52 protein-coding genes and 4 pseudogenes (1 of these 56 only partly in view) are annotated in these 55,821 nt (G+C 74.9%); 35 read left to right on the top strand and 21 right to left on the bottom strand.

Annotated elements, in window-relative coordinates:
* Positions 1-60, bottom strand: the beginning of a protein-coding gene (locus tag IE225_RS12895) for an 8-amino-7-oxononanoate synthase (protein ID WP_190057598.1). 1,068 nt of this gene lie to the left of the window's left edge; only the first 60 of its 1,128 coding nucleotides appear in the window; the start codon lies at positions 58-60; its stop codon lies off the left edge, out of view.
* A gap of 147 nt (positions 61-207) precedes the next feature.
* Here IE225_RS12895 and bioB point away from each other — a divergent pair, with 147 nt between their 5' ends.
* From bioB to IE225_RS12865, 6 genes and pseudogenes are all read left to right on the top strand, one after another.
* Positions 208-1,368 (top strand): biotin synthase BioB, encoded by a 1,161-nt coding sequence (gene bioB, locus IE225_RS12890; RefSeq protein ID WP_190057597.1) that lies wholly within the window; start codon positions 208-210, stop codon positions 1,366-1,368.
* Positions 1,361-2,656, top strand: coding sequence for an adenosylmethionine--8-amino-7-oxononanoate transaminase (locus IE225_RS12885; RefSeq protein WP_190057596.1), 1,296 nt, complete (start codon positions 1,361-1,363; stop codon positions 2,654-2,656). The genes bioB and IE225_RS12885 overlap by 8 nt, the downstream gene beginning before the upstream one ends.
* A 1-nt stretch (position 2,657) precedes the next feature.
* The gene (bioD, locus tag IE225_RS12880) at positions 2,658-3,416 is read left to right on the top strand and encodes a dethiobiotin synthase (RefSeq protein WP_190057595.1); all 759 of its coding nucleotides are present in this window, start codon (positions 2,658-2,660) and stop codon (positions 3,414-3,416) included.
* Positions 3,417-3,554: 138 nt separating this feature from the next.
* The gene (locus IE225_RS12875; protein ID WP_190057594.1) at positions 3,555-4,241 is read left to right on the top strand and encodes a class I SAM-dependent methyltransferase; all 687 of its coding nucleotides are present in this window, start codon (positions 3,555-3,557) and stop codon (positions 4,239-4,241) included.
* 366 nt (positions 4,242-4,607) lie between these two features.
* Positions 4,608-5,405 (top strand): ABC transporter ATP-binding protein, encoded by a 798-nt coding sequence (locus IE225_RS12870; RefSeq protein WP_190057593.1) that lies wholly within the window; start codon positions 4,608-4,610, stop codon positions 5,403-5,405.
* Positions 5,406-5,408: 3 nt separating this feature from the next.
* Positions 5,409-6,242 (top strand): annotated as a pseudogene (locus IE225_RS12865) (ABC transporter permease); the annotation flags it as partial.
* Here IE225_RS12865 and IE225_RS12860 read toward each other — a convergent pair.
* Complete coding sequence (locus IE225_RS12860) at positions 6,220-8,208, bottom strand: recombinase family protein (protein ID WP_190057592.1); 1,989 nt, start codon at positions 8,206-8,208, stop codon at positions 6,220-6,222. The pseudogene IE225_RS12865 and the gene IE225_RS12860 sit on opposite strands and share 23 nt — an antisense overlap.
* A 247-nt stretch (positions 8,209-8,455) precedes the next feature.
* Here IE225_RS12860 and IE225_RS12855 point away from each other — a divergent pair.
* The 9 genes and pseudogenes from IE225_RS12855 to IE225_RS12815 all read left to right on the top strand — a co-directional run.
* Positions 8,456-8,650: pseudogene (locus IE225_RS12855) on the top strand (hypothetical protein); the annotation flags it as partial.
* Positions 8,651-8,756: 106 nt separating this feature from the next.
* Complete coding sequence (locus IE225_RS12850) at positions 8,757-9,692, top strand: LLM class F420-dependent oxidoreductase (RefSeq protein WP_190057591.1); 936 nt, start codon at positions 8,757-8,759, stop codon at positions 9,690-9,692.
* A 39-nt stretch (positions 9,693-9,731) separates the two neighbouring features.
* Positions 9,732-10,196, top strand: a complete 465-nt coding sequence (locus tag IE225_RS12845) for a GNAT family N-acetyltransferase (protein ID WP_190057590.1) — start codon at positions 9,732-9,734, stop codon at positions 10,194-10,196.
* 287 nt (positions 10,197-10,483) lie between these two features.
* Positions 10,484-11,839, top strand: coding sequence for a hemolysin family protein (locus tag IE225_RS12840; RefSeq protein WP_190057589.1), 1,356 nt, complete (start codon positions 10,484-10,486; stop codon positions 11,837-11,839).
* Positions 11,836-12,849: a hemolysin family protein gene (locus tag IE225_RS12835; protein ID WP_190057588.1), complete on the top strand. Its 1,014-nt coding sequence runs from the start codon at positions 11,836-11,838 to the stop codon at positions 12,847-12,849. Before IE225_RS12840 ends, IE225_RS12835 begins: the two co-directional genes overlap by 4 nt.
* A 190-nt stretch (positions 12,850-13,039) precedes the next feature.
* The gene (locus IE225_RS12830) at positions 13,040-13,828 is read left to right on the top strand and encodes an SGNH/GDSL hydrolase family protein (RefSeq protein ID WP_190057587.1); all 789 of its coding nucleotides are present in this window, start codon (positions 13,040-13,042) and stop codon (positions 13,826-13,828) included.
* Between the two features lie 188 nt (positions 13,829-14,016).
* Positions 14,017-15,459: an adenylosuccinate lyase gene (purB, locus tag IE225_RS12825; RefSeq protein ID WP_190057586.1), complete on the top strand. Its 1,443-nt coding sequence runs from the start codon at positions 14,017-14,019 to the stop codon at positions 15,457-15,459.
* 62 nt (positions 15,460-15,521) lie between these two features.
* Entirely contained in the window at positions 15,522-16,016 is a 495-nt protein-coding gene (gene mug, locus IE225_RS12820) for a G/U mismatch-specific DNA glycosylase (RefSeq protein WP_190057585.1), read from the top strand.
* A 295-nt stretch (positions 16,017-16,311) separates the two neighbouring features.
* Positions 16,312-17,469, top strand: coding sequence for an ROK family transcriptional regulator (locus tag IE225_RS12815; protein ID WP_190057584.1), 1,158 nt, complete (start codon positions 16,312-16,314; stop codon positions 17,467-17,469).
* 82 nt (positions 17,470-17,551) lie between these two features.
* On the opposite strand, the gene IE225_RS12810 is transcribed toward IE225_RS12815, so the two are convergent.
* Positions 17,552-18,313 carry a GntR family transcriptional regulator gene (locus tag IE225_RS12810; RefSeq protein WP_190057583.1) on the bottom strand — a complete coding sequence of 254 codons (762 nt, stop codon included), beginning with the start codon at positions 18,311-18,313 and terminating at the stop codon, positions 17,552-17,554.
* 241 nt (positions 18,314-18,554) lie between these two features.
* Positions 18,555-19,433 carry an RNA polymerase sigma-70 factor gene (locus IE225_RS12805; protein ID WP_190057582.1) on the bottom strand — a complete coding sequence of 293 codons (879 nt, stop codon included), beginning with the start codon at positions 19,431-19,433 and terminating at the stop codon, positions 18,555-18,557.
* Positions 19,434-19,950: 517 nt separating this feature from the next.
* Between IE225_RS12805 and IE225_RS12800 the strand changes: the two are divergent.
* Positions 19,951-20,538: pseudogene (locus tag IE225_RS12800) on the top strand (alkaline phosphatase D family protein); the annotation flags it as partial.
* 105 nt (positions 20,539-20,643) lie between these two features.
* Positions 20,644-21,915 carry a GNAT family N-acetyltransferase gene (locus IE225_RS12795; protein WP_190057581.1) on the top strand — a complete coding sequence of 424 codons (1,272 nt, stop codon included), beginning with the start codon at positions 20,644-20,646 and terminating at the stop codon, positions 21,913-21,915.
* Between the two features lie 224 nt (positions 21,916-22,139).
* Here the strand turns inward: IE225_RS12795 and IE225_RS12790 are convergent, their stop codons facing one another.
* Positions 22,140-23,348: a trans-sulfuration enzyme family protein gene (locus IE225_RS12790; protein WP_190057580.1), complete on the bottom strand. Its 1,209-nt coding sequence runs from the start codon at positions 23,346-23,348 to the stop codon at positions 22,140-22,142.
* A 60-nt stretch (positions 23,349-23,408) separates the two neighbouring features.
* On the opposite strand from IE225_RS12790, the gene IE225_RS12785 reads away from it, so the two are divergent.
* Entirely contained in the window at positions 23,409-23,927 is a 519-nt protein-coding gene (locus IE225_RS12785; protein WP_190057579.1) for an Lrp/AsnC family transcriptional regulator, read from the top strand.
* Between the two features lie 43 nt (positions 23,928-23,970).
* Complete coding sequence (locus tag IE225_RS12780; RefSeq protein WP_190057578.1) at positions 23,971-25,662, top strand: DUF885 domain-containing protein; 1,692 nt, start codon at positions 23,971-23,973, stop codon at positions 25,660-25,662.
* Between the two features lie 194 nt (positions 25,663-25,856).
* Here IE225_RS12780 and IE225_RS12775 read toward each other — a convergent pair whose 3' ends face one another.
* The 3 genes from IE225_RS12775 to IE225_RS12765 form a co-directional block, all read right to left on the bottom strand.
* Entirely contained in the window at positions 25,857-28,856 is a 3,000-nt protein-coding gene (locus IE225_RS12775) for an AAA family ATPase (RefSeq protein WP_190057577.1), read from the bottom strand.
* Between the two features lie 37 nt (positions 28,857-28,893).
* The gene (locus tag IE225_RS12770) at positions 28,894-30,057 is read right to left on the bottom strand and encodes an exonuclease SbcCD subunit D (RefSeq protein ID WP_190057576.1); all 1,164 of its coding nucleotides are present in this window, start codon (positions 30,055-30,057) and stop codon (positions 28,894-28,896) included.
* A 178-nt stretch (positions 30,058-30,235) separates the two neighbouring features.
* Positions 30,236-30,862 (bottom strand): YigZ family protein, encoded by a 627-nt coding sequence (locus tag IE225_RS12765; RefSeq protein WP_190057575.1) that lies wholly within the window; start codon positions 30,860-30,862, stop codon positions 30,236-30,238.
* A gap of 271 nt (positions 30,863-31,133) precedes the next feature.
* Between IE225_RS12765 and IE225_RS12760 the strand changes: the two genes are divergently transcribed.
* Positions 31,134-31,541, top strand: a complete 408-nt coding sequence (locus tag IE225_RS12760; RefSeq protein ID WP_190057574.1) for a CoA-binding protein — start codon at positions 31,134-31,136, stop codon at positions 31,539-31,541.
* A gap of 38 nt (positions 31,542-31,579) precedes the next feature.
* Complete coding sequence (locus IE225_RS12755) at positions 31,580-32,794, top strand: 4-hydroxybenzoate 3-monooxygenase (RefSeq protein WP_190057573.1); 1,215 nt, start codon at positions 31,580-31,582, stop codon at positions 32,792-32,794.
* Positions 32,795-32,859: 65 nt separating this feature from the next.
* Here IE225_RS12755 and IE225_RS12750 read toward each other — a convergent pair whose 3' ends face one another.
* Positions 32,860-33,219: an ArsR/SmtB family transcription factor gene (locus tag IE225_RS12750; RefSeq protein WP_190057572.1), complete on the bottom strand. Its 360-nt coding sequence runs from the start codon at positions 33,217-33,219 to the stop codon at positions 32,860-32,862.
* A gap of 61 nt (positions 33,220-33,280) precedes the next feature.
* On the opposite strand from IE225_RS12750, the gene IE225_RS12745 reads away from it, so the two are divergent.
* Positions 33,281-34,366: a cation diffusion facilitator family transporter gene (locus IE225_RS12745; protein WP_190057571.1), complete on the top strand. Its 1,086-nt coding sequence runs from the start codon at positions 33,281-33,283 to the stop codon at positions 34,364-34,366.
* A gap of 81 nt (positions 34,367-34,447) precedes the next feature.
* Here IE225_RS12745 and IE225_RS12740 read toward each other — a convergent pair whose 3' ends face one another.
* From IE225_RS12740 to IE225_RS12730, 3 genes are all read right to left on the bottom strand, one after another.
* Complete coding sequence (locus tag IE225_RS12740; protein WP_190057570.1) at positions 34,448-35,002, bottom strand: YbaK/EbsC family protein; 555 nt, start codon at positions 35,000-35,002, stop codon at positions 34,448-34,450.
* A 72-nt stretch (positions 35,003-35,074) separates the two neighbouring features.
* Positions 35,075-35,647: a helix-turn-helix domain-containing protein gene (locus IE225_RS12735; protein WP_190057569.1), complete on the bottom strand. Its 573-nt coding sequence runs from the start codon at positions 35,645-35,647 to the stop codon at positions 35,075-35,077.
* A gap of 301 nt (positions 35,648-35,948) precedes the next feature.
* Entirely contained in the window at positions 35,949-36,713 is a 765-nt protein-coding gene (locus tag IE225_RS12730; RefSeq protein ID WP_190057568.1) for an acyltransferase, read from the bottom strand.
* Between the two features lie 164 nt (positions 36,714-36,877).
* Between IE225_RS12730 and IE225_RS12725 the strand changes: the two genes are divergently transcribed.
* Positions 36,878-37,423 carry a gamma carbonic anhydrase family protein gene (locus tag IE225_RS12725; RefSeq protein ID WP_190057567.1) on the top strand — a complete coding sequence of 182 codons (546 nt, stop codon included), beginning with the start codon at positions 36,878-36,880 and terminating at the stop codon, positions 37,421-37,423.
* 115 nt (positions 37,424-37,538) lie between these two features.
* Here the strand turns inward: IE225_RS12725 and IE225_RS12720 are convergent, their stop codons facing one another.
* Both IE225_RS12720 and IE225_RS12715 read right to left on the bottom strand, forming a co-directional pair.
* On the bottom strand, positions 37,539-38,192 hold the full coding sequence (locus tag IE225_RS12720) for a DedA family protein (protein ID WP_190057566.1): 654 nt from the start codon (positions 38,190-38,192) through the stop codon (positions 37,539-37,541).
* A 436-nt stretch (positions 38,193-38,628) separates the two neighbouring features.
* Positions 38,629-39,093, bottom strand: a complete 465-nt coding sequence (locus tag IE225_RS12715; RefSeq protein ID WP_190057700.1) for a DUF4442 domain-containing protein — start codon at positions 39,091-39,093, stop codon at positions 38,629-38,631.
* A 134-nt stretch (positions 39,094-39,227) separates the two neighbouring features.
* Between IE225_RS12715 and IE225_RS12710 the strand changes: the two genes are divergently transcribed.
* Positions 39,228-40,283 (top strand): DUF8017 domain-containing protein, encoded by a 1,056-nt coding sequence (locus IE225_RS12710; protein ID WP_190057565.1) that lies wholly within the window; start codon positions 39,228-39,230, stop codon positions 40,281-40,283.
* A gap of 186 nt (positions 40,284-40,469) precedes the next feature.
* Positions 40,470-41,813, top strand: coding sequence for an MFS transporter (locus IE225_RS12705; RefSeq protein WP_190057564.1), 1,344 nt, complete (start codon positions 40,470-40,472; stop codon positions 41,811-41,813).
* Here the strand turns inward: IE225_RS12705 and IE225_RS12700 are convergent.
* Positions 41,775-42,620 (bottom strand): spermidine synthase, encoded by an 846-nt coding sequence (locus IE225_RS12700; protein ID WP_190057563.1) that lies wholly within the window; start codon positions 42,618-42,620, stop codon positions 41,775-41,777. The two genes, IE225_RS12705 and IE225_RS12700, sit on opposite strands and share 39 nt — an antisense overlap.
* Before the next feature lie 143 nt (positions 42,621-42,763).
* Positions 42,764-42,937 (bottom strand): hypothetical protein, encoded by a 174-nt coding sequence (locus tag IE225_RS33080; protein WP_229879511.1) that lies wholly within the window; start codon positions 42,935-42,937, stop codon positions 42,764-42,766.
* Between IE225_RS33080 and IE225_RS12695 the strand changes: the two genes are divergently transcribed.
* Positions 42,902-43,684, top strand: coding sequence for a TVP38/TMEM64 family protein (locus IE225_RS12695; RefSeq protein WP_229879506.1), 783 nt, complete (start codon positions 42,902-42,904; stop codon positions 43,682-43,684). The two genes, IE225_RS33080 and IE225_RS12695, sit on opposite strands and share 36 nt — an antisense overlap.
* 70 nt (positions 43,685-43,754) lie before the next feature.
* On the opposite strand, the gene IE225_RS12690 is transcribed toward IE225_RS12695, so the two are convergent.
* Complete coding sequence (locus IE225_RS12690) at positions 43,755-44,924, bottom strand: thiolase family protein (RefSeq protein ID WP_190057561.1); 1,170 nt, start codon at positions 44,922-44,924, stop codon at positions 43,755-43,757.
* Between the two features lie 161 nt (positions 44,925-45,085).
* Between IE225_RS12690 and IE225_RS12685 the strand changes: the two genes are divergently transcribed.
* The 3 genes from IE225_RS12685 (at position 45,086) to IE225_RS12675 (ending at position 46,965) form a co-directional block, all read left to right on the top strand.
* Positions 45,086-45,556 carry a winged helix-turn-helix transcriptional regulator gene (locus IE225_RS12685; RefSeq protein ID WP_190057560.1) on the top strand — a complete coding sequence of 157 codons (471 nt, stop codon included), beginning with the start codon at positions 45,086-45,088 and terminating at the stop codon, positions 45,554-45,556.
* A 259-nt stretch (positions 45,557-45,815) separates the two neighbouring features.
* Positions 45,816-46,691: an undecaprenyl-diphosphate phosphatase gene (locus IE225_RS12680; protein WP_190057559.1), complete on the top strand. Its 876-nt coding sequence runs from the start codon at positions 45,816-45,818 to the stop codon at positions 46,689-46,691.
* 94 nt (positions 46,692-46,785) lie between these two features.
* On the top strand, positions 46,786-46,965 hold the full coding sequence (locus IE225_RS12675) for a hypothetical protein (protein WP_190057558.1): 180 nt from the start codon (positions 46,786-46,788) through the stop codon (positions 46,963-46,965).
* A gap of 84 nt (positions 46,966-47,049) precedes the next feature.
* On the opposite strand, the gene IE225_RS12670 is transcribed toward IE225_RS12675, so the two are convergent.
* Positions 47,050-47,643: a DUF4291 domain-containing protein gene (locus tag IE225_RS12670; RefSeq protein ID WP_229879500.1), complete on the bottom strand. Its 594-nt coding sequence runs from the start codon at positions 47,641-47,643 to the stop codon at positions 47,050-47,052.
* A gap of 299 nt (positions 47,644-47,942) precedes the next feature.
* On the opposite strand from IE225_RS12670, the gene lnt reads away from it, so the two are divergent.
* Positions 47,943-49,538 carry an apolipoprotein N-acyltransferase gene (gene lnt / locus IE225_RS12665; protein WP_190057556.1) on the top strand — a complete coding sequence of 532 codons (1,596 nt, stop codon included), beginning with the start codon at positions 47,943-47,945 and terminating at the stop codon, positions 49,536-49,538.
* On the opposite strand, the gene IE225_RS12660 is transcribed toward lnt, so the two are convergent.
* On the bottom strand, positions 49,453-50,367 hold the full coding sequence (locus IE225_RS12660) for a Gfo/Idh/MocA family protein (protein WP_190057699.1): 915 nt from the start codon (positions 50,365-50,367) through the stop codon (positions 49,453-49,455). The two genes, lnt and IE225_RS12660, sit on opposite strands and share 86 nt — an antisense overlap.
* A 64-nt stretch (positions 50,368-50,431) precedes the next feature.
* Positions 50,432-51,619, bottom strand: coding sequence for an FAD-dependent monooxygenase (locus IE225_RS12655; protein ID WP_190057555.1), 1,188 nt, complete (start codon positions 51,617-51,619; stop codon positions 50,432-50,434).
* 96 nt (positions 51,620-51,715) lie between these two features.
* Between IE225_RS12655 and IE225_RS12650 the strand changes: the two genes are divergently transcribed.
* The 4 genes from IE225_RS12650 to IE225_RS12635 all read left to right on the top strand — a co-directional run bounded on the left by IE225_RS12650 (position 51,716) and on the right by IE225_RS12635 (position 54,856).
* Positions 51,716-52,315 (top strand): TetR/AcrR family transcriptional regulator, encoded by a 600-nt coding sequence (locus IE225_RS12650; protein WP_190057554.1) that lies wholly within the window; start codon positions 51,716-51,718, stop codon positions 52,313-52,315.
* 44 nt (positions 52,316-52,359) lie between these two features.
* Entirely contained in the window at positions 52,360-52,872 is a 513-nt protein-coding gene (locus IE225_RS12645) for a DinB family protein (RefSeq protein WP_190057553.1), read from the top strand.
* 830 nt (positions 52,873-53,702) lie between these two features.
* Entirely contained in the window at positions 53,703-53,900 is a 198-nt protein-coding gene (locus tag IE225_RS12640) for a hypothetical protein (RefSeq protein ID WP_190057552.1), read from the top strand.
* A 185-nt stretch (positions 53,901-54,085) separates the two neighbouring features.
* Positions 54,086-54,856 (top strand): chitinase, encoded by a 771-nt coding sequence (locus IE225_RS12635; RefSeq protein WP_229879483.1) that lies wholly within the window; start codon positions 54,086-54,088, stop codon positions 54,854-54,856.
* Between the two features lie 111 nt (positions 54,857-54,967).
* Here IE225_RS12635 and IE225_RS33995 read toward each other — a convergent pair.
* A pseudogene (locus IE225_RS33995) lies at positions 54,968-55,249 on the bottom strand (hypothetical protein); the annotation flags it as partial.
* On the opposite strand from IE225_RS33995, the gene IE225_RS33990 reads away from it, so the two are divergent.
* The gene (locus tag IE225_RS33990; RefSeq protein WP_190057550.1) at positions 55,178-55,696 is read left to right on the top strand and encodes a pentapeptide repeat-containing protein; all 519 of its coding nucleotides are present in this window, start codon (positions 55,178-55,180) and stop codon (positions 55,694-55,696) included. The pseudogene IE225_RS33995 and the gene IE225_RS33990 overlap by 72 nt on opposite strands.
* Positions 55,697-55,821 lie beyond the last annotated feature (125 nt).

Genomic DNA, 55,821 nt, shown 5'->3' with positions numbered 1-55,821 from the left:
GCGGACGAGTCCGGCGCGGCGGCGCGCCGTTGCCTGCTCGTCGATCCAGCCGAACGCCATGGCCCCTCCGGTGCTTTTGTAGGCAGTGCACAGACATTAGCGGCACGACGGTCCGGCCGAGGTGTGGTGATACCCACACGGTGATCTGTCAGTGTTGTGCAAACTCTCCTTGGCCCCGGGCGGCCCCGTAGGACAGGATCGGACCTCATGGACCTGCTGAACACGCTGGTGGACAAGGGGCTTCGGCGCGAGCTGCCGACCCGCGACGAGGCGCTGGCCGTGCTGGCCACCTCCGACGACGACCTGCTCGATGTGGTGGCCGCGGCCGGCAAGGTGCGCCGGCACTGGTTCGGCCGCCGGGTGAAACTCAACTACCTGGTCAACCTCAAGTCCGGCCTGTGCCCCGAGGACTGCTCCTACTGCTCCCAGCGGCTCGGCTCCGAGGCCGGCATCCTGAAGTACACCTGGCTCAAGCCCGAGGAGGCCACGCAGGTGGCGGCCGCGGGCCTGGCCGGCGGCGCCAAGCGGGTCTGCCTGGTGGCCAGCGGGCGCGGCCCGACCGACCGGGACGTGGACCGCGTGTCGCAGACCATCAGGGCCATCAAGGAGCAGCACGGGGACGTCGAGGTGTGCGCCTGCCTGGGGCTGCTCTCCGACGGGCAGGCGGAGCGGCTGCGCGCGGCCGGCGCCGACGCCTACAACCACAACCTCAACACCTCCGAGGCGACGTACGGCGACATCACCACCACCCACACCTACGCCGACCGCGTCGACACCGTGCACAAGGCGCACGCGGCCGGGCTGTCCGCCTGCTCCGGCCTGATCGCCGGCATGGGCGAGAGCGACGAGGACCTCGTCGACGTCGTCTTCGCGCTGCGCGAGCTGGACGCGGACTCCGTTCCGGTGAACTTCCTCATCCCGTTCGAGGGCACCCCGCTGGCCAAGGAGTGGCACCTGACCCCGCAGCGCTGCCTGCGCATCCTGGCCATGGTCCGCTTCGTCTGCCCGGACGTGGAGGTCCGCATCGCCGGCGGCCGCGAGCTGCACCTGCGCACACTGCAGCCGCTGGCCCTGCACATCGCCAACTCCATCTTCCTGGGCGACTACCTCACCAGCGAGGGCCAGGCCGGCAAGGCGGACCTGGAGATGATCGCGGACGCCGGGTTCGAGGTGGAGGGCGCCGACCAGGTGACGCTGCCCGAGCACCGGAGGGGCGGCGGCTGCCACGGCAGCGCCCCGTCCGCCTGCCACGAGGGCGGCGGGGTGTGCGGTACGGCCGCCCCGGTGCCGTCGGCCGACGAGCCGCGCACCGACCTGGTGGCCGTCCGCCGCCGCGGCGCCGGAACGGACCTGCCGCCCAATGCCTGACCTCGGCCTGCCCACGCTCGGCCTGCCCGAGCTGCTGGAACTGGACCGCCGGCACGTCTGGCACCCCTACGGCCCGATGCCCGGCCGGCAAGAGCCGCTGGTCGTGGAGTCGGCGAGCGGAGTGCGGCTCAGGCTCGCGGACGGCTCGGGCGAACTGGTCGACGGCATGGCGTCGTGGTGGTCGGCGATCCACGGCTACAACCACCCGGTGCTCAACGAGGCCGCCCGCGAGCAGCTCGCGCGGATGAGCCACGTGATGTTCGGCGGGCTCACCCACGAGCCCGCCGTCCGCCTCGCGAAGCTCCTCGTCGACCTGTCGCCCGAGGGTCTGGAGCACGTCTTCCTCGCCGACTCCGGGTCGGTGTCGGTCGAGGTCGCCCTGAAGATGTGCCTGCAGTACTGGCGCTCGCTCGGCCGACCGGAGAAGCGGCGCCTGCTGACCTGGCGGGGCGGCTACCACGGCGACACCTGGCACCCGATGTCCGTGTGCGACCCCGAGGGCGGGATGCACGAGCTGTGGGCCGGGGCGCTGCCGCGCCAGGTGTTCGCGGACGCGCCGCCGGCCGCGTACGAGGAGGCGTACGCCGGCCACCTGCGGGAGCTGGTGGAGCGGCACGCGCACGAACTGGCCGCGGTGATCGTGGAACCGGTGGTGCAGGGCGCGGGCGGGATGCGCTTCCACTCCCCCGCCTACCTGCGGGTGCTGCGCGAGGCGTGCGACGCGCACGACGTGCTGCTGGTGTTCGACGAGATCGCCACCGGGTTCGGCCGCACCGGCGCGCTGTTCGCGGCGGACCACGCGGCCGTCGCCCCGGACGTGATGTGCGTCGGCAAGGCGCTGACCGGCGGATACCTGACGATGGCGGCGACGCTGTGCACCTCCCGCGTGGCCGAGGGGATCTCCCGGGGCGAGGTGCCGGTGCTGGCGCACGGGCCGACGTTCATGGGCAATCCGCTGGCGGCGGCCGTGGCGTGCGCCTCGATCGGACTGCTGCTCGGCCAGGACTGGCGTGCCGAGGTCAAGCGGATCGAGACCGGGCTGCGCGAGGGACTGGCGCCCGCCGCCGGACTGCCGGGGGTACGGGACGTGCGGGTCCTGGGCGCGATCGGGGTGGTCCAGCTCGACCACCCGGTGGACATGGCGGCGGCGACGCGGGCCGCGGTGCGCGAGGGCGTGTGGCTGCGCCCGTTCCGCGACCTGGTGTACACGATGCCGCCGTACGTGACGGAAGACGAGGACGTGGCGCGGATCGCGCGCGCGGTGTGCGCGGCGGCGCGGGAGGGATGAGATGCCGGTACTGGTGATCACGGGTACGGGCACGGAGATCGGCAAGACGGTCACGACCGCCGCCGTCGCCGCGGCCGCGGTCGCGGCCGGCCGGTCGGTGGCCGTGCTGAAGGCCGCGCAGACCGGGCTGCGGCCCGGGGAACGCGGGGACGCCCAGGAGGCGGCGCGGCTGTCGGGCGCCCCAACAGCCGTCGAGGTCGCCCGGTTCCCCGAGCCGCTGGCGCCGGCCACGGCCGCGCGCCGGGCCGGACTGGCCCCGGTGCATCCGCACGAAGTGGCCGAGACCGCCGCCAAGTTGGCCACCGAGCACGACCTGGTACTGGTCGAGGGCGCGGGCGGCCTGCTGGTGCGCTTCGACGCGGCGGGCGGCACCCTCGCCGACGTGGCCGCGCAGTTGGCGGCCCCGGTGCTGGTGGTCGCCCCGGCCGGGCTGGGCACGCTGAACGCCACCGAGCTGACGGCCCGTGAACTGCGTTCCCGGGACATCGAGTTGCTGGGGGTCGTGATCGGCAGCTGGCCGCCCTCGCCCGGCCTGGCCGAGCGGTGCAACGTCGCCGACCTGCCCGAGGTGGCCGGCGCCCCGCTGCTGGGCGCGCTGCCCGCCGGCGCCGGCGCGCTGGCGCCCGCCGAGTTCCGCGCCGCGGCGCCGGGCTGGCTGGCGCCGCGCCTGGACGGCACCTGGGACGCGGCGGCGTTCACGGTGCGCCAGGCGCCGGCGGCGTACGCGCCGGAAACGGGAGCGCCGGACGCGGCCCGCTGAGCGTCCCGGGCGGGCGTGCGCGGGGCGCGGGTCACGGTCGTACCGACTGGGACCACTGGGCGGGTCCCGGACGGGCGTGCGCCAGGCGCGGACGGGGGACAATCGCCGTAAGGCCCGTCCTCGTCCCGGGAGGTCGCCATGCCGCTCCCCTCCGTCCGCCCGCGCACGGTGCGGCGGGACCCCGTCCACCATCCGCTCTTCGCCCGCTCCTACGCACGCGTCAGCCGGGCGGCCGAGACGAGGCTCGGGATGAGATCCGTGCGGGACCGGCTGCTGGCCGGGCTGTCGGGGCGGGTGATCGAGATCGGCGCGGGCAACGGGCTGAACTTCGCGCGCTACCCGCACACCGTCGCGGAGGTCGTGGCGATCGAACCGGAGCGCACCCTGCGGCAGTTGGCCGTCGAGGCGGCGCTGCGCGCGGAGGTGCCGGTGGACGTGGTGCCGGGTGCGGCGGAGGCCCTGCCGGTCAAGAGCGAGGGCTTCGACGCGGCGGTGGTGTCGCTGGTGCTGTGCAGCGTGCGGGACCTGCCGCGGGCGCTGGGTGAAGTGCGCCGGGTGCTGCGGCCCGGCGGCGAGGTGCGGTTCTTCGAACACGGGCGCGGCGGCGGCAGGGCGATGACGACCACCCAGCGCGCCCTGGACCGCATGGGGTGGCCGCTGCTGAACGGCAACTGCCACCTCTCCCGCGACCCGGTCGCCGCGCTGCGCGACGCGGGTTTCGTGCTCGGCCCCTACCGGCGGCTGATGCTCCCGGAGACGGGCCCGACCCTGCCCACCTCCTCCTGCGTCCTCGGCACGGCCTGGCGCCCGCCGGCCGGCGCCTGAACCAGCCGGTCCTCTCTCCTTCTTCCTCTCTCCTCTCCTCCCGTCCGCCTGGAGGTCTTCTCCTCCCGTCCGCCCGGAGAGCGGGCCGGGCCGCGCCGCGCGCGGCGGTGTCCCGCCGGAACGGTTCCCGTGTGGCGGCTCCCACCGGCTCCGCACCGGCGGGGACGCGCCCGCGGGCGAAAAATGCCCCTTACACCGGTCTGCGGGGCCCGACCCGAGGCGGAGCGCGGCTCGGTCCCAGGGGGGATACCGGGTGTGCGCCCGGTCACACTACCCTCGGCCGGGACAGGGGTCCGGCGGGTCCGCGCGCCGCGGAGACCGGGCCCGCGCACCGCGCGCGTACCGGAACGGAGCGAGGAGGCGGTCTTGTCCACATCCACTGCGGACCATGTCCCGGGCCGGGCGCCGGCCGGTGCGGCCGCGGCCCGGGCCCGCGGGCTGACCAAGGCCTACGGCTCGGGCGAGACGGCAGTGCTCGCCCTGGACGCGGTGGACGTGGACATCGCACGCGGCCGGTTCACCGCCGTCATGGGGCCCTCGGGCTCCGGGAAGTCCACGCTGCTGCACTGCCTGGCCGGGCTGGACACCGTCTCCGCCGGCCAAGTGTGGATCGGCGACACCGAGATCACCGGGCTGAAGGAGCGGGAGCTGACGCGGCTGCGGCGGGACCGGGTCGGGTTCGTCTTCCAGTCGTTCAACCTGGTTCCGACGCTGACGGCGCTGGAGAACATCACGCTGCCGATGGACATCGCGGGCCGCAGGCCGGACGAGAAGTGGATCGACGAGGTGATCGACACGCTGGGCCTGCGCGACCGCCTGGGCCACCGCCCCGCGCAGCTCTCCGGCGGCCAGCAGCAGCGCGTGGCCTGCGCCCGCGCCCTGGCCTCGCGCCCGGAGCTGATCTTCGCCGACGAGCCGACCGGCAACCTCGACTCGCGCTCCGGGCAGGAGGTGCTGGGCTTCCTGCGCCAGTCCGTGGACAGGCTCGGCCAGACGGTGGTGATGGTCACCCACGACCCGGTGGCCGCCGCCCGGTCCGACCTGGTGCTGTTCCTGGCGGACGGCAGGATCGTGGACGAGATGGAGCGGCCCACGGCGGAGGCGGTGCTGGAGCGGATGAAGCGGTTCGACGCGGTGCGCGGCGCGGTGCCCGGGGAGGGGTGACCCGTGCTGAAGGCGTCGCTGAGGAGCTTCCTCGCGCACAAGGGCCGGCTGCTGCTGTCGGCCCTCGCGGTGGTTCTGTCCGTGGCGTTCGTCGCGGGCAGCCTGATCTTCTCCGACACCGTCGGCCGCACCTTCGACCGCCTCTTCGCCTCCACCGCGGCCGATGTCACCGTGGAGCCCCGGCAGGATCTGCGCTCCTCCGTCCCCACCGGCGCCACCCCGACCCTGCCCGCCGCCCTCGCGGCCCGCCTGGAGCGGGTCGACGGGGTGGCGGCCGCCCACGTGGACGCGGCCACCGACCAGGTCACCGTCGTCGACCGGCACCACGACGCGGTGGGCCCGACGACGGGCGCCCCCACCGTCGTCCGCAACTGGTACCCCTCCCCCCACCGGGCGGTGCGGCTCACCTCCGGCCGTGCCCCGCGCGCCGGCGAGGCCCTGATCGACGCGGAGACCGCCGACCGCCGGCACGTGCACATCGGCGATCCGCTGACGATGATGGCCCAGCCCGGCGTCTTCACGGTGCGCGTCGTCGGCATCGTCACCTTCACCACCACCAACCCGGGGACCGCCCTCGTCTACCTCGACACCCCGACCGCGCAGACCCGGCTGCTCGGCTCCCCGGCCCGTGCCACGAGCATCTCCGTGGACGCCGCCGAGGGGGTGGGCCACCCGGTGCTCAAGCGGCGGGTCACCGCGGCCCTCGGCTCCGCGACCGCCGGCTCCGGTGCGGCCTACGACGTCCGGACCGCCGACGAGCAGGCGAAGTCGGACGCCGAGCAGCTCGGCACCTTCCTCGACGTGATCAAGTACGTCATGCTCGGCTTCGCAAGCCTCCGCCCAGGTTCTGCTCTGCGTCTAGCAGCAGCTCCGGAATCACCCAGGTACGGATGGACATGGACGGAGCCACCCACGGCCGGAAGGGCTCCACTCCTCCACGGTCGGCCAGACGGTCCATGGCCTGCTCCCACAAGCCCGTCTTGTGCCACCGGGTCCACATCGTGTGCACCGAGGGCCCATGCCCGTACTCTGCAGGCAGCTTGGCCCACTGCACGCCCGTACGGGCCTTGTAGAGAAGGCCATCGACGACCTTCCGGACGTCGTACTTGCGCAGCTTCGGAAACAGGTCGGCCACGGCCTGCCATGCCTCGTCCGTCATCTCCGGCACCAGGCGCCCGTTCTCGCGGAACCACCCGGCCAGGGCACAGGGTGTACCGGCTCGCCCCTGCCGGGCATTCCCCTTCACAGTGACCGTGGTGTCCAACAGCTCCAGAAGGCGCCGCTTCTGCTCAGGCTTCAGGTTCTCCAGCCGTTTGTGGGCCGTCTCGGCCAGCTGAAGCAAATCCCTGGCCCTTTGGCCGGCTTCTGCCGTCTCGGCCGCCCACGCCTCCGTTTCGGCCTTCAGGCTCTCCAGACTGGCCAGCTCCTCGTTCAGGGGGCGGACGGCTGCCGCCGCCTGCGCTTCCGCGTCTTCGTCCGTGGCTCCTTCGGCGATGGCTTCGCGAATGGCCAGGGACATCGTGACGGTCTTGGTCCTGCGGAGCGTCTTGATCTGCTTCTCCAGGTCGGCGATCCGCTCGGCGTGGTTGATGTTCTGCCCCTGGTTGACGCCGGTCCAGTCTTCGGCCACTTTCCGCAGCCGCTCAATGTCGCCCAGCGCCTCGCAGAACTTGGACCACACCGCCTCTTCGGTCACATCGGCTTCAAGGAAGAGGCAGTCGCAGCCGTGACCTCCGGCGGAGGCCGATCCGTTGCATCGGTAGCCGGGCGTCTTCCCGTTCTTCAGGTGCCCGGTGTACTTCTCCCCGCAAGGGGAGATCAGCCGACTGCTGAGGATGTAGACCCTGCCCCGCCTGACAGGAGGAGCCTTTTTCACGAGCTGCGCCGCCTCCAACAGCTCTGCGCGCTCTTCCTCACTGAAGATGGGCGGCAGCTCGATGACGACGGATTCGCCGTACATCGGTTTCCCGTCGCGGTCCAGCTTCGCCTTCTTCTCCTTGCGGAAGATGATCCTGGAGTTGAGGACCGGGTCCCCCAGCATAATCTTCTGCAGGTTCCGGTGACTCCAGGGCTTCCCGGAGCGGGTGAAGAGCCCTTCGGCGTTCAGAACGGCCGCAGTATCGGGCCAGCTCTTCTTGGCCACGAAGACCGTGCGCGCTCTGCGCAGGGTGGGCAGATCCGCTTCCTTGACCACGAGGCGGGATTCACCCTTGACGCCCTGATTCTCAACCTCGTACCCGAAGGGGACGAAACCACCCGTGTACCCGCCCTCTTCGGCCTTCTCCTGAAGGCCGCCCTGCGTGCGGTCACGAATGATGATCCGCTCGTCTTCGGCGCGGTCGGCCGCCTTGCGCATGCGTGAGCGGCCCTCGTCGGTGGTGTTGTCGTAGTCGCCCTTGACGATGGCGGTGAAGATGCCGAGGTCTTCCAGTTCCCACACCCAGGGCCAGAAGGCCCGGTCGGCGCGGCCGATGGCGCGCTCTTCGTGGACGGCCACTAGATCGAAGGGGCGCGGCTTCTGCCGGGCCAGCTCCATGAGACGGCCGAGGTCCGGACGCTGCGTATGGTCCAGGCTGCCACTGAAGCCCTCGTCCGCGAAGACATCGACCAGCGCCCAGCCCTTCTTGGCGATGTGCCTGACCACGCGTTTGCCGGTGTAGGAGATGCCGTAGCCCTTCTTCTGGTCCTCGGTGGAGACTCGGAGGTAGGCGACAGCCCGGAGCTGTCCGGGCTCCGCCGTCTTGAGTACAGCGTCGATGGCGGTGAGCAGCCTCTGCTTCTCGTCCGTGAGAACCTGGTTCATGTCAGTCCCTTCGCGACTGGCCAGACCCCGGGGCGTTGCCGCGCCGCCGGGGTCACCCATGTGGCGGCATTATGTCGTCCCCTCAGCCGCCGGGGGGACCAAACAGGATCTCCAGCACTTCTCGGTAGATCATGGGGATTGGACTCTCTGGCCATGAGCGTGATGTCCACCTTCGGCTCGGGGTCGTCCCCGAAGTGGTCCCTCAGCCACTGGCCGGCCTCCTCGACCGGCAGGGTTGTCCCGTTGACTGGCTCTGGGCCTGGTGTGGGGCGTGTGCCTGCAGCAGGTGCTCGCGCTGGAGGGCATGACGGCGTTCGCCGTTCCCTGGGGCACGATCGTCGCGGTCGTGGTCGGTTCGGCGGTGGTCGGTGTGGTGGCGGCGCTGCTGCCCGCGCTGCGCGCCTCCCGGATGAACGTGCTGGCGGCCATCGCCCACGAGTGAGGCGGCGCCGGCCTGCCTACGCCGTGGGCAGAAACGGCTCGCCCGGCGGCACCGAAGGTGGTGGAGTACGGAGCGTCACCGCCGCGCGACGCATGAGGGAGATCCGATGACCCGTCCGTTCCGTTTCGGCGTCAATCTGCTGGAGCCCGCCTCCGCCGCCGAGTGGCGCGCCAAGTGCCGCCGCGCCGAGGAGCTCGGCTACGACGTGCTGCTCGTCCCCGACCACCTCGGTCTGCCCGCGCCGTTCCCGGCGCTGGTGGCCGCCGCGGAGGCGACAGAGCGGCCGCGGGTGGGCACGTTCGTCCTCAACGCCGGCTTCTGGAACCCGGCGCTGCTGGCCCGCGAGGTGGCCACCACCGACGCGCTGACCGGCGGGCGCCTGGAACTCGGCCTGGGCACCGGCTACGTGCGGGCCGAGCACGACACGGCCGGGCTGCCGTTCGGCTCGCCACGCGAGCGCGTGGACCACCTGCGGCGCACCGTGGAGGAACTGGAGAAGCTGCTCGGCTCGCCGGACCACCGGCCGCGCCCGCGGCAGGCGCGGGTGCCCCTGCTGATCGGCGGCAACGGCGACCGCGTGCTGCGGCTGACCGCCGAGCACGCCGACGTGGCGGCGTTCACCGGGGCCAGGCCGGCGCCCGGCAGCGCGACCGGCCTGGCGCCGATCACGGCGGAGGAGCTGGACGAGCGGATGGCCCGCTACCGGGAGTTCGCGGCCGGCCGGCGCGCGCCCGCCGAGCTGAACCTGCTGATCCAGCGGGTGGTCGTCACCGAGGACCGCGAGGCCGCCGCCGAGCCGCTGCTGCGGCACCTGCCGGACCTCACCCGGGAGCAGGTGCTGGGCCTGCCGATCTTCCTGTTCGGCACGCTGGAGGAGATCGTCGCCCAGGTGCGGGCGCAGCGCGAGCGGTACGGCTTCACGTACCTGACCGTGCTGGAGTCGTCGATGGAGGCGTTCGCGCCGGTGATGGCGGCGCTGCGCGCCGAGGAGCGGCCGGCGTCCGCACAGCGGAATTCCGCCGTGCCGGGGAGCCGGGCGTGATGGGATCACCGTATGAGTGATGCCCCTGCTGATCCGCGCATGAGTGATGCCCCTTCTGGTCCGCGTACGGGTGATGCCCTCCTTGATCTGCGCATCCGTGCCGCGACCGGCGCCGACTCCGGCACCGTGCTGGCGTTCTGGAGGACGGCCGCCGAGGGCACCAGCATCAGCGACGACCGGGAGGGCGTGGAGCGGCTGGTCGCCCGCGATCCCGAGGCGTTGCTGCTGGCCGAGCTGGGCGGCGAGCTGGTCGGCACGGTGATCGCCGGCTTCGACGGCTGGCGCTGCCACCTGTACCGGCTCGCGGTCCACCCCGGCCACCGCCGCCGCGGCATCGCCTCGGCGCTGCTGGCCGCCGCGCAGGAGCGGTTCGTGCGGCTCGGGGGCCGCCGGGCGGACGCCATGGTGCTGACCGGCAACGAGACGGCGCACCGCGCCTGGCGGGCGGCCGGGTACGGGCCGCAGGAGCAGTGGCGGCGCTGGGTCAAGCCGCTCACCGGGTGAAGTCGCTCGGCGGGTGAGGCCGCTCAGCGGGCGGCCGTTCATCGGGTGAAACCGCTCGGCGGACGAGACTCACCGGGTGAGGCCGCTCGGTGGGCGGCCGTTCACCGGTGGACGCCGGACCGCGTCACCGGCTCACCCTCGCCCGCTTCTTTGCTCATCCTTTACCGTGGGAGGAGCACTCGGTCCCCCATGAAAGGTTGTGAGCGTCCGCCCATGGGCGATCCTCCCCGTACGCGCCACCGCACGCCCCTTCCCCGCCCGTCCGGTCCCGGCAGGGGGGTGGCCCGGTGACCGAAGTGCTCCTGCTGCTGGTGGCGGTGCTGCTGTCGCTGGCCTGCGGCGCGTTCGTCGCCGCCGAGTTCTCGCTGACCACGGTCGAGCGCGGCGAGCTGGAGCGGGCCGCGGAGCGCGGTGAGGGCGGCGCGGCCGGCGCCCTGAAGGCCGTACGGAACCTCACCTTCCAGCTCTCCGGGGCGCAGCTCGGCATCACCGTCACCAACCTGGTGGTCGGCATGCTCGCCGAGCCATCGATCGCGCGGCTGCTCGCGGGCCCGCTGCAGGCCCTCGGCGCCTCGCGGGCGACGGCGTCCTCCGTCGCGCTGGTGCTGGGCACGGCGCTGTCCACGGTGTTCCTGATGGTGGTCGGCGAACTGGTGCCCAAGAACTGGGCGATCTCCGCGCCGCTGACCATGGCCCGGCGGGTGGGCAACCCGCTGCGCTGGTTCAGCGCCGTCTTCCGCCCGTTCATCGCCCACCTGAACAACGCCGCCAACCGCCTGGTGCGCCGCCTCGGCGTCGAGCCCGCCGAGGAGCTGGCCTCCGCGCGCGGCCCGCAGGAGCTGGCGGTGCTGGCCCGGCACTCGGCCCGCGAGGGCGCCCTGGAGCCGGACACCGCCGAGCTGTTCGTGCGCACCCTGAACCTGGCCGACCTCACCGCGGAGAACGTGATGACCCCGCGCGTCCGGGTCGTCGCCCTGGAGTCCCAGGCGACCTGCGAGGACGTGGCGAACGCGACCCGCGCCACCGGCCTGTCCCGCTTCCCCGTCTACCGCGGCACCCTCGATTCGGTGATCGGCACCGCCCATGTCAAGGACGTGCTCGCGCTGCCCGCGCACCGCCGGGCCCGGGTGCCCGTCGCGGAGATCATGCGCGAGCCGCTGTTCGTGCCGGAGTCGCTGACCGTGGACCGGCTGCTGGACCGGCTGTCCGGCAGGCGCACCATGGCGGTCGTCATCGACGAGTACGGCGGCACGGCCGGCGTGGTGACCCTGGAGGACATCGTCGAGGAGGTCGTCGGCGAGGTGCGCGACGAGCACGATCCGCTGGAGACGCCCGACCTCGTCCCTGCCGGCGCCGACGCCGAGGGCCACGCGCTGTACTCGGCGGACGGTTCGGCCCGCGTCGACCAGCTGACGCGGGTGGGGCTGCGGGTGCCCGAGGGGCCGTACGAGACCCTGGCCGGCCTGGTCGCCACCGAGCTGGGCCGGATCCCCGCCGTCGGCGACTCGATCGAGGTCGCCGGCTGGCGCATGGACGTCGTGGACGCCGCCGGCCGCCGGGCCGCGCGCGTCCTGCTGCACGCGCCGCTGGACGACGAGCGCGGCGGCCCGGCGGGCCGCACGAAGGAGGCGCAGGGCCGATGACCGCGGTACAACTGCTGATCGGTCTGGCGACCCTCGTCGTCAACGCCTTCTTCGTGGGCGCCGAGTTCGCGCTGATCTCGGTGCGCCGCAGCCAGATCGAGCCGTACGCGGAGGAGGGCGACCGGCGCGCGAGGGCCGTGCTGTGGGGCCTGGAGCACGTCTCCGCGCTCCTGGCGGCCGCGCAGCTGGGCATCACGCTGTGCACGCTGGTCCTCGGTGTGGTGGCGGAGCCCGCCATCGAGCACCTGCTGGAGCCGGTGTTCCACGCGCTCGGCGTGCCCGCGGGCGCGGGCCGCGCGGTGTCGTTCGTGATCGCCCTGGTGCTGGCGACCTACCTGCACATGCTGCTCGGCGAGATGGTGCCGAAGAACGTCGCGCTGGCCGAACCCGTGCGCAGCGCGCTGCTGCTCGGCCCGCCGCTGGTGGGGCTGGCCCGGGCGCTGCGCCCGGTGATCTTCACGGTCAACGCCTTCGCGAACGGGCTGCTGAAGCTGCTGCGGGTGGAGGCGAGGAACGAGGTCGCGGCCACCTTCACGGACACGGAACTGGCCGAGATCGTCAAGGACGCCGGCGAGGCCGGGCTGATCGACGACCGCGCGCAGGAGCGGCTGCACGACGCGCTGGAGCTGGGCAGCCGGCCGGTGCGGGACGTCGTGGTGCCGCTGGAGCGGGTCGTCTACGCCCGCTTGGGCATCACGCCGGAGGAGCTGGAGCGGCTGTCGGCCGACTCCGGTTTCTCCCGCTTCCCGGTGGTCGACGAGGGGCGCCGCATCATCGGGTACCTGCACGTCAAGGACGCGCTGGACGCCCCGCGGCGGGACCTGCCGTTCCGGCTGCGCGACATGCGGCCGATCGCCCGGGTGCGGGAGAACACGCCGCTGGACGACGTGCTCACCGCGATGCGGGGCAGCCGCACCCACCTGGCGGCGGTGCTCGGCGCGGACGGGCGGCTGGCGGGTCTGGTGACGATGGCGGACGTGCTGCGGGAGCTGTTCGGGCAGCAGGTGTGAGCGCGCCGGGAAGCGCGGGCGTGTACGCCGAGGGGCGCGGGGGCGTGCGCGTCCGCCGGGAGGCGCGGGCGCAGGCGCGTGCGCGGGGTGACGCCGACCGGGGCGTGCGCGGGAGGCCGCGGGCGCGGGGGCGAGCGGTGACCGACCGCTTGGTATGCGGCCGGGGCGGCGGGATACCATCGCTCACGCCATGCAGACATCTCCCCCGTACACCAGCCTGGTCGCGGTCGGCGACTCCTTCACCGAGGGCATGTCGGACCTGCTGCCCGACGGCACCTACCGCGGCTGGGCCGACCTCCTCGCGGCCCGTATGGCCGCCCGCACCCCCGGTTTCCGCTACGCCAACCTGGCGGTGCGCGGCAAACTGATCGGGCAGATCCTCGACGAGCAGGTCGACGCGGCCGCCGCGATGCGGGCGGACGTGGTGACCCTGGTGGGCGGCCTGAACGACGCGCTGCGGCCCAAGTGCGACATGGGCCGGGTGCGGGCGCTGCTGACGGAGGCCGTGGAGCGGCTGGCGCCGAACTGCAAGCAACTGGTGCTGATGCACAGCCCCGGCCGCCGGGGCCCCGTCCTGGAGCGGTTCCGCCCCCGCATGGAGGCCCTGTTCGCCTGTATCGACGAACTGGCCGAGCGGCATGGCGCGCTCGTCGTCGACCTGTACGGCGCGCCCGCGCTGGCCGACCCGCGGCTGTGGGACGTGGACCGGCTGCACCTGACCGCCGAGGGCCACCGCCGGGTCGCGGAGGCGGTGTGGCAGACGCTCGGCTACGAGCCGCAGGACCCGGAGTGGGCCACGCCCCTGCCGGCGGACCCGCCGCCGGGCTGGTGGATACGCCGGGCCGCGGACGTCCGGTTCGCCCGGCAGCACCTGCTGCCCTGGATCGGCCGCCGCCTGACCGGCCGTTCCTCCGGCGACGGCCGCCCGCCGAAGCGGCCCGAGCTGCTGCCGTACGACGAGCCGCAGCGGCCGGCGTAGGGGCCGCCGTAGGGGGCGGTGGCCGGCCCGGGGCCCGGTGAGCGCGGCCGGCGCGGGACCCGGCGCCCGTGGCCGGCTCGGGTTCCGGCACCCGTGATCGGCACGGGGTCCGTGACCCCGGTCTCGTAGGTTCCGCCGAATCACCCCGCGGCGCCGACCTGCAGGAACCGCCAGTAGAATCCGTGCACGTGACTTCCGCACCCGCCAAGCCCCGTATCCCCAACGTCCTCGCCGGACGCTACGCCTCCGCCGAGCTGGCCACCCTGTGGTCCCCCGAGCACAAGGTGCGCCTGGAGCGGCAGCTGTGGCTCGCCGTGCTGCGCGCCCAGAAGGACCTCGGGGTGGAGGTGCCCGAGGAGGCGCTCGCCGACTACGAGCGGGTGCTGGACCAGGTGGACCTGGCCTCGATCGCGGAGCGGGAGCGGGTCACCCGGCACGACGTCAAGGCGCGGATCGAGGAGTTCAACGCCCTGGCCGGGCACGAGCACGTGCACAAGGGCATGACCTCCCGGGACCTGACGGAGAACGTCGAGCAGCTGCAGATCCGCCGCTCGCTGGAGCTGGTGCGCGACCGCACGGTGGCCGTGCTGGCCCGGCTGGGCCGGCTCGCGGCGGAGTACGGGGAGCTGGTCATGGCCGGCCGCTCCCACAACGTCGCCGCGCAGGCCACCACCCTCGGCAAGCGGTTCGCCACCGCCGCCGACGAGCTGCTGGTCGCCCACGGCCGCCTGGAGGAGCTGCTCGCGCGCTACCCGTTGCGCGGCATCAAGGGTCCGGTCGGCACCGCGCAGGACATGCTGGACCTGCTGGGCGGCGACGCGGCGAAGCTGGCCGAGCTGGAGGGGCGGATCGCCGCGCACCTGGGCTTCTCGCGGGCCTTCACCTCCGTGGGCCAGGTCTACCCGCGGTCCCTGGACTACGAGGTCGTCACCACGCTGGTGCAGCTCGCCGCGGCGCCGTCCTCGCTGGCGAAGACGATCCGGCTGATGGCCGGCCACGAGCTGGTCACCGAGGGGTTCCAGCCGGGCCAGGTCGGCTCCTCGGCGATGCCGCACAAGATGAACACCCGCTCCTGCGAGCGCGTCAACGGCCTGATGGTCGTGTTGCGCGGCTACGCCTCCATGACCGGCGAGCTGGCGGGCGACCAGTGGAACGAGGGCGACGTGTCCTGCTCGGTGGTGCGCCGGGTCGCGCTGCCGGACGCGTTCTTCGCGCTGGACGGGCTGCTGGAGACGTTCCTGACGGTGCTGGACGAGTTCGGCGCGTTCCCCGCGGTGGTCGCCCGCGAACTGGACCGCTACCTGCCGTTCCTGGCCACCACCAAGGTGCTGATGGCCGCGGTGCGCGCGGGCGTGGGCCGCGAGGTGGCGCACGAGGCGATCAAGGAGCACGCCGTCGCCACCGCGCTGGCGATGCGCGAGCAGGGCGCCGAGCGCAACGACCTGCTCGACAAGCTCGCCGCCGACGAGCGGCTGCCGCTGGACCGGGCGCGGCTGGAGGCCCTGATGGCGGACAAGCTGTCCTTCACCGGTGCCGCCGCCGACCAGGTCGGCGCCGTGGTCGGCCGCATCGAGGAGATCGTCAAGCAGCACCCGGAGGCCGCCGGGTACACCCCGGGGGCGATCCTCTGACCCCCGCGCGCCGCTTCACCCGGGCCGAACTCGAGGCCGCCCGCGACCGGCTCGTCCCCGACGTGGTCGCGGACGGACTGAAGGTGCTGTTCTGCGGCATCAACCCCGGCCTGATGACGGCGGCCACGGGCCACCACTTCGCCCGTCCCGGCAACCGCTTCTGGCCGGCGCTGCACCGCTCCGGCTTCACGCCGCGGCTGCTGAAGCCGTCGGAGCAGCGGGAGCTGCTGTCGTACGGGCTCGGCATCACCAACGTCGTGGCGCGGCCGACGGCGCGGGCGGACGAGCTGACCGCCGAGGAGTACCGCGAGGGCGGGCGGCTGCTGGCGCTGAAGGTGGCGCGGTGGCGGCCGCGGTGGCTGGCCGTGGTCGGCGTCACCGCCTACCGGGCCGCGTTCGACGACCGCACCGCCCGGGTCGGCCCCCAGCAGCGGGTGATCGGCGGCACGCGCGTGTGGGTGCTGCCCAATCCGAGCGGGCTGAACGCGCACTGGACGCTGGAGACGATGGCGGAGGAGTTCGCCCGGCTGCGGCAGGCGGCGGAGGACTCCGCCTAGAGGGCTCTTGAAGATCTGCGGCGGCCCGGGCGCCCCGGCCGGGATGCCGGGCGGTTCCGGGGCGGTCCGCGGCGCCGGGCCGGGCGCGGGCCGCCCCGGCGGGGCACGGCCGCGTCCGCGGACGGCGGACGCCCGGGCGGGCCCTCTCCCGCGGAGCCCGCCGAGTCCGCCGAGTCCGTACGAGGCCGGCGGCCGCACCCGGCACCGTCCGCCCCGGCGGGCCGGTGCCCGTGGTCGCCGGGGCGGGCGGTGCCGTACGATCCGGCCACACGCGCACGAGCGGGGAGGACGGACGGTGGGGCGGCTGACCGGCGGGGATCCCTCGCTGCTGCGCAGGATCAACTCCGCGGTGGTGCTGCACGCGCTGCGGGCCGCGGACTGCGCCACGCTCACGGAGGTCTCCCGGGTCACCGGCCTGTCCCGGCCCACCGTGGAGGTCGTCGTCGAGGGCCTGATGGAGGCCGGGCTGGTGGTCGAGGCGGCGGCCGAGGAGGGTGTCGCCCGGCGCCAGGGGCGGCCCGCGCGGCGGTTCCGGTTCCGGGCCGAGGCCGGGCACCTGCTGGGCCTGGAGATCGGCGCGCACCGCGTCGCCGCGCTCCTGTCCGACCTGCACGGGCGGGTGATCGGCGCCCAGACCAAGGACGTCGACGAGGCCCTGACCGCCGACGAGCGCCTGGAGCGGGCGCGCTCCGCAGTGGCCGAGCTGCTGCGCCGGGCGGGTGTGCCGCGCGGTTCGCTGCGGGCCGTCGGGGTGGCCACGCCCGGGATCGTCGAGGCGGACGGCACGGTGCGGCTGGGCACCGCCCTGCCGGGCTGGACGGGGCTGCCGCTCGGCGAGCGGCTGAGCCGCTCCTTCAAGTGCCCGGTGCTGGTGGAGAACGACGCCAACGCCGCGGCCGTCGCCGAGCACTGGAAGGGCGCCGCCACCGAGTCCGACGACGTGGTGTTCGTGCTGGCCGGGCTGAGCCCCGGCGCCGGGTCGCTGATCGGCGGGCGGCTGCACCGCGGCTACGGCGGGGCGGCCGGCGAGATCGGGGCGCTGCACCTGCTGGGCCGGGAGGCCGCGCCGGAGGCGCTGCTGTCGACCACGGACGAGCCGCTGCACCCGCTGGACGAGCAGGCCGTCGCCGAGGTGTTCGCGCTCGCCCGCGAGGGCGACCGGCGGGCCCGCGCCGCCGTGGACCGCTTCATCCGGCGGCTGGTGCACGACGTGGCCGCGCTCGTCCTCGCCCTCGATCCCGAGCTGGTCGTCGTCGGCGGCTGGGCCGCGGGCCTGGACGGCGTCCTGGAGCCGCTGCGCCGGGAACTCGCCCGCTACTGCCTGCGCCCGCCGCAGGTCGTCCTGTCGCGGCTCGGGGAGGCCGCCGTGGCCACCGGCGCGCTGCGGCTGGCCCTCGACCACGTCGAGGAGGAGCTGTTCGCGGTGGAGGGCACGGTCACCGCCCGGCGCTGACGGGTGCCGCACGGCCCGCCGGCCCGCCCGCGTCCGCCGGCGGCGGGCGCCCCGGCACTCGTTGGCGGCGGGCGCAGCGGGGTCAGGACGCCTGCCGCTCCGGACCGTGGTGGATCTCCACGCGGCCGGTGTCGCCGAAGGTGAGGCGGCAGGTGTCGGCGCGGTAAGTGGCCAGGGAGAGGGCCGCGGTGCGGCCTTCGGCGTGGAAGCGGGTGGTGACGAGAAGGACGGGGGCGCCGGGGAGGCGGTCGAGTTCCCGGGCGTCCTCCGCGCGGGCCGAGGCGAGCTCCACGGCGCGGTCCTCGCCCTCCAGGTCCAGGCGCTGCAGCTCGCGCAGCACGGCACGCGCGCGGGCGGCGCCGGCGGGCGCGTCGATCGCGCTGAGGTCGGGAACGGACGCCTGCGGCACGTACAGCAGCTCGGTGGCGACCGGCCGGCCGCTGTACGTGCGGGACCGGCGCACGGTGTGCACGGGCTCGTCGGGTCCGGTGCCGAGGGCGTCGGCGACGGACGCGGGCGGCACCTCCCGGACGCAGTCGACGGCCTGCCAGGCGTCGCCCGGGGCGCCCGGCCAGGCGTGCCGGGCGGTGTCGACGGAGACGCCGACGCGCGGCGGGGCGACGGTCGTGCCGACGCCGCGGCGGCGCTGCAGCCTGCCCTCCAGTTCCAGCTGCTCCAGCGCCTGGCGCAGGGTGGCGCGGGCGACGCCGAAGCGGGCGGCGAGGTCGCGCTCGTTGGGCAGGATCTCGCCCACGGAGAACTCGCTGTCCAGCGCCTCGCTGAGCACGGTCTTCAGGTGCCAGTACTTCGGTTCCGGCACCGACTCCAGCTGCGTGGTCCCCACCCTGATCCTCCGCGGTCGCCGTGGTCGGCGGCTTTTCAGCGCCCTTGTTTATGAAAGGTTGTTGCAGTTTTCCCTGCGACCTTAGGACGCCCCCCATCCTTGGTCAATACCAATCATCCTCGGTCAATACCCATCCTCGGCCCGGCCGCGGGCGCGCGCGTCGGCCGTCGCGCGGTGTTCACGAACCGTTCGCGGCGCGCCATGCGCCCGACACGCGGGCGTCGCCCCGGCGGGGCGGGGGTCAGGCCAGCGACCGCAGCTTGTCGGGGTTGCGGACGAGGTATATGCGCTGGATGCGCCCGTCGGCGACGTCGAGCTGGAAGGCGGTGTCGGGCACGCCGCCGGACAGGACGAGCACGGCCGGGCCGCCGTTGAACTCCAGCAGGCGCACGGACATGTCGGGTACGCCGCGCGCGGCGGTGCCCACCAGGAAGCGGCCCACCTTGTCGGCCGTGTGCAGGATCCGCACCGGCGCCTTCACCTTGCCGCCGCTGTCGCCGACCAGTTGGACGTCCGGCGCGAGCAGCGCCATCAGCCCCTCCAGGTCGCCCTCGCCCGCGGCGGCCAGGAAGCGTTCGGTCAGGTCGCGGCGCTGGGCGGGGTCGACGTCGTAGCGCGGCCGGCGCTCCTCGACGTGCTTGCGGGCGCGCGCGGCGAGCTGCCGCACGGCCGGCTCGCCGCGGTCGAGCATGGCGGCGATCTCGGCGTACGGGTAGCCGAAAGCTTCCCGCAGCACGAACACCGCCCGCTCCAGCGGCGACAGCGACTCCAGGACGACCAGCAGGGCCAGGGAGACGGAGTCGGCGAGCACGGCCCGCTCCGCGGCGTCGGGGACGGTGGTGGTGTAGTCGGTGACGTACGGCTCGGGCAGCCAGGGGCCGACGTACGCCTCGTCGCGCGCCTTGATCTGCCGCAGCCGGTCGACGGCCAGCCGGGTCACGATCCGCACCAGGTAGGCCCGCGGGTCGCGGATCTCACTGTGATCGGCGCCGGACCAGCGCAGCCAGGCCTCCTGGACCACGTCCTCCGCGTCGGCGACACGGCCGAGCATGCGGTAGGCGACACCGGTCAGGAGGCGGCGGTGCTGTTCGAAGACGTCGGTTCCGGTGAAGGTCGTCACGGTCCCATCCCAGCCGACACGCCGCGCCCTGTCCAGGCGGAACGGGTCCTTCCGGCCTGTACGGGGCAATGCGCCCCTCTCCGCACGGGCGGTGCCCTCTCCCCGCCCGGGGTAATGCTCCTCCCTGTCCGGGGCAATGCTCCTCCCTTTTCGCTGCTTTCGGTGCTTTCGGTGCGCGGGCACGGTCCGCGGGGCGGTGGCCGAGCCGACGGGAGCCCAGGGGCGGTTGTTCACGTGTCGTTCGCGTGCGGGCCGCCGCACCCCCGTAGGTGTGGCTTCGCACCACTGGCCGGATCCCGTCCCCGGAGGCGTATCCATGTCGAACCGTTCGTCCCGCCCCCCCGCCCGCCCCTGTCGTTCCCTGGCCGCCGCAGCGTGCTGCGCGGCTCGCCGGCCGCCTCGGCGGCCCTGGCCGTGCCCGGCGCCCTCGGTGCCGCACCGGCCCTCGCGCTGTCCGGACGGCCCCGCGCCGACTGGGGCGTGCAGACGGGTGACGTGACCTCCGACTCGGGCCTACGACCAGACCACCGACCCGCAGGGCATCCTGGGCCGCGGGCAACTGGACTGGCTCGAGCGGGAGCTGGCCCGCTCGCGCGCGGTGTGGAAGGTGATCGCCGCCGACCTGCCGCTCGGCCTGGCGGTGCCCGACGGGGTGGAGGGCCGGGCGAACTTCGAGGCCGTCGCGCAGGGCGACCCGGGCGCGCCGCTCGGCCGCGAGCCGCAGATCGCCGAGCTGCTGCGGTTCGTCAAGCACCGGCGCATCACCGGCACGCTGTGGCTGACCGCCGACGTGCACCACACCTCGGCGCGGCACTACGAGCCGTCGCGGGCGGCGTTCAAGGACTTCGAGCCGTTCTGGGAGTTCGTCTCCGGGCCGCTGAACGCCGGTGCCTTCCCGGCCGGTGCGCTGGACGGCACGTTCGGCCCGAACCGGGTGTTCGTGAAGGCGCCGGCCGCCTCCAACGTCTCGCCGGCCCAGGGCTACCAGTTCTTCGGCGAGGTCGGCATCGACGGCGACAGCGGGGAGTTGACGGTGCGGCTGCGCGAGTGGGACGGCACGGTGCTGTTCACGCAGGTGCTCCGGCCGGGCCTGGCCGGGCAGTGATCCGGACGAGAATGACGCACTTCAACAAAACGCACTTTTGGGAACTTTACCCATCAGTCACAAGGCGTTCGTGATCACGCAACACCGTTCCTTCACAGTGGGTGCATGAGTCGAGAAGTGTCTGACGTGACGCACACGGAGAACGACCGCCCCGCACACCCCTGGCGAAGGGCCGCCGCAGCGCTGCGGGCATGGCGGACACGCCGCCACGGGCACGCGCCGCCGACGGCGGATACCGGGTCCCCGGCACCGCGGCGGGTGCCGGGGGCGAGCACGCTGTGGCGGCTGCGGACCACGGTGAAGGACGCACCGGGGTCGCTGGCCGCCCTGTGCACGGCGCTGGCCGACCGCCGCATCGACATCCTCGGCCTGCAGACGCACCCGCTGGCCGAGGGCGCGGTCGACGAGTTCCTGCTGCGCGCTCCCGAGGAGCTGACGGGAGGGGACGTCGTCGCGGCGGTGGAGCGGGCCGGGGGCACCGGCACCTGGATCGAGCGGGCCGACGCCCACGACCTGGTGGACGCGCCGACCCGGGCCCTGGCGCTGGCCGCGCGCACCGCCCTGGACCCGGCCGAACTGCCGCTCGCACTACGACAGTTGCTGGGCCGCTGCACCATCCGCTCGCTGCCCGCCCCGCCGCGCGGCCGGGCCGGCGACGGCACGCGGACGGTGCCGGCCGAGGGCGTGCTGGAGGACACCGTCATGCGGCTGCGGGCACCCGAGGGCGGGGTGATCACCGTGGAGCGGCCGTACCTGCCGTTCACCCCGACCGAGTTCGCCCGCGCACGCGCCCTGGTGGAGCTGGACGCGCGGCTCGGTCCGCGCATCCCGCGCGGGCGGGACGTCCTCACCCTGCCGGAGGGCAACGCGCTCACCATCCGCCGGGCCGACAGCCGGGACCTCGCGGCGGCCCGCGCCATGCACGAGCGGTGCTCGGCGGACACGCTGCGCCGGCGCTACCACGGGCCCGTCGGCGACGCCGACCGCTACCTCGACCACCTGCTCAGCCCCCGCTTCGGCCGCACCCTCGCCGCGCAGACCGCCTCCGGGCGCGTCGTCGGCCTGGGCCACCTGCTGTGGGACGGCGACGAGACCGAGGTGGCGCTCCTCGTCGAGGACGCCTGGCAGCGGCGCGGCGTCGGCGGCGAACTGCTCGCCCGGCTGGTCGCCATGGCCGCCGAGGCCGGCTGCGAGAGCGTGTACGCCGTGACGCAGTCCTCCAACACCGGCATGGTCGCCGCCATGCGCGCCCTGGGCCTCCCCCTCGACTACCAGATCGAGGAGGGCACCCTGGTCATCACGGCCCGCCTGGACATCGCCGCCACGTCCCCGGCCCTGCCATGGGAGCAGCGGGGCGGGACCGTCCGGCGCGACTAGTCGTTCGGGATCGGGGATCCGGAACTGGGCGTTCGGGACCGGGTTTTCGGGACAGGACGTTCGGAACTGGGTCTTCAGGAGCGGGAGTTCGGGACCGAGCGCTCGTAACTGGTCTTTCAGGACCGGGCGTTCGGGGTGGCCGCCGTGGGCCCGCCCGGCCCCGGGCGGCGGTTTTGCGCCGGGCCGGGGCCGGGACGAAGACCCCGCGCCGGCCCCTGTTCTCGTCAGTGGCGGGCGGAAGCCTCCTCCGTCGCGCCCCGCGGGCGGCGGGCCCACGCGCCCAGCGCCCGGTCCAGGTCGCCCCACAGGTCGTCGACGTCCTCCAGGCCGACCGAGAGGCGCAGCAGCCGGTCGCCGACGCCGGCGCCCCGGCGGTCGTCGGCGTCGACGATGCGGTGACTGATGGAGGCGGGGTGCTGGATGAGGGTGTCGACACTGCCGAGGCTGACGGCGGGCGTGATGAGGCGGACGCCGGCGATGACCTCGTGCGGGTCGCCGTGCACCTCGAAGGAGACCATGGCGCCGCCGATGCGCGGGTAGTGCACGCGCGCCACACGCGGGTCGGCGGCCAGGCGCCGGGCGAGTTCCGCGGCGGTGGCGGAGGCGGCCCGCACCCGCACCGGGAGGGTGGCCAGGCCGCGCAGCAGCAGGTAGCCGGCGAGCGGGTGCAGCACGCCGCCGGTGGCGAAGCGGACCTGCCGCAGCCGCCGCGCGAACTCCTCGTCGCAGGCCACCACGCCCGCCAGCACGTCGCCGTGCCCGCCGAGGTACTTGGTGGCGCTGTGCAGCACCAGCCGCGCGCCCTGCTCGGCCGGCCGCTGCAGCACCGGCGTGGCGAAGGTGTTGTCGACCAGCAGCGGCACCGATCCGCAGGCGTGCGCGACGGCCCGCAGGTCGACCTCGGCGAGGGTGGGGTTGGCCGGGGACTCCACCATCACCAGCCCGGTGTCCGGGCGCAGCGCGTCCCCGATGCCCGCCGGGTCGGTCCACGTCACCTCGGTTCCCAGCAGCCCGGCGGTGAGCAGGTGGTCGCTGCAGCCGTACAGGGGGCGTACGGCGACCACGTGCCGCAGGCCCAGCGAGGCCCGGGCGAGCAGGACGGCGGTCAGCGCGGCCATGCCGCTGGCGAAGGCGACCGCGGCCTCGGTGCCCTCCAGCCGGGCCAGCGCGGTCTCGAACCGGGCGACGGTCGGGTTGCCCAGCCGCCCGTAGACCGGCGGGCCCTCCAGGGCGGCACCGGTGGCGGCGAACGCGTCGAGGCGGGCGGCCTCGCCGCGGCTGTCGTGGGAGGGGTAGGTGGTGGACAGGTCGATCGGCGGGGTGTGCAGCCCCTGCCCGGTCAGGTCCTCGCGGCCGGCGTGCACGGCCTCGGTGGCAAGTGCCCGGAAACCGGTGCGCACGTCGTCGTGCGCGTCCCTCTTCGCTGCGTCCATGGGCGGCAGCGTGAACGACGTCCGGGTCCCGGGGACCGTGCGCCGTGCTACGTTCGGCCGGTGGCCGATTCCGTCGTACTGGATCCGGTGGATCTGCACCTGCTGCGGCTGCTGCAGAACGACGCCCGGACGACCTACCGCGACCTCGCCGCGCAGGTGGGGGTCGCGCCGTCGACCTGCCTGGACCGGGTGACCCGGCTGCGCCGGGCCGGGGTGATCCTCGGGCACCGGCTGCAACTGGACGCCGCCAAGCTCGGGCGGGGCCTGCAGGCGCTGCTGTCGGTGCAGGTGCGGCCGCACCGGCGGGAGCTGGTCGGGCCGTTCGTGGAACGCATCCGGGCGCTGCCGGAGGCGCGGACCGTCTTCCACGTCACCGGGCCCGACGACTACCTCGTGCACGTGGCCGTGGCCGACATGGCGGACCTGCAGCGGCTGGTGCTCGACGAGTTCACCGCGCGCCGCGAGGTGGCCCGCGTGGAGACGCGGCTGATCTTCCAGCAGTGGGAGTGCGGGCCCCTGCTGCCGCCGGGCGCCGGCACCGGCGCCGGCCCGGGCGGGGGCGGACACGCCCAGAGCTGAATCGGGGTGACGCGGGCGAGGCCGCCGTACGAGGATGGTCCGCATGTCCAAGACCACAAGCCCGCTGCCCCGCGAGGTCGCCGACGCCTACGTCGACGAACTCGTCGCCCTCGACCCGGTCACCGGCACCTTCCTCGGCGTGAAGGAGAGTTCGAGCAGACTGCCCGACACCTCCCCCGCGGGCCAGGAGGCGCTCGCGGAGCTGGCGCGCACCACCCTGGCACGCCTGGCGGAGGCCGAGCGGCGGCCCGGCGCGGACAGCGACGCCGAGCGCCGGTGCGCGCGCCTGCTGCGCGAGCGGCTGACCGCGGAACTCGCCGTGCACGAGGCCGACGAGGCCCTGCGCGCCGTCAGCAACCTGCACTCCCCCGCCCACTCGGTGCGCCAGGTGTTCACCGTGACGCCCACCGCCACCGAGGAGGACTGGGCCGCGGTCGCCGAGCGGCTGCGGGCGGTGCCGGCCGCGATGGAGGGCTACCGGGAGTCCCTGGCGCTCGGCCTGGAGCGCAAGCTGTACGGCGGACCGCGCGCCACCGCCACCTTCGTCGAGCAGCTCGGCGAGTGGGCGGACGCGGACGGCACCGGGCGCGGCTGGTTCGAGGAGTTCGCCGCCACCGGCCCCGAGGCGCTGCGCGGCGAGCTGGACGCGGCGGCCCGCTCGGCGACCGAGGCCGTGGTGGCGCTGCGCGACTGGATGCGCGACGTGTACGCGCCCGCGGTCGAGGGCGCGCCGGACGTGGTGGGCCGCGAGCGCTACGCCCGCTGGGTGCGCTACTTCAACGGCACCGACCTCGACCTGGACGAGGCCTACGCCTACGGCTGGTCCGAGTACCACCGCCTGCTGGGCGAGATGCGGCAGGAGGCCGAGAAGATCCTGCCGGGCGCGGCCACGCCGTGGGTGGCGCTGGCCCACCTCGACGAGCACGGCACGCACATCGAGGGCGTCGACGAGGTGCGGCGCTGGCTGCAGTCGCTGATGGACGAGGCGATCGACAAGCTCGACGGCACCCACTTCGACCTGGCCGAGCGGGTGCGCCGGGTGGAGTCCCGCATCGCCCCGCCCGGCAGCGCCGCGGCGCCGTACTACACGCCCCCGTCGGACGACTTCTCCCGCCCGGGCATCACCTGGCTGCCGACGATGGGCCAGACCCGCTTCCCCGTCTACGACCTGGTGTCGACCTGGTACCACGAGGGCGTGCCCGGCCACCACCTGCAGCTCGCCCAGTGGAAGCACGTGGCGCACGACCTCTCGCGCTACCAGGCCAGTGTCGGCATGGTCAGCGCCAACGCCGAGGGCTGGGCGCTGTACGCGGAACGCCTCATGGACGAACTCGGCTTCCTCACCGACCCGGAGCGCCGGCTCGGCTACCTGGACGCCCAGATGATGCGCGCGGTGCGCGTCATCATCGACATCGGCATGCACCTGGAGCTGGCCATCCCCGACGACTCGCCCTTCCACCCCGGGGAGCGCTGGACGCCCGCGCTGGCGCAGGAGTTCTTCTCCGCGCACAGCAGCCGGCCGGCGGACTTCGTGGTGAGCGAGCTGACCCGCTACCTGTCCATGCCGGGGCAGGCCATCGGCTACAAGCTGGGCGAACGGGCCTGGCTGCTGGGCCGGGAGAACGCCCGCCGGCGCCACGGCGCCTCCTTCGACCCCAAGTCCTGGCACATGGCGGCCCTCTCCCAGGGCTCGCTGGGCCTGGACGACCTGGTGGACGAGCTGTCCCGGCTCTGACCCACCCCGGTTCCGATCCGCGGCGGCTCCGATCCGCGGCGGCCCGCGGCACGGACCACCGCCGGGACCGGTCTCTCGGCCGGTCCCTTCCCGGTGGTCCGGCCGGGGCCGGTTCCTCGGCCGACGCTTTCCCGGTGATCCGGCCGGTCCCTTCCCGGTGATCCGCTCCCGCCGCGCCGCCGGTCAGCGGTGGGTCAGCCGGTGCCGCGCTGCCGCAGCACCGATCCGGACCGGCCCTTGACGACCTCGAGTTGGGCGTGGATGCGGCGGCGCAGGTCGGGGACGTGGCTGACGATGCCGACGCTGCGGTCGCGTTCGCGCAGCGAGTCCAGCACGTCGAGGACCTCGTCCAGGGTCTGGTCGTCGAGGCTGCCGAACCCCTCGTCGATGAAGAGGGTGTCCAGCCGGATCCCGCCGGCTTCCTCGGTGACCACGTCCGCCAGGCCGAGGGCGAGCGCGAGCGAGGCGAAGAACGTCTCGCCGCCGGACAGGGTCGCCGTGTCCCGCTCCCGGCCCGTCCACGCGTCGACGACGTGCAGCCCGAGACCGCTGCGGCCGCGGCCGGTGCGGTCGTCGGAGTGGACCAGGGTGTAGCGGCCGGACGACATGCGCCGCAGGCGCACGGTCGCGGCGGCGGCCACCTGCTCCAGGCGGGCGGCGAGCACGTACGACTCCAGGCGCATCCGGCGGGAGTTGTCGGCGGAGGTGCCCGCGGTGAGGGCGGCCAGGCGGGCCACGCGGTCGTACTCCTCGCGCAGCGGGGCGAGGCGGCGGGCACAGTCGGCGGCCTGCGCGGAGAGCCGGTCGAGTTCGGCGCAGCGCCGGGCGGCGGCGTCGCGGGCGGAGGCGGCCTCGCGCACCCGGTGGGCCGCGGCGGCCGCGGCCCGCTCGGCGGCGGCGAGGTCGGCGGGCGGCCGCTGGGCGGCGGCCGCGGTGTCCGCCTCGGCGAGGACGGCGCGCACGGCGGCCTCCTCGGTCTGCCACGCGTCCAGGCGGCGCTGCAGTTCGCGGTGGGCCGTGTCGTCCAGCAGCGCGGCGGCCGCGTCCTGCGGGGTGTCGAAGCCGGCGCGGAAGGCGGCCTCGGCGAGCCGGCCGTCGGCGTCCTTCAGCCGGGCGGCGCTCTCCTCGGCGGCGCGTGCCGCCTCGGCGGCCTCGGTGAGCAGGGCGGTGCGCCGCTCCAGGTGCGCGGCGCGTGCGGCCACGCTCTCGGCGTCGCCGCGGGCCTGCGTCAACTCCTGCTCCAGTGCGGCCCGTTCGCGTTCCAGGGTGTCGCGGCGGGCCGCTCGGGAGGCGGCGCGCACCGTGGCCTCCTGGCGGGCGGCCAGCCGCTGCTCGCGCTCCTGCTCGGCGCGGCGCAGCTCCTCGTGGGCGGCGTGCAGGCCGGAGGCCTCACGGCGTGCCTCGGCGTACCGCTCCTCCAGTTCCGCCACCTCGGCGGCGAGACGGTCGGTGGGGGTGTCGCCGGCCTCGGCGGTCGCGGCGGCCAGCGCCTCGCGGACGACGCCCAGGCGCCGCTCGTCCTCGGCGCGCCGCTCCTCGGCCCGCTGGTAGGCGGCGAGGGCGTCCTCCTCGGCCTCGCGGTCGACGTGCCCGGCGCCGCGGCGGGCGGGTGCGGGGTGCTCGGTGGCGCCGCAGACGGCGCACGGCTCGCCGGGGACGAGGCGGGCGGCGAGTTCGGCGGCGATGCCGTTGAGCCGCTGCTCCTTCAGTTCCAGCCAGTGCGCCTTGGCCCGGACCGCGTGTTCGCGGGAGGCGAGGGCGCGGGCCTGGGCCTCCTCGGTGTCGCGGGCGAACTGGTCGCGCTGCCGGGCGGCGACCAGCCGGCGGCGGGCGGGGTCGCGCTGGACGGCGAGCTGCTCGGCGCGCGTGGCCGCCTCCTGGGCCGCCTCGATCCGGGTGTGCAGGGCCGCGCGGGTGGACTCCCACTCGGCGAGCCAGCTCTCGGCCTCGCGCAGCGCGTCCTCGTCGGCGCGTTCCTGCCGGTCCAAGTCGGCGCGTTCGGCGACCAGTTCGGCGAGGCGTCGCTCGGCGCGGCGGGCCGCGTCCAGGCCGCCCAGCTCCTCGGCGGCCCGGCGTGCGGCGGCGGCGAGCCCGGCCGCGCCGGCGTCCGCGAACCCGTCCGGCAGCAGGGCCCGCGCGCGTGCCTCGGCCTGCGCCGCCGCGCGGTACTCGGTGTCGGCGGCCTGCCGCAGCTCCAGCGCCGGCGCCACCGTCTCCGCTTTGCGGGCCCGCTCCCTGCGCGCCTGCGCCCGCCGGTGCTCCTCGGCCTGTTCGGCGAGCCGCTCGGCGCGCTCCCGCGCCTCGGCGAACCGCCGCTGCAGCCGGGCCAGTTCGCGGGCCTCCTGCAGCGCCTGGTCGGCGGCGGCCTGCGCGGTCTCGGCGGCGGCCAGCCGGCAGTCGGCGACCGCGAGCTGCTCGCGCGCGGTGCTGCGGGCGACGGCGGCGGCGGTCAGCACGGCCTCGGCCAGGCCCGGCTCGCCGGGCTGCGGCTCCGGCAGGTCCATGGCGCCGCCCGCGGCCTGCTGCATGCGGTGGGCGACGGCCAGCAGCGCCGCGTCCCCGTCGCGCACCCGTGCCTCGGTGCTCCGGCGCCGGTCGGCGAGGTGTTTTTCGACGTCGGCGAAGCGCTGGGTGTCGAACAGGCGGCCGAGCAGGCGGCCGCGGGTCTCGGCGTCGGCGCGCAGGAAGCGCGCGAAGTCGCCCTGCGGCAGCAGGACGACCTGGCAGAACTGCTCGCGGCTCATGCCGAGCAGCTGCGTGATCTCCTCGCCGACCTCCTGGTGGGAGCGGCTGAGGTCCTTCCAGGTGCCGGTGGTGGCGTCGTACTCGCGCAGCCAGGTCTGCGCCTTCTCGACGGTGGTGCCCGCGCCGCGCTTCTTGGGGCGTTCCCACGGCGGCTGCCGGGTGATCTCCAGCCGCCGCCCGGCGACGGTGAGGTCGAGGCGGACCTCGGTGCGGGTGCCGGGCGCGGCGTGGTCGCTGCGCAGGGTCAGGCCCTGCCCGGAGACGCTCTGGCGGGCGCCGGGGACCGCGCCGTACAGCGCGTAGCACACGGCGTCCAGGACGGAGGTCTTGCCGGCGCCGGTCGGTCCGTGCAGCAGGAACAGCCCGGCGGCCGACAGCGCGTCGAAGTCGACGCTCTGGGTGCCGCCGAAGGGCCCGAAGGCGGTGATGTCGAGCCGGTGCAGCCTCATCCGGTCTCCCCGTGGGTGTGGTGCGCGGGCGCGGCGGTCACCGGGCCACCTCGCGGACGGCCGCGTCGGCGCGTACGGCGTCGAACGCCTCGCGCAGCACGGCCCGCTCGTGCGCGTCGGGGCCCGCGCCGCGCACGTGGGCGACGAAGTCCTCCGCGATCTGCTGGTCGCTGCGGCCGGCCAGGCGCCGGGCGTAGGAGACGCCGGGCTCCTCGGGGGCCCGCTCGGGGTCGAAGACGAGGCTGAGGGTGTGCGGGAACCGCTCGGTGAGCCGGGCCATGGGCTCGGCGGGACGCACCGGGTCGGTGAGGGTGGCCTCGACCCAGGCGCCGGTGTGCGGCTCCAGGGCGGGGTCGGCGAGCAGGTCCTCCAGGCGGCCGCGCAGGCGGGCGAGCGGCCGGGGCACCGGGCAGTCGACGCGTTCGGCCCGGACCTCTCCCCGGGGCCCGAGGTCGACCAGCCACATGCTCTTGCGGTGGCCGGCCTCGGAGAAGGAGTACGCCAGCGGGGAGCCGGAGTAGCGCACCCGCTCGGTGAGGGCCTGGGAGCCGTGCAGGTGGCCCAGGGCCGCGTAGTCGACGCCGTCGAAGACGGCGGCCGGGACGGCGGCGACACCGCCGACCGTGATGTCCCGTTCGCTGTCGCTGGCCTGCCCGCCGGTGACGAAGGCGTGCGCGAGGACGACGGAGCGGGTGCCCCGCGGGCGGGTGGCGAGGTCGGCGCGCACCCGGTCCATGGCGGCGCCCAGCACCGCCTCGTGGCCCGGTTTCTCCACCCCGAACTCGTCCTTGACCAGGGCCGGTTCGAGGTAGGGCAGGCCGTAGAGGGCGACCGGGCCGTGCGCGTCTTCGAGCACTACCGGGGTGCCGCAGCCGGCCGGGTCGGTGCGCAGGTGGATGCCGGCGCGCCCGATGAGGCCGGCGCCGACGCCGAGGCGGCGGGCCGAGTCGTGGTTGCCGGAGATCATCACCGTGGGCACGCCGAGGTCGGCGAGGCGGTGCAGCGCGTCGTCGAACAGCTCCACCGCGGCCAGCGGCGGCACCGCCCGGTCGTAGACGTCGCCCGACACCAGCACCGCGTCGACGCCGTGCTCGCGCACCGTCGCCACCAGGTGGTCGACGAACGCGGCCTGGGCGTCGAGCAGGCTCACCCGGTGGAACGCGCGGCCCAGATGCCAGTCGGACGTGTGCAGCAGCCTCATGGTCCCCGAAGACTAACGGTCGGAGCTGACACCACGGGCGGTCACTCGCGTATCGGTCCGTCGCGGCCGCCTGCCGCACGCCCGTCGTGCGCCCGGCGCACGTCCGTCGTGCACATGTCGCCCGCATGTCGTGCGCATGTCGCCCGCATGCCCCCGGGACGGGGGGGCGGCCTCCGCGTCAGGCGTCCCCGTACGCCTCCCCGCCCAGCGTGAACCGCGCCGTGCCCGCCGTCAGGTCGGCCAGCCAGGCGCGCACGGCGTCCACGTCGGCCTCGGGCAGGCCCAGCTCGAGGGTGACCGACTCGCCGTAGCGGACGCCGCGCACGTCGCGGCCGGCGGCGCGCAGTTCGTTCTCGACCTTGCCGGCGCGCTGGTGGTCGACGGTCACCGTGGCGAGCCGGAAGCGGCGGCGGGTGACGGTGCCCAGGGCGTCGAGGGCGGCGCCGACCGCGCCGCCGTAGGCGCGGATGAGGCCGCCGGCGCCGAGTTTGACGCCGCCGTAGTAGCGGGTGACGACGGCGACGACGTACCGCATGTCGCGGCGCAGCAGCATCTGCAGCATGGGGACGCCCGCGGTGCCGCCCGGTTCGCCGTCGTCGCTCGCCTTCTGGATCGCGGCGTCGGCGCCGATGACGTAGGCCCAGCAGTTGTGGGTGGCGTCCGCGTGCCGCGCCCGGACCGCGGCGACGAAGTCCTGCGCCTCCCGCTCGGTGGCCGCGGGGGCGAGGGAGCACAGGAAGCGGGAGCGGTTGACCTCGGTCTCGTGCACGCCCGCGCGGGCGAGGGTGCGGTACTCGTCCTGCATCCGCCCAGCCTATGCGGACGCGCACGCCGGGCCCCGGGCGAGGGGCGACAGGCCCCGGGCGAGAGGCGCCGGGCCGCACGCCGGATGCCCGCCGCCCACGCCACGGGAACTCTTGTTCGACCAAAAATTTGTTCGGTTTCGGCGATCCGTCGCGGCCCGTCGGGCCGAGGAGGACAGCGGGCGCCGGCCCGCCCGCCCCCGCCGGGAATCACCTCCCGTCCCGGACCGTTGTCCCCTTCACAGAGCTCCCCCGAGGCCCGAGGAGGCCGCCGTGTACGGCGACGACGCGACTGTGCGCAGGATTCTCACCGAACTCGGTGACACATGGGCCGTCGTCGGCCTGTCGTCGAACCCGCGGCGCGCGGCCCACGGCGTCGCGCGGGTGCTGCAGCGGTTCGGCAAGCGGATCGTGCCCGTGCACCCCAAGGCGGAGACGGTGCACGGCGAGCCGGGGTACGCCTCCCTCGCGGACATCCCCTTCGACGTGGACGTGGTCGACGTCTTCGTCAACAGCGACCTCGCCGGCGCGATCGCCGACGAGGCGGTGGCCAAGGGCGCGAAGGCCGTGTGGTTCCAGCTCGGCGTGATCGACGAGGAGGCGTACGCCCGTACGCGCGCCGCGGGTCTGGAGATGGTGATGGACCGCTGCCCGGCCATCGAGATCCCGCGTCTGCGCTGAGCGTCCCGCCCGGACCGCCCCGGGGTCATAATGCCCGGATGATCTCCTCACCCCATCCCAACTCCCCGTCCGCCGAGCGGACTTCGGTCGTCGTCGTGGGAGCGGGCCCGGCCGGGCTGACCGTCGGCAACATCCTGCGGGCCGCCGGTGTCGACTGCGTGGTCCTGGAGACCGGGACACGGCGGTTCATCGAGACCCGGCCCCGGGCCGGGATCGTCGAGGAGTGGGCCGTACGGGCCCTGGAGCGGCGGGGCCTGGCAGGCGGTCTGCCGGGCCGGGCGCAGCGGCACACCGCGTGCGAGTTCCGCTTCGACGGGCGGCGCCACCGCTTCGACTACACCGACCTGACGGGCTGCCACCACTACGTCTATCCGCAGCCGTTGCTGGTGGCGGACCTGGTCCGCGAGTACGCCGACGTGCGCGGCGGCGACGTCCGCTTCGGCGTGCGGGAGGTGCGGCTGCACGACCACGACACCGACCGGCCGTCGGTGTCGTACCTGTGCCCGGAGACGGGCGAGCGGCGCGTCCTGCACTGCGCGTTCGTCGCCGGGTGCGACGGGGCGCGCGGGGTGACCCGGGCCGCGCTGCCGCCGCACGCGCGCATCGCGCGGCACGACTACGGCACGGGCTGGCTGGCGCTGCTCGCCGAGGCGCCGCCGTCCTCCGACTGCGTGCTGTTCGGCTGCCATCCCCGCGGGTTCGCCGGGCACATGGCCCGCAGCCCGGAGGTCACGCGCTACTACCTGCAGTGCCCGCCGGGCGACGACCCGGAGAACTGGCCGCACGAACGCGTCTGGGCCGAGCTGCAGGAGCGTCTGGCCGCGGCGGACCGGCCACCGCTGACCGAGGGGCGGCTGATCGAGAAGCGCGTGCTGGACATGCACGACTACGTCGTCGAACCGATGGCGTTCGGGCGGCTGTTCCTCGCCGGTGACGCGGCCCACCTGATCGCCCCGATCGCGGCCAAGGGCATGAACCTGGCCCTGCACGACGCGTTCCTGCTCGGCGACGCGCTGGTCGCGTACCTCACGAGGGGCGAGGACGGCGGACTGGACGGCTACTCGGCGGCGTGCCTGCGGCGGGTGTGGGACTACCAGGAGTTCTCCGACTGGCTGGCGGAGCTGTACCACGGGGCCGCGGCGGGCGACGCCTACCGCGCGGGCACCGCGCGCGCCCGCCTGCACCGCCTGTTCGCCTCCCGCGCGGCCGCGACCGCGTTCGCGGAGCAGTACCTCGGCATCGGCGCCTACTGATCCCGGCTGATCCCGGCCGCTCCCGGGACTCCCGCGGCCGGGCCGCCCCGCGCGCCCGGCGCGCCTCAGTCGTGCGGGGGCCGGCCGCTCAGCCGGTGGTCGGCGACGTTCAGCGCCTCGTCGACCAGCCGGCGCAGGTGCCCGTCCCGCAGGGAGTAGATCACCCGGCGCCCCTCCTTGCGGGTGCTCACCAGCCCCGCCAGCCGCAGCCGGGCCAGGTGCTGGCTGACCGCCGGCCGCGCGGCGCCGCAGGTCTCGGTGAGCGTGGTGACGTCGGCCTCGCCGCCGGCCAGGGCGTGCAGCAGCGCCAACCGGGTGCGGTCGCCGAGCAGCGCGAGGAGCTCGGCGGCGAGCGCGAACTGCTCCTCGCCCGGAGTGCGCGGGTGCGCATCGTGTGCAGGTGACAGGTGCATGCGTGCGCTCATACGCACATAATGGCGCCAGGGGCGCGCCGCGTCCACCACCGCCCACCGGAAGGGGAACGACGTGAGCGACCGGCACCACCACCCGCACGGACACGGACACGGACACGAGCACAGGCACGAACACGGGCACGGGCACCATGCCCCCTCCCCCGGCCTGCGCCGCCGCCTCCTCCACCGCCTCACCCACCTTCTCGTCCCGCACTCGCACGCCACCGCGGACAAGGTCGACTCCGCGCTGGAGTCCTCCGCGCGCGGCATGCGGGCGCTGTGGCTGTCGCTGGCCGCGCTCGGCGCCACCGCGCTGGCGCAGGCCGCCGTGGTGGCCGTGTCCGGGTCGGTGGCGCTGCTCGGCGACACGGTGCACAACGCGGCCGACGCGCTGACCGCCGTTCCGCTCGGCATCGCCTTCGTGCTGGGCCGGCGCGCCGCCACCCGCCGGTTCACCTACGGCTACGGGCGCGCCGAGGACCTGGCCGGACTGGTGATCGTGCTGACCGTCGCCGCGTCGGCGGCCTTCACGGCGTACAGCGCCGCGGAGCGGCTGCTGCACCCGCGTCCGTTGGCGCACCTGCCGTACGTCGCCGCCGCGGCCCTGGCCGGCTTCCTGGGCAACGAGTGGGTGGCCCGGTACCGCATCCGCGTGGGCCGCGCGATCGGCTCGGCGGCGCTGGTCGCGGACGGGCTGCACGCCCGCACCGACGGGTTCGCCTCGCTCGCCGTGCTGCTCGGCGCGGGCGGCGCGGCGCTGGGCGTCCGGCTCGCCGATCCGCTCGTCGGCCTGGCGATCACGGCGGCCATCCTGTTCGTCCTGCGGGAGGCCGCCCGGGAGGTGTTCCGGCGGCTGCTCGACGCCGTGGACCCCGCGCTGGTCGAGCGGGCCGAGCGGACGCTGCGGGAGGTTCCGGGCGTGCGCGGGGTGGGCGGGGTGCGGCTGCGCTGGGTCGGGCACCGGCTGCGCGCCGAGGTCACGGTCGCCGTCGACGGGGAGGTGACGGCACGCCAGGCGCACGCGGTGGCCGTGGCCGCCGAGCACGCCCTCCTGCACGCGGTGCCCCACCTCGCCGCGGCCCTGGTCCACGCCGATCCCGCGCCGGCCCCGGGCGAGGCGGACCCGCACCTGCCGCTGGCCCACCACGCGCCGGCCTGAGCGGGCCCGGCCGGATGCGGGGCACCCAGCCGGATGCCGGACGCCGGACGCCCAGCCGGATGCCGGGCGCCCGGCCGGGCGTCAGACGCCCAGCCCCTCCAGCACCTCCGCGCCGGGCAGTTCCGCGAGCGCCTTGCCCGGCACGAGCAGCTTCCCGCGCCGCCGCCCGCTGCCGACCAGGACGTACGGCAGGTCGGCGACGGCGGAGTCGACGAGCACCGGCCAGTCCTGCGGCAGCCCGATCGGCGTGATGCCGCCGTACTCCATGCCGGTCCGGCCGGTGGCCGTCTCCGTCGGGGCGAACGACGCCTTGCGCGCGCCGAGCCGGCGCCGGACGACGCCGTTGACGTCGACACGGGTCGTGGAGAGCACGACGCAGGCGGCGAGCGTGGTCTCCCCGGCCCGCCGGCCGGCCACCACGACGCAGTTGGCGGAGCGTTCGAGCAGGTCGCGGCCGTAGTGCTCGACGAAGACGGCGGTGTCGGCCCACTGCGGCTCGGTGTCCACGTAGAGGATCTGGTCGGCGGGGACACTGCCGCGCCAGTGGCGCACGGCGTCGGCGACCGGACGGGTCAGTTCGTCGAGGCAGTCGGGGACGGGGGTGGCGTGGTCGAAGTCTCCGATCGGTGCGCGCATGACGGCACGCTAACAGCCGCCGGGCCCCCGGCCGGGCTTCACCACGGGCCGCCGGTCGGCCCGCAACGGACCTCAGCGCGCCGGCGGCACGGACACGGCCAGCACCATCTCCGTCGGCACGTCGCCGTCGTTGGCGTACACGTGCCGGACGTCCGCCTCGAAGGAGGCGCTGGCGCCCGCCGGCACCCGGTGGTCGGCGCCGTCGACGGTGAGGGTGAGCTCGCCGGCCGTGACGTGGAGGAGTTCCACGGTGCCCGTGGGATGGGGGTCGGAGGCGCTGCTCTCGCCGGGCATCAGCCGCCAGTCCCACAGTTCCAGGGGCCCGGGCGCCTCGGTGCCGGCCAGCAGGCGGTTGTAGCTGCCGGCGTCGGTGTGCCAGAGCCGGACGGCCTGGTCGGCGGGGACGATGCGGACCTTGGGGCCCTGCTCGTAGTCGAGCAGCGTGGTGATGCTGACGCCCAGCGCGTCCCCGATCTTCACGACGGTGCCCAGGCTGGGGTTGGTGCGGGCCTGCTCGATCTGGATGAGCATGCCGCGGCTGACGCCGGCGCGGGCGGCGAGCGCGTCCAGGGTGAACCCGCGCTCGGTGCGCCAGCGTTTCACGTTGCGCGCCAGAGACTGGGTCAGCAGGTCGAGGTCCGACACGTTCCGTCCAATGTTCCGGATGCGGATGACACAACTCACCGGGGTGAACCCCCGGTGGGGTGTACCGCATTGTTCACCGAACTGTACTGCCCGGCGCGGCGGGACAGCACTGCGGGCCCCGGCCGCGCCGACGTCCTCTTCGGCCCGTCCTGCCCGCCCGGCTCGCCCGGCCCGCCCGGCCCGCCCGGTCCGGCCGGTTTCGGCGGCGGGCCGACGGCCGGGCACCGCTCGGCGCGCTGCCGTCGGCCACCGGCCGCGTCACGCCCGCCGCGCCGGGCCGGCTCCGGTGCCGGGCCGGCCGTCAGACCCCCGGTTCCAGGCCGGCCAGGCGGGCGGCGCCCTCCGCGTCCAACTCCCCCAGCGCCAACAGTTGCTGCGGTGTGACGCCCTCCGGTATCGGCACCGGCGCCGGGGTGCGCAGCGGCGGCTGCCAGCCCGCCTCGGCCGTCCAGCGCCGCACGACGCGGGCAGGCGCCCCGGCGACCACCGCGTGGTCGGGCACCGTGCCCCGCACCACCGCTCCGGCGGCCACCACCACGTTCCGCCCGATGCGGGCGCCCGGCAGGATCACCGCTCCGGTGCCCACCCAGCAGCCGGGGCCGATCCGCACCGGCTGCATGCGCGGCCACTGCTTGCCGATGGGCTGGTGGGGGTCGTCGTAGGAGTGGTTGGTGGAGGTGACGTAGACGTACGGCCCGAAGTAGCAGTCGTCGCCGATGGTGACGGAGGTGTCGGCGATGACGTGGCTGCCGCGGCCCAGGACGACACCGTCGCCGATGCGCAGGATCGGGTCCGGGCCGAGGTCCAGGTCGGGCATGAGGCCCGCGGTGAGGGTGACCTGCTCGCCGATGATGCAGTGGGCGCCGAGGTGGATCCACGGCTCGCCGAAGACCGTGCCGAGCGGGAAGGCGAGCCGGGTGCCGGTTCCGATCGCGCCGAAGCGCAGCCGGCCGGGGTGCTCGGCCGTCACCGACCCCGTGCGCTGCACCCAGGCCCACGCCGCGTGGACGGCGCGCTGGAGAAGGCGGCGCCGCCAGGACGAGAACGTGTTCCTGCGCTCGGGCACCCGCTCACCGTACTCAGACCGGGCCGCGCCCGTGTCCCCGGAGCCCTGTGATCTTCACCCCACCGGGTGGCGTACCGTTCCCGTGGAATCCCGTGGAATCCCGTGGAAACGGCCCACGGGACGGGCCCACGAGACGGACTCATGAGACGGACTGGGAGACGACGTTGACGCACCAGGCGCTGATCACGGCCATCGGCGGCAGGCGGCCGCACATCGACCCGGAGGCGTTCACCGCGCCCACGTCCGTACTGCTCGGCGACGTCGAGCTGGGCGCCGGCGCGAGCGTCTGGTACGGCGCCGTACTGCGCGCCGACGTCGAGCGGATCACCGTAGGAGCTTCGAGCAACGTGCAGGACAACTGCACGCTGCACGCCGACCCCGGCTTCCCGGTGCACGTGGGCGAGCGGGTCTCCATCGGCCACAACGCCGTCGTGCACGGCGCCACCGTCGAGGACGACTGCCTCGTCGGCATGGGCGCCACGGTCCTCAACGGCGCGGTGATCGGCGCCGGTTCGCTGGTCGCCGCACAGGCCCTGGTCCCGCAGGGCATGCGGGTGCCCCCGGGCTCCCTCGTCGCGGGCGTACCCGCCAGGGTCAAGCGGCCGCTGACCGACGAGGAGCGCGAGGGCATCAGCCTGAACGGCACGATGTACGCGGAACTGGCGAGGACGCACCGGGAGGCGTACCAGGAGCGCGGGGAGCGCGAGTAGGAGCGGACGTGGGGCGCGAGCAGGGGCGTACGCGGGGAGCACGGGTAAAGGCGTACGTGGGGCGTGAGGAGGGGCGGCGTGCGAGGAGCGCGGTAGGGCGAGCGCCCGCGGTTCCCTACTCGCCGGCGGCGACCGGCTCGGGCTCCTCGGCCTCCCGGAGCGCCGCCTGCGCCTTCTTCGCCCTGCGCTTCAGCACCAGCATCGACGTCAGCCCGATCAGCACGGCCACCACCAGGCCCAGCCAGGAGAAGCGCTTGAGCCAGGCCTCGGCGACGACGCCGACGTAGTGGATGACGGCCGTGGTGCCGCCCGCCCAGCAGATGCCGCCGAGGACGTTGGCGATGAGGAACTTCCAGTACGGCATCCGCAGGACGCCGGCGAGCGGGCCGGCGAAGATGCGCAGCAGGGCGATGAAGCGGCCGAAGAAGACCGCCCACATGCCCCACTTCTCGAAGGACCGCTCGGCGGTGGCGACGTGGGCCTCGCCGAAGTGCCGGGGGAACTTCCTGCCCAGCCAGGCCAGCAGCGGCCGCCCGCCCTTGCGGCCGATGGCGTAGCCGAGGGAGTCGCCGATGACGGCACCGGCGGTGGCGCAGGCGCCGAGGACGACCGGGTCGACGCCCGTGTGCCGCGAGGACAGCAGCGCCGCCGAGACGAGGATGATCTCGCCCGGCAGCGGGATGCCCAGGCTCTCCAGGCCGATGACCAGGGCGACCACGGCGTAGACGGCGGCCGCGGGGACCGTGTCGAGCCATTCCTGGACGTGCACGCCGGTTCCTCCCCGAATCTCGCGTCCGTGCCTTGCTCAGTGCCGTTTGCGCGGTGTCGTTGGCGCAGTGCCGTTGGCGCGGTGCCGTGTGCTCGGCGCCGTCGTGGAGGACGTGCCGCAGCCGCACGACGTTGCTTCCCGGCGTACGCCCGTGGCAGGGCGTACGCCGGGAAGCGTACCTGTTCACCGCCTCACCGCGGCGTCCCGCGCGTCGTACCGGTAGGCGCAACACACGGCGGTACGCACCGTATTTCCCCCGCGTTTCCCCCGCTTTCCCCGGTGAGGCCGCCCTCGGCGACAGCACGGCACCGGCCCGGCCGGGCGGCGGGTGACGGTCGTGCGTCCGCGGTGCTCCGGCGGCTCAGGGCCCGGAGGACCGTGTCACCGGGGCGGCGGGCGGCTCGGGGGAGGCGGCCGGCGGGGAGCCGGCCGGGCGTCAGCCGGCCTGTTCCTCCGGCTCGGGGCGGCTGTTGGGGCGGAGCGTCCACACGACGGTCATCTCGCCCGTCACGGCCCCGTCCTCGCGCTGGAGTTGCACGCTCACGAGGAACTCCGGCCGGCGGCCCGCGTCGAGTTCGGCGACGACCTCGGCGGCGGGGCGGCCGAGGGTCGCGGTGGCCGTGACCGGCCCGAGCGCGATCTTCTTGAACGCGATCCGGGCGTGGATTGGCAGCGGCACGGCCCGCGCGAGCTGGTCGCCGAACGCGGCCAGCACGATCGCCCCGCTGGCCGACTCGCCGAGCGTGAACATCGCCCCGGCGTGCGGCCCGCCGACGTGGTTGCGGTACTCGCTCTGGTCCGGCAGCGACAGCACGGCCCGCTCCGGAGTCGTCTCCAGGTACTCCAGCTTCAGCGTCCGCACCATCGGCACGGTGGCGGCGAGCAACTCGCCGATCGACATCTGGTCTGCGCTCATGCCTGAATGTTACTCGCGAGTAGGCAGGGTGAACAGGGGCGGCCCGACGGCACTTCGGTACGGCCCTGACGAAGCCCGGTGACCGAATCGTGTCTCCGGCGGCACTAGGGTGGCTGCCCATGTGGCCAGGACAGCAGCCGCCGGGGGATCCACAGAACCCGCAGCACCCGCAGAACCCGCAGCCCAACCCGTACCAGCAGCCGGGGTACCAGCAACCGGGCTATCCGCAACCGGGTTACCCGCAGCCGAATCCGTACCAGCAGCCCGGCTACCAGCAGCCCAACCCGTACGCGCAGCAGCCGCAGTGGGGCGCTCCCGCGCCGATGGGCGGGCCGCAGCCGCCGCAGGGCGGAGGTGGCGGAAACCGCACGAAGGTGGTGGCGATCGTGGCGGCGGCGGCCGTCGTGGTGACCGCCGGCGTCACGGGGTTCCTGGTGCTCGGCGGGGACAAGGACGACAAGGCGGACGGCACGCACGGCGGCAAGGCCGGCGCGTCGACGTCGGCGTCCGCGGATCCGACCGCGTCCGCCTCCGGCTCGGACGACAACCCGCGGGGCACCGAGACCGAGAAGCCGACCGTCCCGGGCTGGAAGGTCGTGGTGAACCCCAAGTGGGGCACGGCCTTCGACGTGCCGGCGGACTGGGAGGTCCAGTCCCCGGGTCTCACCGTCGGGTTCGAGGACGACAAGTCCCAGGACGCCAAGCCGCTCATCGCCATGTCGGCGCCGGCCGAGTACAAGTCGAAGTGGTGCACGAGCGACGACGACAAGGACGGCACCACGGAGGACACTCCGCTGGCCGTGGCCGGCACCAAGGGCGGCAGCGGCGCCAAGAACACCGACGAGGTCGCCGTCAACACGGTCCCCTGGTGGGTCTACGGCGGTTACACGCAGCCGGACAAGAAGAGCATCGGCTTCGACAAGAAGGCCACGCCCTACACCACCAAGTCGGGCGTCAAGGGCAGCCTCGCCTGGGCCTGGTCGACGAACACGCCGCGCAAGGGCAAGTGCGCCTCCGACGGCAAGGCCGTCACGTTCGGGTTCAAGAACTCGGCGGGCGACTTCGTCTCCTGGAACTTCTACGGCGCCAAGGGCGTCAAGGGCGAGGTGCCCAAGGCGACGATCCTGAAGATCCTCAGCACGGTCCGGCTGCACGGCGATCCGACGGAGGGCTGACCGGCGCCCGCCGGGGCCGGGCGCGATCCGGCCCCGGCCCGGGCACGCCCGGCCCCGGAGCGGGCCCACCCGATCACACCCGATTCCGCCCGGTCCCGGCCGGATCGCGCCCGGCTCGGGCCGGAGCGCGCCCGCTCGCGGACAAACGGTTTGGCGGGCCGGGTCCCGGGCGGCGATAGTCGGCGGGTGAGCACCGGTATCCCACCCCTCCGACGCCCCCGCCGGCCCGCCTGGGCCGGCCGTACGTACACCCTGCTGACGGCCGCGGCCGTGGTGACCAACCTGGGCGGCAACGGCGCCCTGATCGCCTCCGCGTTCGCCGTGCTGGACGCGGGCGGCGACAGCGGGGACGTCGGCCTGGTGGCGGCGGCCCGCACGCTGCCGCTGGTGCTGTTCCTGCTGATCGGCGGCGCCGTCGCCGACCGGCTGCCCCGGCACCGGGTGATGGTCGCCGCCAACACCCTCAACTGCCTTTCGCAGGGCGCCTTCGCCGCGCTCGTCCTGGCGGGCACGCCGCGCCTGTGGCAGATGGTCCTGCTGACCGCGCTCGGCGCCACCGGCCAGGCGTTCTTCAACCCGGCCGCCGAGGGCATGCTGATGGCCTCGGTGAGCGGGGAGCACGCCGGCCGCGCGTTCGCGGTGTTCCGGATGGCGGTCCAGGGCGCCTCGCTCGGCGGCGCCGCCCTCGGCGGGGCGCTGGTCGCCGCGCTGGGCCCGGGCTGGGTGCTCGCCCTGGACGCGGCGGCCTTCGCCGTCGCCGCCGCGCTGCGCTCCTTCCTCGACGTCCGGCACGTCCCGCCGCGCGCCCCGGGCGGCGGCCTCCTGGCCGACCTGCGCGAGGGCTGGCACGAGGTCACGGGCCGGCCCTGGCTGTGGGCGATCGTCCTGCAGTTCTCCGTCGCCAACGCCGTCGTGGGCGCCGCCGAGGCCGTCTACGGCCCGCTGGTCGCCCGCGACCGCCTCGGCGGCCCGGCGCCCTGGGGGCTGGCGCTGGCCGCGTTCGGCGCGGGGACCGTCGCCGGCGCCCTGCTCATGACCCGCTGGCGCCCGCGCCGCCTGCTGCTCGCCGGCACCCTGTGCGTGTTCCCGCTCGCCCTGCCCTCCGCGGCCCTGGCGGTGCCGGTGCCGCCGGGCGCGCTGTGCGCGGTGATGCTCGTGGCCGGGGTGACGGTGGAGGTGTTCGGGGTGTCCTGGATGACCGCGCTGCACCAGGAGATCCCCGAGGACAGGCTCTCGCGCGTCTCCGCCTACGACTGGTTCGGCTCCGTCGCCTTCGTCCCGGTGGCCACCGCCCTGGCCGGCCCGGCGGAGCGGGCCTTCGGGCGCACGGCGGCGCTGTGGGGCTGCTCGGCGCTGGTGGTGCTGGTCACGGCCGCTGTCCTGGGGGTGCGGGAGGTCCGCGAACTCGCCCGTCGCGACCGGCCGGTGGCCGGCACTCCGGCCGGTCCCCCACGGCCCGCCGGGTCGGCCGATCCCCCACGGCCCGCCGGGTCAGCCGATGCCGAACGCGCCGTCGGGGGGCACGGGTGACGGTACGGCGTCCTCGTCGCGCACCGGTGCGGCCGCGCCGATGAAGTCGCGCAGCGCGGCGCCGTGGGCGAGGCGGGCGGGGAAGGCGTCGGAGGCGGTGCGGCGGGCCACGGCGGCGGTGTCCAGCGGGCGGTGCGCGGCGGCCAGGACAGCGTTGCCGAACCGCCGGCCGCGCAGCACCGCGGGCTCGGCGATCAGCGCCAGCTCCTCGAACACGGCGGCGAACGTGGCGAGTTGGGAACGCAGGAAGGCGAACGGCGCGGAGTCGGCGAGGTTGGCGAGGTAGACGCCGGTGGGACGCAGCACGCGCGCGGCCTCGCGGGCGTAGGCGAGGGTCGTCAGGTGGGCCGGCACCCGGGAGCCGCCGAAGACGTCGGCGATCAGCACGTCCGCGCCGGCGTCGGGGGCCGCCTCCACGAAGGCGCGGGCGTCCGCGGTGTGCAGGGCGATGCCGGCGCCGTCCGGCAGCGGCAGGTGGGTGGTGACCAGCTCCAGCAGGCCGCGGTCGGCCTCCACGACGTCCTGCCGGGAGCCGGGCCGGGTCGCCGCCACGTACCGGGGCAGGGTGAGCGCGCCGCCGCCGAGGTGCAGCACGTCCAGCGGGCGGCCGGGCTCGGCGAGGGTGTCCAGGACGTGCCCGAGCCGCCGGGCGTACTCGAACTCCAGGTGGGTGGGCGCGTCCAGGTCGACGTACGACTGCGGCGCCCCGTCGACGGTCAGCAACCACGCCCGCTCACGGTCGATGTCGGGCAGCAGTTTCGCAATCCCGTGGTCGACGGCGCGCGTCACGGGGATCGGCTCGGTCACGGGTTCATTGTGCCGTCCCGGGCGGAAGGCCCGCCGCGCCGCCGGCGGACCGGACGCCCGCCCGGGAACGGGCGGCTTCCGCGTCCGGCGGGCCTTCGTGAGTTCGCCCACCCGTCACGTCGATGAGACGGACCATACGGCGATCACACACGTCCGTCGGTTACCGTCGCTGGATGCTCGATGCCACCAACCGCTCTGGGGGCACCGCCGCGGCCTCTCCCCGGGCCGCGACCACGGAGCTCGACGTCCTCGGTGTTCACGGTGTTCACGGTGTCCGTGATGTGCTCGATGTGCGCGATGTGCGTGATGCGCGTCATGCATGCGATGTCCTTGATGCCGCGGTACCCGCCGCCGCGCCCGTCCGTCCCCTGCCGCCCACCGCCGCGGAGGGCCCGGCCGCGCGCTGTGTGAGAGCCCTGCTGTCGCCCTGGTCGCGGCTGTCCCTGCTGCTCCTCCTGCTCGCCTCGGCCGGGTCGGCCGTGCTGCTGTTCCAGCCGCAGAGACTGCTGGCGCACGGCTGGCCGCCGCAGGCCGGGGGCGCCGCGGCGGCGCTGGTGTTCACGGTGGCGTACGGGCTGTGCACGGTGGCGTTCGTGCCGCGGCCGCTGCTCAACCTGGCGGCGGGCGCGCTGTTCGGCTCGCAACTGGGCCTGGCCACGGCGCTGGCCGGCACGGTGCTCGGCGCCGGGATCGCCTTCGGCCTGGGCCGGGTGCTCGGGCAGGACGCGCTGCGGCCGCTGCTGCGGGGCCGCTGGCTGAAGGCGGCGGACGGGCAGCTCAGCCGGCACGGGTTCCGCTCGATGATGGTGGCGCGGCTCTTCCCCGGTGTGCCGTTCTGGGCCGCGAACTACTGCGCCGCCGTCTCCCGCATGGGCTGGCTGCCCTTCCTGCTGGCGACCGGGCTCGGCTCGCTGCCCAACACCGCCGCGTACGCCGTCGCCGGCGCCCGCGCGTCCGCGCCGACGTCGCCCGCCTTCCTGGCGGCGATGGCCTGCATCGCCGTACCGGCACTGGGGGGTGCGGTGGTGGCGTGGCGCAAACGCCACCACCTGCGCCCGCGCTGACCGCCGTATCGCCGGACCGCCGTATCGCCGGACCGCCGTATCGCCGGACGGCCCCGGGGCCGACGCCCCGTCAGACGGCTTCCAGGATCATGGCGTTGGCCAGACCGCCCGCCTCGCACATCGTCTGCAGCCCGTAGCGGGCGCCGCGTTCGCGCATCGCGTGGACCAGCGTCGTGGTCAGCCGGGTGCCGCTCGCGCCGAGCGGGTGGCCGAGCGCGAGGGCACCGCCGTGCACGTTGATCCGGTCCGGGTCGGCGCCAGTCTCCTGCTGCCAGGCCAGAACGACACTGGCGAAGGCCTCGTTGACCTCGAACAGGCCGATGTCGTCCAGGTCGAGGCCGGCCCGGCGCAGCACCTTCTCCGTGGCCGGGATCACGCCGGTGAGCATCAGGAGGGGGTCGGAGCCGGTGACGGCGAAGCTGTGCAGCCGGGCCGGCGGGCGCAGGCCGAGGCGGGCCGCCGTCTCGCCGGAGGCGATCAGCACCGCCGAGGCGCCGTCGTTGACCGGGCTGGCGTTGCCGGCGGTGACGTTCCACTCGATCTGCGGGAAGCGCTCGGCGAACGCGGGGTCGTAGTAGGCGGGTTTGAGGCCGGCGAGGATCTCCGGGGTGGTGCCCGGGCGCACGCACTCGTCGCGGGAGACGCCGTCCAGCGGGGCGACTTCGGCGTCGAACAGGCCCCGTTCCCAGGCCGCGGCGGCCTTGCGGTGCGAGGAGACGGCGAAGGCGTCCATCTCGGCCCGGCTCAGGGACCACTTGGCGGCGACGAGTTCCGCGCTGATGCCCTGCGGCACCAGGCCGTCCGGGTAGCGCGCGGCGACGCCGGGGCCGAACGGGTCCGCGCCGGGCGGCACGTTGGACCACATCGGCACGCGGCTCATCGACTCCACCCCGCAGGCCACGACCAGGTCGTAGGCGCCGGAGAGGACGCCCTGGGCGGCGAAGTGCACGGCCTGCTGCGAGGAGCCGCACTGGCGGTCGACGGTGGTGGCGGGGACCGACTCCGGGAAGCCGGCCGACAGCACGGCGTAGCGGGTGGTGTTCATGGCCTGCTCGCCGACCTGGTCGACGGTGCCGCCGATGACGTCGTCGAGCAGCGCCGGGTCGACGCCGGAGCGCTCCACGAGGGCGCGCAGGGTGTGGGCGAGGAGTTCGACGGGGTGGACGTGGGCGAGGGAGCCGTGCGGCTTGCCCTTGCCGATGGGGGTGCGGACTGCTTCGACGATGACTGCGTCACGCATGCGCGGGCCTCCTTGGCCGCCGAAACGATGACCCGGCCGCCGCAGCGCCGGCCGCTCCGCCGGGCGGTTGCCGGTAATGGGGTGATTACCAGTGAGTAGGAAATCTGGATCCACCATAACCTGGAGAGTTGGAAAAACAAACCCACTCGTAGACTGGGCCCATGGCCGCCACGAAGGACCCGCGCCCCTGCTCGATCGCCGACACCCTCGCCCTGGTCGGCGAGAAGTACTCGCTGCTGGTGCTGCGGGAGGTGTGCCTGGGCAACGGCCGTTTCGACCAGCTGGTGCGCAACATCGGCGCCCCGCGCGACGTGCTGGCCGCCCGGCTGCGGCGCCTGGTGGACGCCGGCGTCCTCACCCGGCGGCCCTACAGCGAGCGCCCGCAGCGCTTCGAGTACCGGCCCACCCGCGCGGGCCTGGAGCTGGAGCCGGTCCTGCTGACCCTGATGGCGTGGGGCGACCGGCACCTGCGGGCCGACGGCGAGCGGCCCATGGTGCTGGAGCACTCCTGCGGCCGGGCCCTGGTCCCGGTCGTCACCTGCGGCTGCTGCGGCGAGCCGGTGCGCCACGAGGACCTGACGGCCCGCCCGCAGGCCCCCGGCTGGACGGTGGCGGGACCGGAGGCGGCGTAGCGGGACGCAGCGGGACACCGTGCGCCCGGCGCTGCGCACGGTTCCGCGCGCACGGCGTCGCACACTTCGCCGTCACGCACCCCGCCGTCGGGCGCCCCCGGCGCCGTGCACTCCGCCGTCGGGCGCCGGTCGGTGAAACCCCTGTGAAAGAGCCGCCGTCCGGGGCCGCTACGCTGCCCCTGCGCACATCTGATCATCGTGCGGCGGGCCCGGTGCGTCCGCCGCCCCCGACCCGATCGGCACTTGGACTCCGTACTCCATGTCTTGGTTTGAATCCCTCGTCCTCGGGCTCGTCCAGGGGCTGACCGAGTTCCTGCCCGTCTCCTCCAGCGCGCACCTGCGGCTGACGGCAGCCTTCTCCGGCTGGCAGGACCCGGGTGCGGCCTTCACGGCCATCACCCAGATCGGCACGGAGACCGCCGTGCTGATCTACTTCCGCAAGGACATCGGCGCCATCGTCTCCGCCTGGTTCCGCTCGCTGTTCGACCGGGCGATGCGCAAGGACCACGACGCGCAGACGGGCTGGCTGGTCATCGTCGGCTCCCTCCCCATCGGGGTGCTGGGCGTGACGCTGAAGGACCAGATCGAGGGGCCGTTCCGCGACCTGCGGGTCACCGCCACCATGCTGATCGTCGTGGGGCTCGTCATCGGCGTCGCCGACCGGCTGGCGGCGCGCGACGAGACCGGCGGCCGGCACCGGCTGCCCAAGCAGCGCAAGACCCTCGCCGACCTGGGCGTCAGGGACGGCCTGATCTACGGCTGCTGCCAGGCCATGGCCCTCGTCCCGGGTGTCTCCCGCTCCGGCGCCACCATCAGCGGCGGCCTGTTCATGGGCTACAAGCGGGAGGCCGCGGCCCGCTACTCCTTCCTGCTCGCCGTGCCCGCGGTGCTGGCCTCCGGTGTGTTCGAGCTGAAGGACGCCATGGGAAGCGACCACGTGGCCTGGGGGCCGACGCTGTTCGCGACGGTGATCGCGTTCGCCTCCGGGTACGCGGTGATCGCCTGGTTCATGAAGTTCATCTCGACCAAGAGCTTCATGCCGTTCGTCTGGTACCGCCTCGCGCTCGGCCTGGCGATCATCGGCCTGGTCTCGGCGGACGTCCTCAGCCCGCACGCGGCGGAGTCGGCGGACTGAACCGCCCGGCGGGGCACGGGAGACGAGCCGCCGGCCACGGAGTGCGTAGCCGTCCGGTAGCGCAGTGTCAGTGCTTGCCCCTAGGCTTGTGGCCATGTCCCCAGAGTCCGAAGCCCGTGGTTCCGTGCGCTCTGCCGCCGAGGTGAACGAGCAGATCCGTGCGCTGTGGCTGCGCGCGGGCGGATCCCTGTCGCCCGAGGAACGGGCGGAGTACGAACTGCTGGTCGTCGAGTGGGCCGCCGCGGTGCGGGGCGAGGTCGTCGAGGCGGCCTGAGGCAGGCGTCACGGCCGCAGCGGGTGCGGGCAGCCCGGCAGGCACGTCACGGCCGCAGCGGGTGCGGGCGGCCCGGCAGACGCGTCACGGCCGCAGGTGCGCGAGCACCGCGTCGTCGAGCGGATACGGCCGCTCCCTCGGCAACAGCCGTGCCGCCCGCTCGAGTTCACCGGCCCGCACCCGGGCGTGGATCTCCCGCGCCAGCGGCGTCACGTCCTCGATGCCGCGGATCCACTCGTCCGCGTACCGCTCCACCGCCTCCCCGCCCAGACCGAGCTGCAGCGAGCGGTGCGGCAGCGGATCGAGGTGCAGGTTCCGCTCCGGGTCCCACTGCACCCGCGCCGGTGCCTGCCGCAACTGCCGCTTCCAGGCGGCGGCGTCGCCGTGCAGGGCGGGCACGTGGTGCGACAGGCAGGCGTGCCGCAGCGCCCACAGGAAGCCCTCGCGGGAGATCTCGACGGCGAGCACCGTCTGCTGGTCCTCCTTCAGGGCCCATCCGCAGCGGTACATCATCCACAGGAACGACGGCTTGATCCACGTCATGCGGTCCCGCTTCCAGGACGCCGGGAAGCGCCCGGTGCGCGCCGCCGGGCCGCCGATCGCGGGGCGATAGGCCTGGTAGACGGTGAGGGTGTCCGGAGTGTGGCGGGCGCGCACCCGGTACGTGGGCTCCCGCACGTCCGGCCGTTCGCTCTGCTCGTTCCGTTCGCTCTCTTTATTCCGTTTGTTCCGTTCATACGCCAACTGTTCATCCGCCAACTGTTCGTTCGCGGACTGCTCCTCCACGCACTGTTCGCTCATGCCGCCCAGGGTGGAACGCGGCCGCCACGGGGGACCAGCGAATATCTCGCGCCCCACCGGGATATCTCGCGCCCCACCGGGCACTGACCCACCGTGATCGGTGAAACCCAGGCCCTCTGTTCGAGATCGCACGCAGACCCGCACACTGGAGGCAGTACGGGGCAGGGAGGCGTCGTATGAGGACCACCGGGATCACCGGGACCACCGGCCGGCTGCTCGCCTCCCCGTGGCGGCGCTCGGCCGTCGCCGCGGCGGCGGGCGCGCTGCCGACGCTCGCGTTCCCCGCGCCGTCGCTGTGGTGGCTGGCCCCCGTCGTGCTCGTGCCGTGGATCCTGCTCGCCCGTACGGCTCCCACCGGGCGGCGGGCGGCCTGCGACGGCTGGTGCGGCGGCCTGGGCTTCATGCTGGCGGTGCACCACTGGCTGCTGCCGAGTCTGAACGTGTTCACCGTCGTCCTCGCGGCCCTGCTGGGCGTGCTGTGGGCGCCGTGGGGCTGGCTGGTGCGCCGCTTCCTGGGCGGCTCGCCCTCACCGGGCCGGTGCGCGGCCGCCCTCGTGGTGCTGCCCTCGGGCTGGCTGGCGGTGGAGCTGGTCCGCTCCTGGCAGGGCCTGGGCGGGCCGTGGGGCATGCTGGGCGCCACCCAGTGGCAGGTGGCGCCGGCGCTGCGGCTGGCCTCGGTGGGCGGGGTGTGGCTGGTGAGCTTCCTGCTGGTGGCCGTGAACGTCGCGGTCGCGGTGCTCGTCGCCGTCCGCTCCGCGCGGCTGCCGGCCGTGGCCGGGCTCGCGGCCACCGCCGCCGCGGCCTCGGCCGCCTGGACCTGGGCGCCGCGTCCCGCGCCCGCCGGGCAGGTGCGCATCGCCGTCGTGCAGCCCGGCGTCGTGGCCGGCGCGGACAGCGCCGAGCACCGCTTCGCCCTTCAGGAGCGGCTCACCCGCCGGCTCGCCGGCCGGCACCCGGACCTGGTGGTGTGGGGCGAGAGCAGCGTCGGCCACGACCTGGGCGACCGGCCCGACCTGGCCCGGCGGCTCGCGGCGCTGTCCCGCGCGGTCGGCGCCGACCTGCTGGTGAACGTGGACGCCCGCCGCTCGGACCGGCCCGGCATCTACAAGAGCTCGGTGCTGATCGGCCCCGACGGCCCGACCGGCGACCGCTACGACAAGATGCGGCTCGTGCCGTTCGGCGAGTACATACCGGCCCGCTCCCTGCTCGGCTGGGCGACCGCCGTCGGCAAGGCGGCGGGCGAGGACCGGCGGCGCGGCACGCACCAGGTCGTGATGGACGCCGGCCGCGGTCTGCGCATCGGCCCGATGGTGTGCTTCGAGTCCGCGTTCCCCGACATGAGCCGCCACCTGGCGCGGGACGGCGCCCAGGTGCTGCTGGCGCAGTCGTCGACCTCGACGTTCCAGCACAGCTGGGCGCCCGCGCAGCACGCCTCGCTGGCCGCGCTGCGCGCCGCCGAGACCGGCCGACCCATGGTGCACGCGACGCTGACCGGCGTCTCCGCGGTGTACGGGCCGGACGGTGAGCGCGTCGGCTCCTGGATCGGCACGGACGCCCACACAGCGCGGGTCTTCGACGTGCCGCTCGCGCACGGCAGCACGCTCTACGTCCGCCTCGGCGACTGGGCGGTGCACGCGGCGCTGCTGGTGCTGGGCCTGACCTGCGCGGTCGAGGCGCTGCGGGTGCTCAGGCGGCCGGGCCGGAGTGCCGCAGCACCTCGCGTACCACCCGCTCGCACAGCTCATGGGTCGCCAGTGCGTCCCGGGCGCTGAGCAGCTTGCCCGCGCGCACGGCGTCGAGGAAGGCCAGCACCGCCTGCTCGATGCCGCGCTGTCGGGCCACCGGCACCCAGTCGCCGCGCCGCCGCACGGTCGGCTGGCCCTTGTGGTCGATCACCTCGGCGAGGTTGACGACCTGCCGTTTGCTGTCCTGCCCGGACACCTCGAGGACCTCCTCGGCGGAGCCGCTGAGCCGGTTCATCACGCCGATCGCGGTGAAGCCGTCCCCGGCGAGCTGCAGCACCACGTGGTGCAGCAGCCCGTCCCGCACGCGCGCGTGCACGGTCACGTCGTCGACCTGGCCGGGCACCAGGAAGCGCAGCGTGTCCACGACGTGGACGAAGTCGTCGAGGATCATCGTCCGCGGGTCCTCGGGCAGCCCTATGCGGTTCTTCTGCATCAGGATCAGCTCGCGCGGGTGCTCGGCGCACTGCGCGTAGCCGGGGGCGTGACGCCGGTTGAAGCCGACCGCGAGCGACACCCCGCGCTCCTCGGCGAGCGCCACCAGCCGCTCGGAGTCGGCGAGGTGGTACGCCAGCGGCTTGTCGACGTACACCGGCACGCCCGCCTGGAGCAGCCGGGTGACGACCTCCGGGTGGGCGGGGGTGGGGGCGTGCACGAACGCGGCGTCCAGGCCCTGGGCGAGCAGGCCGTCGAGGCCGGTGTGCCGCTGCCCGGCGGGCAGGTGCAGGGCGTCGCCGACGCGGGCGAGGGTGGCGGGGGTGCGGGTGTGCAGGTGCAGTTCCACGTCCGGCAGCGTGCCGAGCACCGGCAGGTACGCCTTCTGCGCGATGTCGCCGAGTCCGATGCAGCCGACCTTCACGACCTGTGCCTCCCCACGCTCCTGCCCGACGATCCTGCCCGTGCCCGGCAGCATACGGCGTCGCTCACACCCGGCCGCACCCCTGTGCGGCGGCCCGGACCGGCGGCCGCCAGTCGGCGATCCCGTCGAAGCCGCGCAGCAGCAGTCCGGGCGCGGCCCTGGAGAGGGCGGCGAGGGCGGCGTCGCGCACGGTGACGCCGACCGGGTCGCGCAGGAGGTTCAGGCGCGCGATCCGTACCGCCTGCCGGGTGATGCCGGTGGTGCGGGGCAGCCGGGCGGCGGTGTAGGCGGGCAGGTCCGGGGCGTGCGGGGCGGCGTGGTGGGCGAGCACCACCGCGTCCTCGACGGCCTGGTTGCCGCCCTGGCCGAGCGTGGGCGGCATGGCGTGCGCCGCGTCGCCGAGCAGGGCGGTGCGGCCGCGGTGGAAGGCGGGCAGCGGTACGGCGATGTGGTGCACGTCGTGCCGCAGCACGTCCTCGGGGCGGGCGGCGGCCAGGATGTCCGGGATCGGGGTGTGCCAGGAGCCGAACAGCCGCACCAGTTCGGCCCGTTCGTCGTCGGGGGCGCGCCCGCCGGCCGGGGTGACGGCGGCGGCGTAGGCGTAGAGGCGGCCGTCCTTCAGCGGCTGCGTGCCCCACAGGCGGCCCCTCCCCCACGTCTCGTGCGGCGCGAAGCCGGCGCCGGGCGCGGGCAGGACGAGCCGCCAGGTGGTGAAGCCGGAGTACACGGTGCCGGGGTGGTCCGGGAACAGGGTTCGGCGGACGGCGGAGCGGACGCCGTCGGCCGCCACCACCAGGTCCGCCGTCAGTTCGCCGGCCGGTGTGGTGACGCGGGCGGGCCGGCCGGCGCCGCCGGGGTCGGCCAGGGCGGCCGGGGCGCCGGTGCGCACGGCGCCGTCCGGCAGGCGGGCGGCGAGGGCGGCGATCAGGGTGGCCCGGTGCAGCAGGACGAGCGGTCCGCCGAACCGCTCGGCGGCGGCGCGTGCGTCGGTGCGGGCCAGCCACCGCCCGCGCGGGGTGCGCACCCCGCCCTCGCCCTGCCAGGCGGCCAGGCCGCGGATCTCGTCGCCGGCGCCGATGACGTCCAGCGCGCGCAGGGCGTTGGGGGCGAGCGAGACGGCCGCGCCGACCGGTTCCAGGGAGCGGGCCCGCTCCAGCACGGTGACCTGCCAGCCGCGCCGGTGCAGGGCCGCGGCCGCGGTCAGACCTCCGATGCCGCCGCCGATGACGACGGCGCGCGACGACTGCGCCATGGCTCCTCCCGGTGCCCGCCGACCGCCCACTACAGCCGTAGTGTTCCGATGCGCCGACTGTACTACGGATGTAGTGACCGGGGTAGGTTGCTGTCCATGGCCGCACGCACCACCGGCACCTCCCGCGCCGACCTCGTCGCCGACACCGCCCTCGCCCTGCTCGCCGAACGGGGCCTGCGCGGCCTGACGCACCGGGCGGTCGACGAGGCGGCCGGACTCCCGCAGGGCTCCACCTCGAACGTGGCGCGCACCCGCCAGGCCCTGCTGGAGCTGGCGGTGCGGCGGCTCGCCGACCGGGAGGCCAGAGTCCTGTCGCCGGAGGAGATGCCGGACCCGCGCGACGGCCTCGAAGGACTCGCCGACGCCCTGGCGCTGGCGACGCACCGCGCGCTCACCCGCAACCGCGACCTGACCCGCGCCCGCTACGAACTCGCCCTGGAGGCCACGCGCCGGCCCGAGCTGCGGGCGTACTACGACACCGCGGGCGCCCGCTTCCGCGACCGGCTCACCGCCCTGGTCACGGCGCTGGGCTCCACCGACCCCGCCCGGCACGTGCTGTCGCTCGTGGCCTGGGCGGAGGGGCTGATGTTCGCCTGCGTGGCCGGGTCGTTCCACGCCGAGGTGCCGAGCCCGGAGCAGGTGCGGGCGAGTCTGCGGGAACTGCTGGAGGCGATGACGGGGCGGACGGGCCGCTGAAAAACGCCTGGCGGCCGCGGGGCGGACCGGGGAAGGATGCGGGGATGACGACCGAGCGCCGCGAACCCGCCCTGAACGCCGACGAACGCACCATGCTGGAGGGCTGGCTGGAGTACCACCGGCAGACCCTGGCCTGGAAGTGCGAGGGCCTCACCGACGAGCAGTTGCGCACCGCCGCCGTCGAACCGTCCCCGCTCTCCCTCATGGGCCTGGTGCGGCACATGGCGGAGGTGGAGCGCCACTGGTTCCGCAAGGTGCTCACCGGCGACGACCCCGGCCCCGTCTACAGCAGCGACGCCGACCCGGACGGCGACTTCCACGTCACCGGGGCCGACACCTGGCAGGACGCGTACACCACCTGGCAGACCGAGATCGGGCACGCCCGGCACAACGCGGCCGGCCTCGCCCTGGACGACCTCTCCCGGGGCAGGAGCCGGTCCACCGGCGAGCCGTTCACCCTGCGGTGGATCTACACCCACATGATCGAGGAGTACGCGCGGCACAACGGCCACGCCGACCTGATCCGCGAACGCCTCGACGGCGCCACCGGCGACTGACGTCACCGGCGACCGACGCCGTCGGCCCCGCCGGGCCCGGGCCCGCCGTACGGGCACGGAGATCACCCGTGCGGGGCGTTCTTCCGCCGTCCGCCGCACCCCGGCACCGCGGAGGCGGCAGAGTGACGCGGGTGCATCGAACGACGACCGCCGCAGCGCTCCTGATCGCCGTGGCCGCGGCGGCCCTCTGTGGCCTCTCCGGCTGCACGACGGTCCAACGGCCGCCCCTGCCCGGCTCCCCGGCACCCTCGCCCGCCCCGTCGTCACCCTCCCGGACCGGCCCGGACGGCACCGGCGGACCGCGCCTGGCGCAGGCACCGGCCCGCGAGGCCCTGGAACGCGTCGGCTCCCCCCGGCCCGCGCCGCCGGCCGGCCCTCCGGCGGCCCGCCGCACCGCCCCGCCGCCCCCGCACCCCCACCCCCGGCCGTACCGGCGACCGCATCCGCACGCCCGTCCGCGGCCGCCCCACCACGGCCGGCCCCACGACCGGCCCCACGGCCGCACCCCGGGCCCACGCCCGCCGGCCCCCGGGAACCTCCCCGGCGACGCCGGCGTGTGCGGCCTCGGCAAGCGCTACGGCGGCTGGCGCCCCGGCAGCCCGGAGGCGGTCATCTGCGAGCAGGTGTACGGGCGTTGAGGGACCGGGAGGGGACGGCGGCGGCTCGGGACGCCCGGGCCGGCGGCCGCGCGGAGGCCGGTCCCGCGCCACGGGGTGGAGCGGCGTCCGTCCGCTCGCGAACCGGCGGACCTGCTCCACGACGAGCCGCTCGGCACGGGGGGCGGAACGCGGCGGCCTGCCCGCCGTCGCCGCGTCCCGCACGGCACCGACGTGCCGCTGGTGCCGACCGTGCAGGGCACCCAGCACCTGCAGTTGCGCAGCGCCGAGGGCATCCGCAACCCCTGGCACGCCACCTCGCTCGGCAAGGCGCCGACCGCCACACGGACCGCTGAGCGGGCGCCGTGCGGCGCGGCCGGATCCGGGCGTACGGTCCTGGCCACGAAGCGGCTTTCGCGCCACCGGAGTTGACTGTTCCGGAAGCCGCCTGCCATGGTCTAGACCTAGCGCGGCCGACACCCGACTCCCCCGGTTTCGGGGCCGTCGGCCTCCTGCTTGGCATGCGCATGCCCACATGCGCCCCATCCGGGCCCGCCCGCGGGCGCCCGGGCACACCACCCCCCACTCAACGACACGACCAAGGAGTGACGTCCGCGATGTCCTCGCGCATCAGACGGCTCTTGACCCGACGCCCCTCGCCCCGCCGCCGTGCGGTGGGTGCCGTGCTCGTCGCCCTCTTCGCCGCCGTGCTGACCACCGCCCCCGCTCCCACCCCCGCCCAGGCCGCCGCCGGACGGGTCGCGGCCTCCGGCTTCGTGGTCAGCGAGGCGCAGTTCAACCAGATGTTCCCGAACCGGAACGGCTTCTACACCTACAGCGGCCTCGTCCAGGCCCTCAGCTCCTACCCGGGCTTCGCGAACACCGGCAGCGACACCGTGCGCAAGCAGGAGGCCGCCGCCTTCCTCGCCAACGTCAGCCACGAGACCGGCGGCCTGGTGTACGTCGTGGAGCAGAACACCGCCAACTACCCGACGTACTGCGACTGGAGCCAGCCCTACGGCTGCCCGGCGGGCCAGGCGGCCTACTACGGGCGCGGCCCCATCCAGCTCAGCTGGAACTTCAACTACAAGGCCGCCGGCGACGCCCTCGGCATCGACCTGCTGAACAACCCCTGGCTGGTGCAGAACGACGCGGCGGTGGCCTGGCGCACCGGCCTGTGGTACTGGAACACCCAGTCCGGCCCCGGCACGATGACCCCGCACAACGCCATGGTGAACCAGGCCGGCTTCGGCCAGACCATCCGCTCCATCAACGGCTCCCTGGAGTGCGACGGCAGGAACCCGGCGCAGGTGCAGAGCCGGGTGAGCACCTACCAGCGGTTCGCCGCCATCCTCGGCGTCGACCCCGGCGGCAACCTCTACTGCTGACGCCGGCTCCCCGCACGGGCCGCGCCGGCCGCCCCGCACCCGGGCGGCCGGCGCGGCCGCATATGCGCGTATGCGCATATGCGCGTGCGCATGCACGTCCGACGGCCGTCCTCAGGGCTCCTGCCGGGGCGGTCCCCACGGCCCGTCGTCCCCGGTGACGTCCTCCTCGCCGAGGCGGAGGGCCAGGCGGTGGATCGCCGCGCGCACGCCCTCGCCGTAGCCGTCGTCGGCGAGGGCGCCGGCGGCGCCGCGGGCCCGCCGCAGGTGGAGGCGGGCGGCCTCGCGGCGCCCCAGCTTCACGTAGTCGGCGGCGAGGTTGAGGTGCAGGGAGGGGTAGAGGGCGCGGACCTGCAGGGCACGCGCGGACCCGGCCTCCGCCTCACCGGAAGCCGCCTCACCAGGTCCCGCCTCACCGGAAGCCGCCTCACCAGGTCCCGCCTCACCGGAAGCCGCCTCACCAGGTCCCGCCTCACCGGGTCCCGCCTCGCCGGAAGCCCCCTCGCAGAAGCCCGCCTCGCAGAAGCCCGCCTCGCCGACGGCGGCGGCGAGTTCCTGCGCCGCCGACAACGCTCTGAGGTCCCAGGCGAGTTCGTCCGCCGGATCGTCCTGGGTGTCGGCCAGGTAGTGGGCCAGGGTGCAGCGGTGCAGCGGGTCGCCGTCCTCGCCGATCTCCGCCCACAGGTCGAGCAGACGGCCGCGGGCCTCCTCGCGGTCCCCCGCGTGATGCAGCATCACCACCTGCCCGATCCGCGTCAGGACGGAGTCCGGCACCGCCCGCTCCCCTCGCTCCGCCACCCTGTCCTCCCACCGCTCCCGGCCGACCATCCCGACCGACGCTAGCCCCGCCGGCGCCGATCCCTCCGGGCCGACCGCCGCGACACGCGGCCGGCCCGGCCGTACGGCGCCCACGGCGCGCCGCCGCCCGCCCGCGCCCGGCGCGCCGCCGCCCGCCCGCGCCCGGCGCG

Source organism: Streptomyces echinoruber, from assembly GCF_014651135.1.
GTDB lineage: Bacteria > Actinomycetota > Actinomycetes > Streptomycetales > Streptomycetaceae > Streptomyces > Streptomyces echinoruber.
This window is presented reverse-complemented; position numbering and strand designations above follow the sequence as displayed.

Excerpts from the sequence above, each read along its gene's own strand:
- bioB (WP_190057597.1), top strand. The coding sequence starts at position 208 with ATGGACCTGCTGAACACGCTGGTGGACAAGGGGCTTCGGCGCGAGCTG.
- IE225_RS12885 (WP_190057596.1), top strand. The coding sequence starts at position 1,361 with ATGCCTGACCTCGGCCTGCCCACGCTCGGCCTGCCCGAGCTGCTGGAA.
- bioD (WP_190057595.1), top strand. The coding sequence starts at position 2,658 with ATGCCGGTACTGGTGATCACGGGTACGGGCACGGAGATCGGCAAGACG.
- IE225_RS12875 (WP_190057594.1), top strand. The coding sequence starts at position 3,555 with ATGCCGCTCCCCTCCGTCCGCCCGCGCACGGTGCGGCGGGACCCCGTC.
- IE225_RS12860 (WP_190057592.1), bottom strand. The coding sequence starts at position 8,208 with ATGAACCAGGTTCTCACGGACGAGAAGCAGAGGCTGCTCACCGCCATC.
- IE225_RS12850 (WP_190057591.1), top strand. The coding sequence starts at position 8,757 with ATGACCCGTCCGTTCCGTTTCGGCGTCAATCTGCTGGAGCCCGCCTCC.
- IE225_RS12845 (WP_190057590.1), top strand. The coding sequence starts at position 9,732 with ATGAGTGATGCCCCTTCTGGTCCGCGTACGGGTGATGCCCTCCTTGAT.
- IE225_RS12835 (WP_190057588.1), top strand. The coding sequence starts at position 11,836 with ATGACCGCGGTACAACTGCTGATCGGTCTGGCGACCCTCGTCGTCAAC.
- IE225_RS12830 (WP_190057587.1), top strand. The coding sequence starts at position 13,040 with ATGCAGACATCTCCCCCGTACACCAGCCTGGTCGCGGTCGGCGACTCC.
- IE225_RS12795 (WP_190057581.1), top strand. The coding sequence starts at position 20,644 with ATGAGTCGAGAAGTGTCTGACGTGACGCACACGGAGAACGACCGCCCC.
- IE225_RS12790 (WP_190057580.1), bottom strand. The coding sequence starts at position 23,348 with ATGGACGCAGCGAAGAGGGACGCGCACGACGACGTGCGCACCGGTTTC.
- IE225_RS12780 (WP_190057578.1), top strand. The coding sequence starts at position 23,971 with ATGTCCAAGACCACAAGCCCGCTGCCCCGCGAGGTCGCCGACGCCTAC.
- IE225_RS12775 (WP_190057577.1), bottom strand. The coding sequence starts at position 28,856 with ATGAGGCTGCACCGGCTCGACATCACCGCCTTCGGGCCCTTCGGCGGC.
- IE225_RS12770 (WP_190057576.1), bottom strand. The coding sequence starts at position 30,057 with ATGAGGCTGCTGCACACGTCCGACTGGCATCTGGGCCGCGCGTTCCAC.
- IE225_RS12765 (WP_190057575.1), bottom strand. The coding sequence starts at position 30,862 with ATGCAGGACGAGTACCGCACCCTCGCCCGCGCGGGCGTGCACGAGACC.
- IE225_RS12755 (WP_190057573.1), top strand. The coding sequence starts at position 31,580 with ATGATCTCCTCACCCCATCCCAACTCCCCGTCCGCCGAGCGGACTTCG.
- IE225_RS12750 (WP_190057572.1), bottom strand. The coding sequence starts at position 33,219 with ATGAGCGCACGCATGCACCTGTCACCTGCACACGATGCGCACCCGCGC.
- IE225_RS12740 (WP_190057570.1), bottom strand. The coding sequence starts at position 35,002 with ATGCGCGCACCGATCGGAGACTTCGACCACGCCACCCCCGTCCCCGAC.
- IE225_RS12715 (WP_190057700.1), bottom strand. The coding sequence starts at position 39,093 with ATGTCGATCGGCGAGTTGCTCGCCGCCACCGTGCCGATGGTGCGGACG.
- IE225_RS12710 (WP_190057565.1), top strand. The coding sequence starts at position 39,228 with ATGTGGCCAGGACAGCAGCCGCCGGGGGATCCACAGAACCCGCAGCAC.
- IE225_RS33080 (WP_229879511.1), bottom strand. The coding sequence starts at position 42,937 with ATGACGCGCATCACGCACATCGCGCACATCGAGCACATCACGGACACC.
- IE225_RS12690 (WP_190057561.1), bottom strand. The coding sequence starts at position 44,924 with ATGCGTGACGCAGTCATCGTCGAAGCAGTCCGCACCCCCATCGGCAAG.
- IE225_RS12685 (WP_190057560.1), top strand. The coding sequence starts at position 45,086 with ATGGCCGCCACGAAGGACCCGCGCCCCTGCTCGATCGCCGACACCCTC.
- IE225_RS12680 (WP_190057559.1), top strand. The coding sequence starts at position 45,816 with ATGTCTTGGTTTGAATCCCTCGTCCTCGGGCTCGTCCAGGGGCTGACC.
- IE225_RS12675 (WP_190057558.1), top strand. The coding sequence starts at position 46,786 with ATGTCCCCAGAGTCCGAAGCCCGTGGTTCCGTGCGCTCTGCCGCCGAG.
- lnt (WP_190057556.1), top strand. The coding sequence starts at position 47,943 with ATGAGGACCACCGGGATCACCGGGACCACCGGCCGGCTGCTCGCCTCC.
- IE225_RS12655 (WP_190057555.1), bottom strand. The coding sequence starts at position 51,619 with ATGGCGCAGTCGTCGCGCGCCGTCGTCATCGGCGGCGGCATCGGAGGT.
- IE225_RS12650 (WP_190057554.1), top strand. The coding sequence starts at position 51,716 with ATGGCCGCACGCACCACCGGCACCTCCCGCGCCGACCTCGTCGCCGAC.
- IE225_RS12645 (WP_190057553.1), top strand. The coding sequence starts at position 52,360 with ATGACGACCGAGCGCCGCGAACCCGCCCTGAACGCCGACGAACGCACC.
- IE225_RS12635 (WP_229879483.1), top strand. The coding sequence starts at position 54,086 with ATGTCCTCGCGCATCAGACGGCTCTTGACCCGACGCCCCTCGCCCCGC.